Origin of the sequence: Mesorhizobium marinum (assembly GCF_040813675.1) — a bacterium.
Lineage (GTDB): Bacteria > Pseudomonadota > Alphaproteobacteria > Rhizobiales > Rhizobiaceae > Mesorhizobium_K > Mesorhizobium_K marinum.
Map to the genome: position 1 here is coordinate 340,661 of NZ_JBFOCI010000001.1, position 55,169 is coordinate 395,829.

Sequence of the window (55,169 nt, forward strand, 5' to 3'; positions counted from 1 at the left end):
CGCTACGGCCGCGCATTTCTCAGGTGTTCCGGTCGCCCGAACGGTGATTCTCGCACATACGATCGCCGGGTTCATCGCCGGTATCGCTGCGCTTGTGCAGACGGCTTCGATCGCCGTCGGCAGCGTGCGTGTAGGCCTCGATCTGCCGATCCTTGCCGTCGCAGCTACGATCCTCGGCGGCGTCGTCTTCGGCCGTGGCGAAGGGGGCGTCTGGGGTCCATTCTTCGGAGTCCTCTCCTTCGCGCTGCTGTTCGTGGTGATGACGACGTTTGGCATCGGAGAGCCCGGAAAGTTGATCGCGCAGGGCCTCATCATCCTTCTCGCGGCCATCTTCTATGGCGTTCGTTCCGCCAGATCCCATTAACAATGCATTCCGTATCGAGGAGGTACCAATGTCCGCAACAAAGTCGATCCTATGCTTCGGGGACTCTCTGACCTGGGGATGGATCCCAGTGGTGGAGGGAGCGCCGACACACCGCTACCCGTACGCCGAACGATGGACCGGCGCGATGGCGGCAAGCCTTGGCGAAGGCTACCACATAGTTGAGGAAGGCCTGAGCGCCCGCACCACCAGCGCAGACGATCCCAACGACCCGCGCCTGAATGGCAGCGCCTACCTACCGTCGGCGATTGCCAGCCATTTGCCGCTCGACCTCGTCATCATCATGCTTGGCACGAACGACACCAAGCCCTTTTTCAACCGGACGCCGTATGACATCGCCTATGGCATGTCCAAGCTCGTCGGGCAGGTGCTGACCGGCGGCGGCGGCATCGGCACGCCTTATCCAGCTCCCGGATGCCTGGTCGTTGCACCCCCGCCGCTGACGCCGATGCCGCATCCCTACTTCCAGGGTATGTTTGGTGGCGGCCATGCAAAAACTGCCCAACTCGGCCGCCAGTACAGGGACATGGCCGATTTCATGAAGGTGGACTTCCTCGACGCTGGCGAATTCATCACCACCGACGGCTGTGATGGCATTCACTTCACCGCCCAGAACAATCTGGACCTGGGCAAGGCGATCGCCGCCAAGGTCAAGGAAATATTCCAGCGCGACCGGCGAGCAGCGGCATAGCCGACCCGCTGGTCTGCAACCGCCCATCCGGCGGTTCGTTCAGTGTCAATTTTCTTGTTGCTCGCCGAGACCTCCCTTGGCGCGCATGTAGCGGGACCGATACGGCACTATCGGTCCCGCATCGTTTTGTCAGGGCCGTATCCCATCTGTCACGCAGGTAGATACCGCCTTGCATGCAGACGAGCAGATTGGCGTCGAGTGCGGTTGCGTGATTGTCGGCTAGGCCGCACGTGTGGGCGGCATAAGTGTCGAGAGACGCTAACCGGAGGCCGTTAAGCGACTCTCGGAGGGACTATTCATCGTGGTATCCCGGAGGCCATTTTCCGGTCGTCAGGTACCGCAGCTTGGCCTTCTGAGGTGGTCCCGCCTGGTGAGACAGTTTGGCGGCTTGGCTAAGGTGGATCGGGTTGGTTACTACGTCGCCACTCCTGCCGGCGTGACCAAACCACTAACCAAGCAGTTCATTGCATGGGTCCGAAAGCAGGTTTCACATCCTGCCACTCCAACCATTTCGAGATCCGTTCCCAACCTGGCGTAAGACGTCCTGCCGTCTTCGAAGACCGCGGAAGCCGGTGTTGGGCGTTGCCGCGAGAAACAGCCTGCCGTGCCCGGCTTTGGCCACAAGTCGGGAGAGGATGGGGGTTCTGATCAGCGCGTCGGTTGTGCTGTCATGACATGAAGCAAGGGAGAACCCGATGACCATCCGAATGATTTTTCCAGCGACTGCAGTCGCACTGGCCCTGAGCGCCGCGCCCGCTTTGGCGCAGACCGATACCGCCAACCCTGCGCCGGCCTCGCCGTCCGACGACGCCATGATGCCGTCGCAGCCAGGCGCAATGCACTCGGACGCCATGCGGGAGATGATGCGCGGCATGATGATGGAGATGATGCCCGACGGGCCCATGTCCCGAGAGTGCGGCGGCGGGTGGAAGAAAGGGAGACGGCACCATGACGCCGACCGCCGCGGCGGACGGATGGGGCCTGGCGACGGAATGAGGTCGGCCATGATGCATGGCGCGGGCATGCGCATCATGTTTGCCGTCATGGACGCCGACGGCGACGGCGCCCTCTCACTGGCCGAAATCCAGGATTTCCACGGCCGCATCTTCAAGGCGGTCGACAAGAACGGCGACGGCAAGGTCGAGATGGCCGAGATCGAGAGCTTCTTCCACGGCGACAAAGGCGCCTCGGACGACGCCGACGACGAATAGATCAGAGCGCCCGACGCCCTAACTGCGTCAGCCGTCCTTTCCAAAGACCAGGTTCTCGGTCCCGGGGACCGGATTGCGGCGGCCGTAGGATCGTTGATGTTCGGGGTGGTCCCTGACGCGCCTCGCGACGGATCGCGAAATATGCGCTGGCCGTGCACGTCACGGCGAGCGAGGGCCTCACTCGCTGAACGTCAAGAGGCGGCTCGGATCAGCTTGCGCATCAGACGACGCGCCTGGCTTCGAAACAATTGAAATCTTGGCCGGAGCTACAAGCAATCGGCGGGATACGGGGCGGAGTGATCCTTGGTGCTCGCAACCGCGACGCTGGCACAACCAAGTCGACCAGCAGCGCATGAAACTTTTTTCCCAGATCCAAGGAAGGCCCGAACATGAAAATCATCGCTTCGCTCACTGCTACGGCTGCATTCGGAATTCTCTTGTTCGCCGGAGCCACTGCGCCTGCCAGCGCAGCCACCTGCTATTACAAGGCCGTCAATCTCGAGGGTCGTTTGCTCGACCTGCGCGGCGTCGCCACCGCGGCCAAGACCAGTACGGCATGTGATCGCGCGCGGCGGGAATGCAATCGCCGGCTTGACCGCGCCTATCGCCAGGGGAAGATGCCCCGGGGCGTCGTATGCAAGAAGTCCGGCTGACGGGCGATCGACGCGATACGGCTGGCCGCGCGGACCTTTCGCGCAGCTAGCCGTGCGCCTTTGGGGTGCGGATGAAGATCGCGAAGAGTTCGCGCTGCGAGGAGATCCGCATCTTGGCGTAGATGTTCTTCCGGTGGATGCGGACCGTCCCGGCCGAAATGGCGAGCAGGTTCGCGATCGACTCGGACGAATGGCCTTCCAGCACCAGGCCGACCACTTCGAGTTCCCTCGGGGTCAGCGCGGGCATGCCGCGCGACTGCAGCGCGTCCTGGACGGTGCGGCGAAGCACCTCCTGGGCGTCCTCGACCTGGCTGGCGGGGTTCAGGCGGTCGTCGCTGCGCCAGTGGATCTCGTTGATGCGCCGCACCAGCGGCTCGACCGTACGCAGCGTGCGCAGGTCGTGCGAGGAAAAGGCGGTCAGGTTCGGGGCCCGCATCAGCGAAGTCACGATGACCCAGTTGTCCTTGCCCGGCGTGAAGAAGGCGACCTCGTCGACGGGCCCGGTCTGCACATAGTACGACTTGTAGTACTCGCTCTTGTAGAACTGGTCGGGCGCGAGATCGGCGAGCCTGTAGAGGCCCGAGCAGATGCCGTTGGCGGTCGCCTTGTAGAACGGATCCAGCAGGTACGGGCCGATCTCGTATTCGCGCACATGGATGTCGAACTGCCTTGGCGCGAAGGTATGGTGCAGGCAGATCGGAATTGCCGGGCCGCGATAGGCGAAAGTCACCGTGTAGTCGAAATTGGCCAGACGCCCCATGGCCGACGCGAAGGCGTCGGAATAGCCGGCGGCGCCGACCCGAGAGAGCAGGTCGCCCAGGGCGGTAAACCAGTCTGGCTGCGACAGGAGCTTTCTGCCGTAGAGGCTTTCGACGTTCTCGCCCGTCATTCCGCCCGGTCGCATTTTCTTGGGTCGGCTATCACAAAAGAGATATGCATTTTAGATTATTCCCCTTGGGAAATATCCCACCAGAGACGCCTTCTTATAGGCTTGGCCCAGTTTGTGGAATATGCCTCGGATCAGCATAATGATTTCAGAGGCGCCCGATGGCTGCATATGCACGGACACTTGGGGTGCTGCTGAATGTGCAGTCCCCAATCCACAGGAAGCGCGCGAGAGAGCTCTCGCCTGACGTGGAGGACAGATCATTCGCCGGCGCGGCCGGCCAACTCGGACCGCCTGCGGCTCTGCATGAAAGCACAGGCGAGGAACAGGACCGCCGGACGAACCGGCGGCAAGCACGCATTCGAACGCGCCTGAAGCGCGATGGGCACAACACAGGGGAACTGCCATGCTTCGACACCACACAACAGTTCGTTCGCTCGCGGCCACGACGGGGCTGACGGCATTTTTCGCAATGGCCGGCCAGGCCGGCGCCTGGACGCTCGAAGAAGCGGCGGCGCCCTACAAGGGCGTGACGATCCGCACCATCGGCGAAGCCCTGCCGCCGCTCGAGGCGATGAAGAAGCTCGCCCCCGAATTCGAGAAGCGGACGGGCATTACCGTCGAGATCGAGATGTACGAGGCCTCCGAAGCCTCCAGCAAGGTGATGCTCGACCTCAACTCCAAGCGCGGTCGTTACGACTTCATCCTCCAGCAGAACCGCCAGCTCGGCAAATTCGTGACCAACGGCCACGTCGAGCCGATCGAGCAGTTCATGACGTCGGCCGAGTTGCGCGACCCCGCGTTCAAGCCGGAAGAGCAGCTCTACCAGGGCCTCTGGAAGGAAATCTCCTGGTACGGCGGCAAGGCCTACGGCTTCCCGTTCACGGCGTTGACCATGTATCTCTGGTACCGTTCGGACCTGCTTGGCGATTCCACGGAAAAGGAAGGGTTCAAGGCAAAGTACGGTTATGATCTCGGGCCCGCGCAGGACTGGAAGCAGTACCGCGACATCGCCGAATGGTTCACCCGTCCCGACCAGCGGCTCTATGGCACCGCGTTGCAGGGCAAGCGCCACGAGGCGCTGTGGTACGAGTGGCTGAACTTCCTCTATTCCTTCGGCGGCGACATGCTGGAGACGAAGTCCGGCTCGGAATGCGGCCCGGTCATCGTCAACAGCCCGCAGGCGATCGCGGCCACCGAATACTACAAGGGCCTGATGGCCTTTTCGCCGCCGGATACGCTCAATTACTTCTGGGACGACGTCATGGCGCTGATGCAGCAGGGCACGGTGGCAGAGCTGATCATGTGGAACGACGCCACCTATGCCGTGGCGGTCGACGAGAACGCCTCGACCGTGGTCGGCAAGATGGGCTTCGACATCGTTCCCCAAGGCGAGGGCGGAAAGGTCGCGCAGGTGGAAGGCTGGACCTACCTCGTGCCCACTGCTTCGAAGAACAAGGAAGCGGCCTACCTCTTCATCCAGTGGATGATGGAGTACAACCAGCAGCTCAACCAGCACCTTAACGGCGGCGCCTCCGCCCGCCCGGACGTCTATGCCTCGGAAGAAGTGCAGAAGCTGCCCTATGCCAAGGCGTCGATGGCTTCCAACGAGGTGGCCAAGCCCAAGCCGACGATCCCGCTGTCGGGCGAGATGACCGACATCCTCGTGCGCGAGCTGTCGTCGTATCTTGCCGACGAGAAGTCGGCCAAGGAGGCTCTCGACCAGTCGGCGAAGGAAATCTCCGAAGCGCTCGGTTCCTGTGCGCCGATGAAGTATCCGGTCGAGTGATCGAGGCTAACTGATACAGTGCTTCCCGTGGGGGCGACCCCGCGGGGAGCGGGCATGCCATGATGAACACCACAATCCAACCCTCCCGAGGACGGTTCCTGCTGGACCGCGGTGCGTCGATGCCGCTGATCCTGCCTGCGACTGTGCTTGTCCTGATCTTCCTGGTCGGCCCGTTCTACTACATGGCCTACACGGCGATGACCGACCTTAGCTTCGCCAACCCGGACCAGAACGGCGCCTTCATCGGGCTGGACAACTTTCGGCGGCTGGTGCGCTCCGACCCCATCTTCTGGGGGTCCTTCTGGCTGACGATCCGTTTCGTGGTGGCGGCGGTCGCCCTCGAATTCGTGCTCGGCTTCTTCCTCGCCTGGCTGATCTGGCGCTTCATCGAGCGGCAGCGCCTGCTGACCACGCTCCTGCTGGTGCCGATGATGCTCGCGCCGGTCGCGGTTGGGCTGATCTGGCGCCTCCTGCTCCAGGGCGACTTCGGCATGGTCAGCCACTACCTGCGCCAGGTCGGGCTGTTGTCGCAGTCGAGCGCGGTGTTCTCAACGCCGAGCCTGGTGATGCCGACGATCATCGCCATCGACGTCTGGCAGTGGACGCCTTTCGTCACCCTCATCATCCTCGCAGGCCTGATGAGCCTGCCGCGCTCGCCTTTCGAGGCGGCGACCATGGACGGCGCGGGGCCATGGCGGCAGTTCGTCGACATTCTGCTGCCGCTGATGCGGCCGATCATCGCGCTGGTTCTGCTGCTGCGCGGCATCGACGCCTTCAAGGAGTTCGACAAGGTCTTCATCATGACCGGCGGCGGCCCCGGGACGGTCTCCGAACTGCTGTCGATCTACGCCTATCGCGTCAACTTCAAGCATTGGAACCTCGGCTACGGCGCAGCCGTGTCGTTCATGGTCTATCTCGTCGTCCTGATCATGTGCTCGATCTTCTACAAGGCCGTGTACTGGAAGTCCGCGGCGGAAAGGGCATAAGCGATGAACCGGTCGTACAAGATCCTCGCCATCGGTATCCTCGCCTGCGTGCTGGTAATCGCGCTGACGCCGTATCTCTGGATGCTGCTGACCTCCTTCAAGGGTCGCCTCGACATCCTTTCGCCCGAGCCGACGTGGTTCTTCAACCCGACGCTTTCGAACTATCCGGCGGTGTTCATCGACAAGGACTACCTGCCGCTGCTCTACAACTCGCTGGCGATCGCCACCGGATCGACGGTGCTTTCGATCCTGATCGGCGCACCGGCCGCCTATGTCTTCGCGAGGGCGAGCTTCCCGGGCAAGGAGGACCTGTTCTTCTTCTTCCTGACCACGCGCATGGCGCCGCCCATCTCGATCGCCGTGCCGCTGTTCCTGTTCTTCACGACGCTCGGGCTGACCGACACGATCTATGCCGTGGTCATCGCGCACACCAGCTTCAACCTGTCGCTGGTCGTCTGGATGATGCGTGGTTTCTTCGCGGAAATCCCGAAGGAGATCGACGAGGCGGCGATGATGGACGGGCGCTCCAAGCTCGGCGCCTTCGTGCGTGTCATCGTTCCGCTGGCCGCCCCCGGCCTCGCGGCGACGGCGGTGCTCTGCTTCATCCTGTCGTGGAACGAGTTCCTCTACGCATTCATCCTCGTAGCCTTCGAGGGCAGGCCGCTGACGGTTGGCATTCCCGGCCTGATCACGCCGCATGGCACGTTGTGGGGCCAGGTGGCCGCGGTGGCCGTCGTCGCGACGCTGCCGATCCTCGTTTTCACATTCCTTGTCCAGAAGCACCTGGTCCGCGGCCTCACCTTTGGCGCGGTGAAGGGCTGAGACGGCAAACACTACGGAGCATTCAATGGCTGTCTCGTTCAAAGAAGTCACGAAACGGTTTGCTGACGGGACGGTCGCGCTCGACCGGCTGAACCTCCAGTTCGATCTCGGCGAGTTCGTCGTGCTGCTGGGGCCGTCGGGCTCCGGCAAGACGACCGCATGCCGCCTGCTGGCGGGTCTGGAACCGCCGTCGGGCGGGCGCATCGAGATCGACGGCAGGGACGTCACCGACGTGCCGCCGCGCTTCCGCGGGATCGGCATGGTGTTCCAGAACTACGCGCTCTACAGCCACAAGACGGTCTTCGAGAACATTGCCTACCCGCTTCGCATCCGCAAAGTCGCGGGCGCCGAGATCGAGCGCCAGGTGAAGGAGGTCGCCGACCTTCTGCGCATCGGCAGCTACCTGCACCGCAAACCTGGACAGCTGTCGGGAGGCCAGGCGCAACGCGTCGCAGTTGCGCGCGCGCTTGTGTGGCAGCCGGCGATCTGCCTGATGGACGAGCCGCTGTCGAACCTCGACGCGCTGCTGCGGCTCCACATGCGAACCGAACTGAACCGGTTGCACAAGAAGCTCGACAAGACCTTCGTGTTCGTCACCCACGATCAGGAAGAGGCTATGACGCTGGCGACGCGGATCGCCGTGTTGAAGGACGGCAAGCTTGCGCAGTTTGACGAGCCGCGCACTATCTACCGCCAGCCCGCCAACCGCTTTGTAGCTGAGTTCATGGGCCGGCCGGCCATGAACATCCTGGACGGGACCGTCGAGGGCGGCGTTTTCCGGACCGGCTCCGTAGCCTGCCCCGTGGATTGCAAGGACGGGCCCGTGGCCCTCGGGATCAGGCCCGAACAGATCGAGCTTGTCGGCGCTGACGATCAGGACGCGATCCGCATGGTGGTCGACGTCAAGGAACTGATCGAGCCGGACACGCTGCTCATCTTCCAGAATGGCGACGCCTCCGCAGTGACGCTGAGGACGCACGGGGACTGCGACGGGATCGCGGCCGGGCAGCCGGTCGGCCTGCGCTTTCCCAAGCCGGCGCTGCATTATTTCGACTCCGTAACGGGGCAGAGGATCCGGTGACGCCCGCTAGCTTCGTTCCGCTGCTTCTCGCGGCCATCGTCTGGACCGGCTTCTGGAGGATCAACCGGACGCGCAACTGGTTCACGATCGGCGAGGTCATTTTCTGGGACGTCATCGTCCTGATCGTCATCCAGCTCGTCTGGTTGCGCTGGTTCTAGAGCGAGGGGGCAAGACGTGTTCGAGGCGGGAGCAACGACATGAGTTCGGCACCACGCTGGCGTCGCTTCGACGAGTGGGACACACGGCCGCTGCGTCTCGACCAGTTCGCCGTGGAGGACCCGGAGGCGGGCTTCGCGACGTTCCACAGCCCCTGGGATCCCAAGCCTTCGGCGCGCATCGAAAACGGCCGGGTCGTCGAGATCGACGGCAAGGCGGAGGCCGACTTCGACATCCTCGACTCCTTCATCGCGACGCACCACCTGGATCCCGACGTGGTGGACGAGGCGATGGCGCTGGACCCGACCGAGGTCGCGCGCATGCTGGTCGACATCAACGTGCCGCGCGAGACCCTGGAACGCCTCGCGCGCGGCATGACGCCGGCCAAGCTGGTCTCGGTCGTGTCGCAGATGTCGGCGCTGGAGATCACCTTCGCCTACGCCAAGATGCGCCAGCGCAGGACGCCGGGCAACCAGGCCCACGTCACGAACGCCAAGGACGATCCCCTGCAGCTCGCGGCGGACGCGGCGGTCGCCGTCGCGCTCGGCTTCGACGAGATCGAGACGACCATGCGGGTGGCGTCCAACTCATGGTCGAACGCCATCGCCTGCGCGGTCGGCGCGGCGGTCGGCCGCGGCGGCGTCTTGTTCCAGTGCTCGATCGAAGAGGCGGAGGAACTGCGCATCGGCATGGCCGGCTTCACCTCCTATGCTGAGACGGTATCGGTCTATGGCACCGAAGCCGCCTTCGTGGACGGAGACGACACGCCCTGGTCCAAGGCGTTCCTGACGGCGGCCTACGCCTCGCGGGGCATCAAGGCGCGCTGCACCTCCGGCGCGTCGGCCGAGCTGTTGATGGGCTTCCACGAACGCCAGTCCGTGCTCTACCTCGAGGCGCGCTGCCTGTGCCTGCAGCGCGCCATGGGCGTGCAGGGGACCCAGAACGGCGGCATCGACGGAGCGCCGCTGACGGTGTCGATGGCGGGCGGGATGCGCGAACTCCTCGCCGAGAACCTGATCGCGGTTTGGCTCGGCCTCGAATGCGCGTCTGGCAACGATACGCGCGTCAGCGAATCCGAGATCAGGGTTGGCGCCAAGATCACGCCCTATCTCATGGCGGGTTCCGACCTCCTGTGCTCTGGCCAGGGATCGATCCGGAAATACGACAACTCGTTCAATCCGTCGCTGTTCAATGGCGAGGACGTCGAAGACTTCCTGGCGCTGCAGCGCGACCTCGAAGCCGATGGCGGACTGACGCCGATCGAGGAAGGCGAGATCGGCAACCTCAGGATGCGGGCGATCCAGGCGCTGGCGGCGGTCTTCCAGGAACTCGGCCTCGCCGAAGTGCCGGAAGCATGGATGCTGTCGGTCGCCGCCGCCTCGGGCTCGCTCGAAACGGAGACGTTTTCCACCGGGGAAGTGACCCGCATCAGCGAGGCGATCCGCGATCGCGGGCTGACGGCCGTGGACGTGGTGCGGGCGCTGGAGAAGCGAGGCTTCGGCCACGAGGCGGAAAACCTCCTGCTGATGCTGCGGCAGCGCATCTCCGGCGACTATCTGCAGACCTCGGCCGTCCTGCGCGACGGCAAGGTCATCAGCGCGCTCAACGATCCCAACGACTATCAGGGACCGGGCAGCGGGTACCGGATGTCCGACACGCGGTGGGAAGCGGTGCGTGGCCTGCGCGACGTGCAGACGCGCGAGAAGGTGCTGGAGCGGGAGCGTCGCGTCGACCCGACCTCGGAACCATGGCTCGTTGCGGGCGGTGAAGCTGGCAAGGGAACCGATCCGCGCGAGGTGGTGATCGGGCTCAGCCCGGCCTTCGGCAACGAGCTGACGCAGACGACCGCCGGCCACGACCTGATCGACGTGGTGCTGGCGCTGACCGACGGCGTACGGGAAGGGGGAGGGAGCCCGCGCCTCGTGCGGATCCGCCATACCGCCGACACCTCCTTCCTCGGCCTCACCGCCGCGCGGCTGTCGGGGTCCGGTTACGCCATCGGCATCCAGGCCAAGGGAACGGCCGTGATCCACCGCGCCGACCGGCTGCCGCACATGAACATCGAACTGTTCTCGAACGCGCCGATCACCACGCTTGAGCACTACCGCGCGATGGGCCGCAACGCCGCGCTGTATGCGCTGGGACGCGAGCCGGAACCGGTGATCGTGCCGACCGAGGGCCAGGCGCTCGGCGCGCGCTATCACGTGCGCGTTGCCATGCTCTACGCCATCGAGACCGGACTGGTGACGCCGGACGCGCCGCCGCTCGAGCTCACATTCACGATCGGGCAGGGAGGCTCGCGGCCATGACATCCCCGCTCGACCTCTATCCGATCTCGGAGAATGCGCCCGACCAGGCAGTGTCGGCCTCGGGCATGCAGCTCGCCGACCTGACCCTCGACGCCGTCGTGTCCGAGCGCATCGGCGCCGGCGATATCCGGATTTCGGCCGACGTCCTGAAACTGCAGGCGTCGATCGCGCGCGAGGCGGGCCGAGACCGGCTGGCGCTCAACTTCGAACGCGCGGCAGACCTTGTGGCGATCCCCCAGGACCTGATCCTCGAAACCTATGAAATGCTGCGGCCGGGCCGGATATCCGAAGCCCGTGTGCTGGTGGAGCGCGCCGAGATGCTTCGCCGGGACTACGGGGCCCATTCGATCGCAAGCCTGATCGACGAAGCCGTCGCAGTTTACGAGCGGCGCAACCTGTTTCGGCGTCGCTACTAGTTGAGGGAAGAGACACGATGATTCTTGAAGGTCGGACGGCGATCGTCACGGGCGGGGGCTCTGGCATCGGACGGGCAGGGTCCATCGCGATGGCCCGCGAAGGCGCGACCGTGGTCGTGACGGACCGCGACGCGGCCGCTGCCGCAGCCACGGTCGGCCTGATCGCAAATGAAGGCGGCCGCGCGGAGCCCGTCCAGCTCGACGTCACCGACGATCGCGCCATCGTCTCCGTGATCGACGACGTCGCCCGTCGCCTCGGCCGGATCGACATCCTGCACAACCATGCGGGCATTCAGGTCGCCGGCAGCCTGGACGAAGTGCGGGCCTCCGACTTCGACCGTTCCTGGGCGGTGAATGTCCATGCCCAGTTCGTTGCCTGCCAGGCCGTGCTTCCGGTGATGAAGAAGCAGGGGCGGGGCGTTATCCTGAACACCTCGTCGAATTCGGGCGTCTTCCTCGACCGGGCGATGACCGCCTACATCACCAGCAAGGCGGCGTCGATCACCATGACCCGCCAGATCGCCCTCGACGTGGCCCGTTTCGGAATACGCATCAACGCGCTCTGCCCAGGCTGGGTGGATACGCCTTTCAACGATCCCTACACGAAGCAACTCGGCGGCCGCAAATCGCTGGAGAACGCGATTGCCAACATCGTGCCGATGGGGCGCTTCGCGACGCCCGAGGAGATCGCCGACGTCATCCTGTTCATGGTGTCCGACCGCTCGTCCTACATGACGGGACATGCGCTCGTCGCGGACGGCGGCGAGTCGCTGGCAGGCGGAACGAACCAGGGTGACGCTACGGCGGTTGCGGCCGGTTTCTAGCGCGCAGCCGCGCGCGATCCGTTCGTCCGCATCGCCCCGGCGCGCGGAAGCATGAGCGCGCCGCCATAGAGCGCGGCGAAGCCGAAGAACGCCGCGACCCAAAGCGCGGCGGAAACATGAAGCAGTGCCGGCACGTCCGGCAGCAGCACTGCGGCGAAGCGAACCGGCGCCGCAAGGGCGATAGCGGCGAATATGACGCAAGTCCCGGCGTCCGCCCTCAGTTCCCGCCCGGTGTGTCCGAGCGTGGCGCGGGCCATGACGCCGAGCGTCATCGAACCGATCGCGCCGACGCCCAGAACGTGGATGCCCGACGCCGGCGGCAGGGTTTCGGGGTAGAGCACGGCCAGCCCCGCCACGATCAAGCCGACCGGCAAGAACAGATAGGCGGCGTGCAGGACCAGAACCAGCGGGTCGCGAAAGGTGCGATAGCCTGCCCACCGCGCCAGGCGCGCGAGGTTCAGGGTTCCGGCGACGAGAAGCAGGGCCGCCGAGAGCGGGCTGTCCGGAAAGATGGACCAAAGGCCGAGGGCCGCCGCAGACGAAACGATCGCGACGGCGTCAAAGCGCCCGAAGGGCTCGGGCAGCCGCCCGGGATTCGCGCGGACCAGCCAGTTGCGGGTGAAGCTCGGGATGATCCTCCCGCCGATGATCATGATGAGGACCAGCCCGACTGCGATGCCCAGGCGCCTGCCGATGTCAGCGCTTCCCGCTAGGTGCGCCTCCAGATGGAAGACGAGGTTGGCCGCGAGAAGGGCCGAAACGGGGACGACCACCTTGAGGTTGCGCCAGTTGCGCCCGGCAACGATCTCCCTCGCCGCGGTTGCAACCACCACCAGCAGGAACGCGCAATCGACGGCGAGCGCGACGACCCATCCGGTATAGGCTGAGAGCGAAATGACGACGCGTCCCGCCAGCCACAGCGCCGCAAGCAGCGCCAGCGGCAGGCCCTGGACCGGCAGGCGTCCGGTCCAGTTGGGGATCGCCGTCAGGAGGAAGCCGGTAACGATCGCCGGCAGGAAGCCGAAGATCATCTCGTGAGCGTGCCAGTCGACCGGCGCAAAGAGGCTCGCCGTTTCGAGACGGCCGCTCAGGATGGGCAGCCAGGCCAGGACCGCAAGGCCGCCCCAGATCGAGCCGAGCAGGAAGAACGGCCTGAATCCGTAGGACAGGAACGCCGGGTAGTTGCCCGGTCGCGTGCGCGGTATGGCCATCGCCTTGCGCCGTATCGTCGCTTCAGTTCGCAGGAATCTCGGCGAAGATCGCCTCGAAGCGCTTCCTGGCCATGCCGGGATGCTTGACCGCCTTCGCATCTTCCAGGTTGACCGGATTGCCGACCACCACGACGGCGACCATGCCCATCGCGTAATGCGGCATACACTTGACGCCGTAGACGCCTTCGGCGGTCAGGGCGAGGGTGACTTCTTCGTTGACCTTGCCCTTGAACGGCTCGGCGCCCTCGGGGATCATCTTCGCGATCGATTCCACATTGTGCGTCTTGTCGGTCGGCACGAAGCGGATCGTGTCGCCCGGCGCGGCCTGGACGAAGTCCGGCACGAAGACCATGTTGCCCTTCTCGCCCTTGTTCAGCATGTGGATCTCGTGCTCGGCAGCCCAGGCCCCGCCCGCGCCGAGCATCAGCGCCGCCGCGGTCGCCAAAGTCAGAAGTGGTTTCATCTTCGCATCCTTTCCAATATCTAGATGTCAGCCGTTCGCACGCTTGTAGGCCCTGGCGTGTTCGGCAACTTTGCGTTCGCGCAAACAGATGTGTCGCTGCCAGGGCGTTGTTCCCGGTCCGCTGGGTATCGACGGAGAGGGGCAGGAGAGCTTGCATTGAGCCGCTTGGACCATTCGTTGATCGCGGGCCTGCCGGCATTCGAGGGCCTCGCCAGGGCCGATCTCGACGCGATCCTGTCGAAGGCCGTCGCGCTGAGGGTCGCAAAGGACGACGCCATCTTCGATCAGGGCGTCGAGGCCGGTTCCTTCTTCATCCTGCTCGACGGTCGGGTCCGTGTGGTAAGGACCACGCCCGACGGCCGGCAAGCCATTGTCCGCTACATCGTGCCGGGCGAACTTCTCGGCATCGCCCAGGCGCTCGGCCGCGATACCTATCCCGCCAGCGCCGTCGCCGCCGTCGATTGCGTTGTGCTGGCGTGGCCGAGCCGGCTGTGGGCCAAGTTCGCCGTCGACTATCCTTCGTTCGGGAAAAACACCTACAGGACCGTCGGCGCGCGCCTCGAGGATGTGCAGACGCAGATGCTCGACATGGCGACGCGGCAGGTCGAGCAACGCGTCGCGCACGCGCTGCTGCGACTGGTCCGGCAGGCCGGTCGCAGCGACGGCGACGGCATCGCCATCGACTTCCCGATCTCTCGGCAGGACATCGCCGAGATGACCGGCACAACGCTTCACACCGTCAGCCGCATCATGTCGGCGTGGGAGGACAAGGGTCTCGTGAAAAGCGGCCGCCAGCAGGTGACGATCGTCGAGTCTCACAAGCTCCTGTTGCTTGCAGAGGGACGGACGGAGCGCGACTGAGCGTTGCCGGGACCCGTGCTGGCGATGACGGCCAAAAGGTCGGCGCGCAGATTGGCGCCGTCTACCCCGTGCTCCCGGATCGCATCCGCGACCGTGTGAAATCTGGCGATCGGGCACCCGACGCAGAGCAGGCCGTGATCGAGCACGACACGGATCGTCGCCGGCCACAACCGCATGATCTCGTCCATCGTCATGTCGTCGCGATAGCGCCTCATCTGCGTTCTCCGCGGTGGAAGAAGCCGCTGTTGTCGGCCTGCCAGCCTGCCCTGGCGCGATCATGTTGACGCCGGAGCGGTCTCTCGCCCGGCCGGAGGGGCGTCCTGCCGCTCTCCATCAACCAAGGCGGAGCCTCCTCCCGTCGGCCGAGCGGAGGCGAACCTGGGTTTCGGGAAAGGCGGCGAGCAGGGCTTCGATTGCTGGCGGATCGAGGAAGTTGCAGGCCGTCGAAAGTCCGTCGGCGGCGGCTGCGCCTGGAGAAAGGACGCTGACGCAGCCGTAGCGACGCGCCGAGCGGCCGGTGCGGGGATCGAGCAGGTGGGCGGGGGAACCGGGACCGGCGAAGCGGAACCCGTCAGGGCTCGACGTCGCAATAGCCCGGTCGACCAGTTCGACGGTGTCGCCCAGGCCGCCGATGCCCACCCGCCACGGCGATCCGTCGCCGCGCCGGCCCATCGCGCGGACCTCGCCTATATCGGCCAGCGTGTCGGTCACCCCCGCGTCGCGCAGCATGCCTACGATCCGGTCGGTCAGGAAGCCCTGCGCGATGCCGTTGAGCGTCAGCGCCATTCCCTTGAGCGGCAAGGCGACGCGGCTGTTGTCGAATGCCAGACGGCCGAAGCCGACCAGGGCGAGCGCCGCCTCGATCTCGTCCTGAGCCGGGCCGGCTGGATCGGCATTCGCTGAAGCGAAATGGCGGGCATGCAGTGCCCAAAGCGGCTGGACCGTTGGGTCGAATGCGCCAGCACTTGCCGCCCAGACGTCGCGGCACAGCGAAAGCAGTTCGATCAGTTCGCGCGGTGGGGCAGCCAGCGCGCCTGCCGCGTTGAGCTGCGACAGGGACGAGTCTGGAACGTAGAGGCTGAATATGCGCTCCAGCCGGTCGATCTCGCCGGCCATGCGCGCCACCAGCGCACGGGCAAGCTCGCGGTCGCGGTGGTGGAGGATCAGCTCCGCGGCGGCTCCCATCGCCCGGCCGCGCCAGACGACCGCGTCGGGCATGTCGCCGGCGACGGTTCCGAAGGGCAGCAGGGAAAGGCCGGCGGCGGCCGCCGAAATGCCGATGAAGCGGCGGCGGGTCATCTGTGTCATCGTTCAGCCTCCCGCATGGCCGGAATGGGCGTCCGGCATGCTCGCCGGTTCCTCTCCGTCGCTTCCGTCGCCGAGCACGTAGTTGGCTGGGATGTCGGCGAAACGAACGATCTCGCCGCCATGACGCTCCGCGAAGTCCCGCGCAGCACTTTCGCTCGAGAAGGGGACGGTCTCGGCCGCGCCCATGCCGCCGAGCCGGCTGCTGCCGATCACGTAGAACGCGGCGCGGGCATCGATCCAGTTCTCTGCACCGGGCTGTTCCCAGCTCGGGGCCGCGCCCATGTCGGATACGTAGATCGCGGCGACGTTCTTCGGCTCGTCCGGCAGCATGGTGAAAGCCACCGCGTCGCGGGCGGACGAGAACCAGATCGGCTCGTTCATGCGGGTCAGGATCACCTGGCCCTTCGGTCCGTCGTGCTCGAGCACGTTCATCCCGCAGTACCGTCCCATCGCATCGTCGGTCAGCGCAAAGGCTGCCGGCATGGCGACGTCCTCCTCGTTCGAGCAGCCGCCGGCAAGGGCGAGCACCACGGCGAGGGCGAGCACCATTCGTCCGCGCATCACGGTTCCCTCCTCGAGAAGACGAGCATGGTGGCCGCCAGCGGCGCGGCTGCCCAGAGCAGCAGCGCCAGCATGAGCGTCCCCGAGGCCAGCGTTGACTGGTCGGCGATGCCCATGCCTGCCACGGCGCTTGCCGTTCCGCCGAGATTGAATATCCGGTAGGTGTCGGTCGGATTGAGCAGCAGCAGGGCGTTCAGTGCCTCGGGAGTCACCGTCCGTCCCTGGTCCACCACGAGCAGACCCAGCAGCGCCATGTCGTAGATCAGGACGAAGAGCAGCCAGACGCCGATGGCGACGCCTCCTGCGGTCCCGCGCTGGTCGGACATCGCGCTGACGAAATACCCGATCGAGACGAAGACGGCGCCGAGCAGGACCGACGAGCAGATCAGCGCCGCGAAGGCCGGCCAGCCCGCCGTGCCGTCTAGCCGGCCGGAGCCGGCGAGTGCGACCGCCGCGGTGCCGTAGCCCACCAGCGTTGCGAAGGCGAGGATCGTAAGGTGGCCGGCGAACTTGCCTGCGATCACCTGCCAGCGGGCGAGGGGATAGCTGAGCAACAGCAGCATGGTGCCGCGCTCGCTTTCGCCGACGATTGCGTCGTGCGAGATCAATAGGGCGATCAGCGGGACGAGAAACACCGAGAGGCTCGACAGGCTGACGACGACCACGTCGAGCGCGCCCGCGCCGACGCTGCCCGTCGGCGCGCTTCCGAGGAAGGCCAGGGTAAGGGCGAGGGTGGCCATCAGCAGCGTGGTGGCGAGAACCCACCGGTTGCGCATGCCCTCGCGGATTTCCTTCGCGGCGATGATCAGGATCGTTCTCATCGGTCTAGGTCCTGTCGGTCCTGGAAGTGCGCGTAGAGTTCGTCCAGCGTCGGCGGCACCACATCGAGGTCGGCGATCGCCGCGCCCATCGCGGCGCGCACCAGCGCGACCTTCTCTTCGGGCGCGGCGTCGATCTCCAGCATGCGGCCGTTGACGGCGCGCCAGCTTCCCTGGAAGCCATCGCGCCTTTCGCCCTCGGCGAGCCGGATGCGAATGCGGGTCGGCAGCCGCGCCAGCCGGCGCAGTTCGTCAAGCGTCCCGTCGGCAACCTTCTCGCCCCTGCCCATGATGATCACATGGTCGGCGCGTCCTTCGAGTTCGGACAGCGCGTGGGAGGAAAGCAGGATCGTCGCCCCATCGTCGCGCAGTTGCTCGAGAAACCGGTAGAAGTCGCGGCGCAGCGCCGGATCGAGCCCGGTGGTCGGTTCGTCGAGCAGCAGGACCCGGGGCCTGCCCAGAAGCGCCTGCGCCAGTCCCAGGCGCTGGCGCATACCCTTGGAATAGGTGCGCACGCGCCGGCCGGCCGCTTCGGCCAGGCCAACGCGTTCGAGCAGTCCCTCCACTTGCTCGCGCCCCGCGCGTTTCAGGGCGGAATAGAAGTGCAGCGTCTCGCGGCCGGTGAGGGCCGGGTTGAAGGCGACATTCTCCGGCAGGTAGCCGAACGCGGCCCGCACCTCGGCATCGGTTGACGGATCGCCGCCCAGCACACGCACGACGCCTTCGGTCGGCCGGATCAGGCCGAGCATCAGCTTGATGAGGGTGGTCTTGCCCGCGCCGTTGTGGCCGACGAGGGCCACGATTTCGCCTGGAGCGAGCGCGAGCGACACGTTCCTGACGGCCCGGATCGCGCCAAAACTCTTCGAAACGCCGTCGAGCAGGATGGTGGGTTTCATCGGTTCTGTACCCTCGGTTCCGGGGGCGTCATCAGCGGGTGACTGTCGACCACGCCACCCGGCAGGATCGCGGGAAACTGGTTCTGCGCCCAGCGGATTACCTGGACCGCGGGGCTGTTGATCAGGATCTTCGCCTGCGGCGCGGTCCACAGCACACGATCGACGAGGTCGTTCGGCCGGTACGGAGCGTCGGCGATCCCGTCTCCGTCGAGGTCGAAAGCGGGATTGTCGCTCCAGTAGTTGCCCCGGCCGCCGGCCGACCAGTCGAGATGGCGCGTGCCGACGTATTTCACCTGGTTGCGGTTCCCGACGAAGGCATTGCCCGTCATCCGGTTGCCCTCGGAGCCGGCCGTGAAGTGAATGCCGATCGCGCAGTTCTCGAACCGGTTGTCCGAGAAGTCGTTGCGATTGGCGTTGTAGATGAAGACGCATTTTTCGGGGCCGAGGCGCAGGCCGTCCGCGCTTGCCGCGCTTCCCGCGGCGGGGTCGGCGGGGACGCCGTGCGCGTCGCCGCGCCGTCCGGCGTTGATCCACCGGGAAACCGGCTGGAGCCGGCCGCGAACCAGGTTTCCGGTGATCGTCGAGTTCTTCGCGGTGTTGAGCAGCAGTCCGTGGTCGCGGTCGCCGTCCGATACGTTGCCTTTGACCGTTAGCCGGTCGGAATACATGATGGCGTAGCCGACCGAGTTGCCGATCGAGACGTTGTCGCTGATCTCGCTGTCGTTGGTGTACATGTAGTGGACGGCGAAGCGCAGTTCGGTGAAGCGGTTGCCGGAGAACACGTTGTTGCGGCTGGCGTTGGTGAAGATGCCGTCGCGGCCGAGGCTGATCTCGTTGTCGATCACTCTGGCGCCCGGCGCATTCCAGACATGCACGCCGTTGCCGGCTTCGGCGGCGCGTCCCTCGCCGATGCCGACGATCCTGTTGGCGCGCACCAGCGCGTCGGCGGCGCCCTTCAGGTAGACGCCGTAGAGATTGCCGACGAGGACGTTGTTTTCGACGATAGCACCGGTCGCCGTCGCCTCGAGGAGGACGCCGGAATCGAAGGTGCCAATGTTCGTGCCGGACCCGCCGATCTCCAGCCCGCGCACGACCGCGCGCGGGGCGGTTACCGTGACGACGCTTCCGCCGACGCGGCTGTAGAGCTTGGCACCTGGTTCGCCTTCGAGCGTCACCGCCGAATGGATGGCGACCCGTCCTTCATGTTCCCCGGGGCCGAGCCTGACGATGTCGCCCGGCGCGGCCCGGTCCAGGATCTGCTGGAGCGGCTGGCCGGCGCCGGCGGGAACGAGGATCGTGTCCGCCGACGCGACGGTGACGGCGGCCAGAGTGGCCGCCATCACGATCGCCGTCGTCATGCTCGCGGGAGCCATGGCGTCATGCCGCCTGCGGCTCGACGAACATGCGGCCCTTCATCTCCATGTGCATGGCATGGCAGAACCACGAGCAGTAGTACCAGTAGACGCCGGCCATGTCGGCGGTGAACGTCACCGAAGCGGTCGCCTGCGGGCCGATCTCCATGTTGATGCCGTAGTTGATGATCGAGAAGCCGTGCGTCAGGTCCTCGACTTCGTCGAGATTGGTGACATAGACCGTCACCTCGTCGCCCTGCCGCACATTGAAGCTCTCGAGCCCGAAGGCCGGAGCCACGGACGTCATGTAGACGCGCACCTTGTCGCCATCGCGCACCACCTTGTTGTCCGCCGTCAGGTCGACGCCGTCTGCTGCAGCCTGCTTCACCGCGTCGGCGAAGAACGGATCGCTGCGGTCCCAGACATGCAACGGGTCGATCTTGGAGCGGTGCACGATGGTCGCATCATGCGGCTCGGCGAAGGTCGGGTTGTCGTGCACCAGAACCATCTCGTCGCCCGAAATGTCGATGAGCTGGTCGTTCTCCGGCTTGAGCGGGCCGACGTTGAGGTAGCGGTCCTTGGAGAACTTGTTCAGCGAAATCAGCCACTTGCCGTCGGCTTCCTTGGTCTGCCCCATCGAGCTGTGGTTGTGGCCAGGCTGGTAGTGGACGTCGAGCTTCTGGCGGATCGGGTCGACGGCCTCGCCCTTGTAGGCGCGGATCGCATCCTCCAGGTTCCACTTGCAGATCTGACTGTCGATGAACAGCGTCGTGTAGCAGTTGCCGCGGCCGTCGAAGGCGGTGTGCAACGGCCCGAGGCCCAGTTCCGGTTCGGCGACGACCGTGTCGCGGGGTTCGATCTTGTCTTCAAACAGGTCGTCGAACTTGCGGACGTCCATCACGGTGACGGTCGGTGACAGCTTGCCGTTGGCGACGATGTGGATGCCGTCCGGCGCGCTGTTCATGCCGTGCGGCCCGTTGGGAACCGGAATGTAGCGGGTCAGCGGCGAGCCCTTGCGGCCGTCCAGCACCGGCACGCCGCCGATTTCCTGATACTCGCCGCGCGCAACGGCGTCCTCGATGCGCTTCAGGTTGAAGACGACGACCCAGTCCTGGTCGTTCATCATCATCTCGGCCAGGTTGATGCCTTCCTCGGAGTTGTAGCAGGTGGAAAAGGCGTATTTGCCTTGATAGTCGGCGTCGACATTGTCGAGGTTGCCGTCGACCATGATCTGCCACGCCACCTTCATGGTCTCGCCGTCCACGGCTGTGAAGATGGAGTGGTAGTGCTTGGTGTCGTCGAGCACCTTGCCGTCATTGGGGATCGGCACGCGGTCCTCGCCGTTGCAGAAGACGTAGCCGGTCTTCGGATACTTCTGGACGCGAAGCCCGTGGACGGTGTGCTGGTTGGGAAGCTGGACGATCTTGTCGCACTTCATCACGTCGAGGCGGATGCGGCAGACGCGGGTGTTGGCCTTGTCGTTGGCGTAGAGGTAGCGCCCGTCATAGGTGCCGTCGGTCTGCGACGGATGGGGATGGTGCAGGTCGCCGTTGTGATAGGACGCCGCGCCGCGCTTCTGCATCAGTTCGCGGTATTCCGGCAGCATGCCCTCGGTCAGGATCTTGAGGCTTTCGTTGGTCTGGCCCCAGCCGGTGGCGCTGCAGCGGTTGAACACCGGGATGCGCATCATTTCGCGCATCGACGGCAGGCCGACGATGCGGACTTCGCCCGTCTGGCCGCTGGAGAAGAAGACATAGTATTCGTCGAGTTCGCCGGGCTTGACCTCGTAATTGGCCGAAGCGGCTTGCGCGAATGCCGGCGTGGCGCCGCTGCTGGCGAGCGTCAGTCCGCCCGCGCCGGCGGCTCCTGCGGCGGCCGCGACCGCGGCGGTGGAACCGAGCAACTGTCTGCGATTGAGGCTCGCCCTGTTTTCTTCCTGCGACATGGCAACTCTCCTTTGTTTGCCTGTTAATTCGTGGGTTGGCTTGCGGAGCCTGCGCCCGCGATCGGGGCGCCCGCATGGGTGATGACCGGTGCTGCGGGACCCTTGCCCGCGCCGGAGGAGGGAGGGGAAAGCCGCTCGAATTTCTCCCGCTTCAGGCGCACCTGGATCATGTGCGGACAGCGCTGGTCGTCGTGGTAGAGTTCCTGGCAATGCATGCAGTAGATGCACTCGTTGACGTTGATCTGCCCCTCGGGGTGGATCGACTGGACCGGGCACTCCTTGGCGCAGCGATGGCAGGGCGAGCCGCATTCGGGCCAGCGCTTCAGCCATTCGAACATGCGAATGCGGCCGGGTATGGCGAGCGCCGCGCCAAGCGGACACAGGTAGCGGCAATAGAAGCGTTCGATGAACAGGCCGATCGACAGCAGCGTCAATGCGAAGACGACGAAGGGCCATTCGCGTGCGAACTTCAGCACGATCGCCGTCTTGAACGGCTCGACCTCAGCGAACACCTCCGCCAGCGCGACCGAGTAGAGCGACAGGCCGAATAGTCCGAGGAAGATCATGTATTTGATCGGCCAGAGCCGTTCGTGCAGCCAGAACGGAACCGTGATCTGCGGCACCTTCAGCCAGCGCGCGAGATTGTTTGTCAGTTCCTGGAGCGCGCCGAACGGGCACAGCCAGCCGCAGAACGGTCCCCGTCCCCAAAACAGCAGGGCGGCGGCGACGGACGCCCACAGGATGAAGATCAGCGGCGCCGAAAGGAAGAACTCCCACTGGAACCCGGTGACCAGCGCGCTGGTGAAGGTCAGGACGTTCACCACGGAAAGCTGTGCGTTGGCGTACCAGCCGAGCCAGACCAGCGCGTAGAGCAGGAAGGCGCGGCGAACCCAGACGCGCGCCAGGGGGCGTCGCGCCAGCCAGTCCTGGAAGAAGAAGATCGCGGTAAGGACGAGCAACGCGACGACGGTGACGCCGATCTTGACGGCGTTCATGCGCCAGATGCCCATCCAGAGCGGTTCGTTCTCGCCGTCGAACGGCGTCGCCGCTGCCCCCTCGGCTGCGGGCGCCTCGGCCACGACGGTGGGCGCCTGCGGCGCTGCGGCCGGCTCGATCTTCATGTAGGACTGCGGCAGCGCGTAGCCGAGTTCGAAGGGCAGTGCCGCCTTGTCGCGCGCGCCCCACGCGCGCTGTGCCAAGAGTTGCAGGTCCCAGGGCTGCGTCACATCGAAGGCGAAGTCCTCGGGCACCATGAAAAGGGCGATCTCGCGCAGCCGCGGTGCTCCCTCGGCGGCGATGTCGCCGAGGCGGGTGTGGTCCCTGTCGCGGAAGCGGACGCCCTGGCCGTTCTGCAGCAGTTCGATTCGGTCGAAGATGCCGCCGCGCACATAGCCCGACCCCTTGAACGAATAGGCGCCGTCGCCGGCGATCAGCAGCGCCTGCCGGCCGCCGGCAAGCTTCCGTTCGAGCCGCCGGTAGCCCGTCTCGCCCAGCAGGCTGATGCCGATGGAAGGCACGCTGACAGGAGCGACGTAGAGTTCGATGAAGGTATCCTCGGGGTTCTTGCGTTCGACCCGCGAGGCCGCATGCTCCTGGCCGGCGCGGCCAAACGCCTGCGAGACCTCTCCGACGGTCAGGCGCAGCGACCGGATCGAGCCGTCGCCGAGCAGAGTTGCCCAGTCGCGGGTCTCCGTCCGCGTCATGTCCACGGTTCGCGTCTCGGCGGGGCCGGCTTCTGCGCCGGCGCTTTCGTTGCCGCCCAGGCGACCGCTGCGGATGAGGCGGACAGCGGCGCGCACCACGCTGTCGCCCATGACGAGCACGGTCACGGTGGCGCCGGAGACGATGTCGACCTGCGGCGGGCGCTGCGCGCCGGCGGCGACACGACCGAGGTCCTTGTCGATCAGGCCATTGAGCGCGGCAACGACGTCCGCCTCGGGAATGCCGACAAGCACGATCGGCTCCTGATGGTGCACCAGCTTGAGCCCGCGCAGCACGCCTTGGCGATCCAGGCCGATGACGATCTGGATAGGCTTGCCCGAATAGCCGACAGCGCTGGTGAAATCGGAGTTCAGCAGCGCATGCCCGACGATGTCGTCGCCCCTGTAGACCGGCGCGATCGGCGGCTCGCCAACCGGCTCGCCGAAACGATCGGCGCCGGAAAACAGCTCGCCTGGCTGGACCTTCGGCAGGAATTCGCCGAGCCGCGACGCAGCCTGCGATGCGTGGGTCGCCGACAGCAGAACGACGAAAGCGGCCAGAACGACGGGCAGTCTGCGGAGACAATCAAGGAAATGAAGCCTGCCGACCGTGCAGGCGGTGTTCCGCTCGGAAGCGGCGATCCGCGATGTTGTCGGATACGCGCAGGCAGGAATCACGGCGGAGGCCTTCGAATTGGTTCCTCGATGCGATCACCATAAGTGGTATTTCGAATGCCTCTTTGATCTGGAGCAAACAGATTCGATTCCGCCTGTGCGAAGGTCCAGCATCGACTGGGAGGCCCGCATGTCTCTAGGTACAAGCGATCGCGAGGTGACCGTCGCCAGCACCGGGGAACTCGTCGCCGTGGCGGCAGGCATCGGACGGGCGATGGTCAATGGCTATTCCCGGCTCGCCAGCCGCATGCGCGATGAGGGACGCGACGACCTTGCCGCAGTCTTCGAACGCCTCGCGTCGGAAGAGGAGATGCATGTGGCGAACGTCGTGCGCCGTTCGAGTGATGACGTCGTGGCCAACACGTCCTTGCCCGGATGGGACCCGCAAAAGCTATTCGACGACGAGGGCGCCGGCGCGACCGCGCCGGAATTGCTCAGCCCCTATCGGGTGCTGGCGACGGCGGTTCGCAACGCGGAAAGGGTGTTCGGTTTCTGGACGTATCTGGTTGCACGCGCCGACACCGGTGCGATGCGTGCGGCCTGCGAGCAGATGGCCCACCACGAACTGGCGCATGTGGCGGCCCTGCGCCGTGAGCGCCGCCGCGCCTACCACGCTCAAGGCGGCCCCCGGGTCCGGCCAGAGCCAGGATGGACGCTGGCCGCACTCGAGCGTCGCTTGGCAGACCTCCTCAGCAACGGCGCCGCAACGCCAGCAAGCCCGGAAATGCAATCTTGCATCGACGGAGCCCGTCTGCGGGCGGAGGCGCTGGAGAAGGAAGATCCCGTCGATGCGCCGGTTCCGGCCGGCGCGGCCGACAGGCCGCAGCCCTGCGCGGAAGTTCTGCTCGACTGCTATCTGGACATGGCAGAGCGCCTGCCGACGCAAGACGCCCGTGATCGGGTTCAAAGATTCGCTGGCGAGATGATCGGCTGCCTGGCGGCAATCCGTTCGCGCCAGGTCCCGGGCAACTGACCGTTCGGCGCCCCATGATCGCGCCGACGCTCCCTGCCACACGGACTGCTCAAACCCGGCCGTGCACCACCTTGGCCAGCGTCGCAAGCGCGCCCGGCACGTCGCGGTGCTGGAAGACGTTTCGACCGAACATCAGTCCGGATGCGCCCGCGCCGATCGCCGCTTCGGCAAAACGGACGGTATCGTCGAGCGTCGCCAGCGCGGGCCCGCCGGCAACCGCGATGGGCGCCAGCGACTGCCTGGCGACGTCGGCGAAGCGGTCGGCCTCGCACCAGTCGGTCTTGAGCCAGTCGGCTCCGAGTTCGCCCGCCATGCGGCAGTTCAGGGCGACGATGGCGGGGTCGTCGGCGCGCGCGAACCCGCCCTTGGCGGCCATTGCCTCGATGACATGGACGATGCCCCACTTGCGGCACTCGGTCGCCACCGCGCCGGCGGTCTCGAAGGACTTCGTCTCTTCGCCGGGCAGGTTGTTGCAGGTGAACAGGTAGGTGATCACCGCCTCCGCGCCCATCCGCACCGCGTCCTCGACCGTGGCGACAAGCCGGCTGTGGGTGTCGGGGTAGCCCGTCGCGCTGTCGTGCCGCCACATCGTGGTCTGGTCGAGGCGCAGGATCACCGCCGGCCCGCCGGCCAGCCGGTGACCGTGGCGCTGCAGCATGCCGGGAGTGACGATGACGGCATCGACGCCGGCTTCCACGACCATGTCGATCAGCGGCGCCGGATCGGCGATGCCCGAAATGGGGCCGACCTGCATGCCGTGGTCCAGCGGCACGCAGAGCATTCTCCCCGATCGCCTGTTGGACAGTCGCGCCAACCGCCGCGCCTTGCCGATCTCTGACATGCCTGATTTCTCCAGATAGGGTGGGTTTCGCTGCGGCTTCGCTCAGACCAGTTCGAGCTTGATGCCGGCCTGCTTCATCCGCTCGACCACCGACTTGTCGACGGAATTGGAGACGAGAACCACGTCGAACACGCTGACGTCGGCGACGTAGTTCAGGGCCGAAAAATGAAACTTGCTCTCGTCGACCATGAGAATCTTCTTGCGGGCGATCTCGATCATCGCCTGCTTGGTGCGCACGACGTTCTCGTCCTGGGTGAACAGCGAGAGCCCCTGGATCGTGGTGGTCGACATCAGGGCCACGTCGACATGGTAGGAGCGGATCGCCCGCTCGCAGGCCATGCCGAAGAAGCCGTTGTAGCCACGGTGGAATTTTCCGCCGAGGCCGATCAGTTCGACGTCCTGCTTGTCGCGCAACTGCTCCATCACCGGCAGAGCGTTGGTGATGACGGTGATCGGCGTCACCTGCTCGATGAAGTCGCAGACATGGAACGTGGTGGAGCTGTCGTCCCAGACGATCGCGTTGCCGGGTTCGAGATGGGCGACGGCGGCGCGGGCCAGCCGCCGCTTCTCCTCGACATGCTGGCGGGCGCGGTAAAGATAGCTGCTTTCGAAGAGCATCGACTTCTCGACCGAGACGGCGCCGCGGATGCGGCGGACCAGCCCCTGGTCGTGCAGGTCGTTGAGGTCGCGATGGATGGTCATTAGCGACACGCCGAGGGTCGTTGCGAGGTCCTTGATCTGCGCCGAGCCGCTTTCCATGAGGATGCGGATAATCTCCGAGCGGCGCTGCTCGGCTTTCGACATCTGTGGTGCGTCGCTGTCTTCCACGGGACCGGCCATCTGCGAAACGTCTGACTGTCACTTTTAACATCTTCGGTCGGGTGGGCCAGCAGAAAATGTTAAAATATCAAAGTTTCGATATTGCGCAGCAGCATGGACTGCGGGGAAGATTTCAATAAGATTCCGTGTATCATATTGATCAGAATGATAAAAATTGCCATGCTGCAATGCGGCGAGGTGAAGTCGATGGCGGATGTTATCGATACACAGGCTGATCGACCTTGCCAAAGATAACATAATTTCTGGCAAAATATCACTTTTGGATTGATATTTTTAACGCTCTCTCTAAAGTGCTCGAAGGGGAAGGAGACGGGTCGCGGGGCGGCCCGTGCCCCGCGAAACCAGTGGAGGATGTATATGACCAAGGCTATGCGCTCGCGCCTTCTGGCGTCGGCGGCCGTGCTTGCCGCTGCAGTCGCCGCAAGCTCCGGCGCCGCTCGCGCCACCGACCTCACATTCGTCTGGCACGCCGGCACCTGCGCCGACGCGCTCGTTGAAATCGCCAAGGATTACCCGGACAAGTCCGTCAACATCGTGCCGGCGCTGGTGCCCTACGGGCCGCAGTGGCACGACAAGATCGCCTCGGAGTTCGCGATCCAGGGCGACGCCTTCGACTTCGCCATGTGGGACAGCCAGTCGACCGCCGAGTTCGCCTCGCACGCGGTCAAGCTCAACGACATCTTCGACAAGTCGAGCTACCTGAAGGCCGACATCTTCCCGCCGGCATCGCTGTCGCGCTACGGCGAGTATCCGGACGGCTCGGGCGAATACTACGGCCTGCCGGCCAACCAGGACGCCTATGGCCTGACCTACCGCAAGGACCTGTTCGAGGATCCGAAGGAGCAGGAGGCCTTCAAGGCGAAGTACGGCCGCGATCTCGCCGTTCCGCAGACCTACCAGGAAGCCAAGGACGTCGCCGAGTTCTTCACCCGTCCCGACCAGGGTCTCTACGGCTGGGCGCAGATGGGCGGCCGCGACTACGACTTCGCGACCACGGCCTCCAACTCGTTCCTGTGGTCGTTCGGCGGGGAACTCTACAACCCCGAGACCTTCGAGGTGAAGGGCTACCTCGACTCGCCGGCGTCGATCGATGGCGTGCAGGCCTATGTCGACATGTTCAAGTTCGGCCCTCCCGGCTCGCAGAACTGGGGTTTCGACGAGGTCAACACGGCCATCCAGCAGGGCCAGGTCGCCATGGCGATGCAGTGGTTCTACTTCAACGGCTCGAACGCCGACCCGAAGGTCTCGAAGTTCGCCGACAAGGTCGGCTTCGCGGTGCTGCCGGGCGCCGTCGGCCGCGACGGCAAGTTCCGCCGCCAGTTTTCCGTCGGCGGCCAGGGCATGGGCATCAACAAGTACTCCAAGAAGCTGCCCGAGCTGACCAAGTTCATGGAGTGGTACTTCCAGCCCGAGCAGCAGAAGCGCTACGCCGCGGTCTGCCAGACCGGCCTGAAGTCCGTCCTGGAAAGCCCGGACTGGCAGGGCCTGAACTCCTACAACCGGCAGTTCTCGACCGCCCTCCAGTACCTCAACGACTACTGGCACCTGCCGGAGTATCCGGTACTGCTCGACGAGTTGCAGCAGGAGGTCTCTGCCGCCGCCGCGGGCACCAAGTCGGTGCAGCAGGCGCTGTCCGATGCGGCGGAAAAGAACGAGCGCACGCTGCAGCGCGCCGGCTACGACATCAAGCGTGGCGAAAGCACGCCGGAGGTCCCCGACCAGGTGATCTCGCCGGTCGGCCAGGATCAGGTCGTGCCGGTCGAATAGCGGCATCCTCCCTGTCGGGCGCGCGGTTCGCCGCGCGCCCGTTCCTTACTGCCGTCCGGACCTTGCGGACGGAATGGCAACGACTGGGGTCGACATGACGAACTCCCGAACATCGACAATCGACCTCGCCACGCGATGGCTCATCCTCGGGCTTCTGGTCGTCTACACCATCTACAATGTCGGCCCGATCTTCTGGCTGCTGCTGTCTTCCTTCAAGAGCCGCATGGACCTCTTCACCATGCCGCCGAAGCTCTTCTTCACGCCTGACCTCAGCGGCTACGAAAGCGTGTTCGGCGTCGGCTCGGCAAAGGACAGCGCCTCCGCCGTCGGCGTCTTCGATTCGCTGGTCAACAGCGTCATCGTCTCCGTCTCTGGGACCTCGCTGGCAGTCTTCTTCGGCACGCTCGCCGGCTATGTGTGCTCGCGCTTCAACTTCCTGGGCAAGGGCGACTTCATGTTCTTCGTCCTGTCGACGCGCATGCTGCCGCCGGTCGCCGTCCTGGTGTTCTACCACCTGATGTTCGCGCGGCTCGGCCTTGCCGACACCCGCTTCGGCCTGGTGCTGGTCGCGATCTTTGCCAATATCGGCCTCGCCACCTGGATCATGAAGGGGTTCTTCGACGGCGTGCCGAAAGAGGTCGAGCAGATCGCGATCGTCAACGGCTACACGCGGATGTACGCGTTCACCAGGCTGGTCCTGCCGATGGTCAAGGGTGGCATCGCGGCGACCGCGGGCTTCTGCTTCATCTTCGCCTGGAACGAATTCGCCTTTGCCTCGATCCTGACCACCACCCAGGCCAAGACGCTGCCGGTCAAGATTTCCGCGGCTGCCGGCTCGACCGGCATCGAATGGACGCAGATCTGTGCGGCCGGCGTGGTGCTGATCATCCCGGTGCTGGTGTTCTTCTACCTGATCCGCAAGCACCTTCTCATGGGCATGACCTTCGGCGTGCTGGGCAGGAGGTAGACATGACCGGCACGGACACTCCCATGACACCCGACAACAAGGCCCAGGCCCATGCCGTCCGGCAGGCCGAACTGCGCAAGCGCTCGTCCGGCCGCCTGATGATCTTCGGCTTCCTGTCGCCGACGCTCGCGATCCTGCTTTTCATGGTCGCCTATCCGATCTTCTCGCTGGTCTACTACTCGTTCTTCAACTTCTCGGCGCTGCGCCAGACGACGATGAAGCCGGTCGGCCTGGGCAACTACAGCTTCCTGCTGTCCGACCCGGAGCTTTGGGGGCGTTTCGTCTTCACCGGAAAGTTCGTGTTCATCTGCGTGGCGCTGCAGATGCTCATCGGCATCTTCGTCGGCTACCAGCTGCAGAAGAATTTTCGCGGGCGCGACGTCATCTTCACCATCCTGATGATGCCGATGATGCTGTCGCCCGTCGTCGTCGGCTTCCTCTGGCGCTACATGCTGAATTCGGAGTGGGGCATCGTCAATTTCCTGTTGTCCTCCATCGGGCTGCCGAAGGTCGACTGGCTCGGCCAAACCAACGCGGCGCTGTGGGCAGCGGCGGCGGCCGACACCTGGATGTGGACCCCCTTCATCGTCCTGCTGGCGACCGCCGCTTTCCGCGGCATTCCCGAGACGATCTACGAGGCGGCGGAAGTCGACGGCGCAAGTCCTGCCTACCGCTTCTTCCGCATCACCCTGCCGATGTCGGCGCCGGTCCTGTTCATCGCGCTGATCCTGCGGCTCATCGACAGCTTCAAGCAGTACGACCTGTTTGTCGCGCTGACCGGCGGCGGACCCGGTTCCAGCACCGAGACGGTGTCCTACGCGGTGGCCAAGACGGCGTTCAGCTATTTCTACACGGGCGAGGCGTCGGCGCTCGCCGTCATCCTCCTGGTCATCATCATCGGTCTCTCGATGATCCTGGTCAGGCACCTGACGAAGATGGGTGAGAAGTACTGATGGCCGAGATCAAGCTCAAGAACCTGACCATCGAGTTCGGCGCCTTCAAGGCGGTGGACGATGTCAGCCTGACCGTGAAGGACGGCGAGTTCGTCGTCTATCTCGGACCCTCCGGCTGCGGCAAGACGACGACGCTGCGGTGCATTGCCGGCCTCGTCCAGGCGACCTCGGGCGAGGTGATGTTCGACGGCGTCGCGGTCAACGACCTCTCGGCCAGCGCGCGCAACATCGCCATGGTGTTCCAGTTCGTCTCGCTCTACCCGCATCTCAGCATCAAGGAGAACATCGTGTTCCCGCTGAAAGCGCGGGGCGTCGCCAGGCCGGAAATCGCGCGCAAGCTTGAATGGGTCACCGACGTCTTCAAGCTCGGCGACGAACTCGGTCGCTACCCGAGCGCGCTGCCGCCCGGCGCGCGCCAGAAGGTGGCGCTGGCCCGCGCGGTGATCCGCGATCCGGCGGTGCTGCTGCTCGACGAGCCGCTGTCGGCGATCGACGAGCAGTTCCGCGAGGAGATGCGCTGGGAACTCGGCCATCTGCAGCGGCAGCTCGGCGTGACCACGATCTACGTCACGCACGACCAGCGCGAGGCGATGTCGCTCGCCGACCGCATCGTGCTGATGAACAACAGCCGCATCGTCCAGGTCTCGGAGCCCGACCGCATGTTCTTCGATCCCGTCGACGTGTTCGCCGGCCAGTTCATCGGTTCGCCGTCGATGAACCTGATCGATCTCGAGCCGGTGGCGGGCGGTCTGAGGCTCGGCGGCAGCGACGTGACACTGACGGCGGAGCGCGACCGCGTCCCCCAATGGGCGCTCTCGGCCAAACGGCCGCTGAAGCTCGGCGTGCGGCCGATCAACGTGCATCTGACCGAGGAACCCGATGTCGGCGTGACGCTCCCTGTGGACGACGTCTTTTCCGTGGGGCGCGAACGGTTCTTCTCGTTCCGCATCGGCGAAGCCATCCATCAGGGCGTGGACAAGCGCCGGTCGCGCGCCGGATCGGAAGGCCGCGTGCATTTCGATCCCGATGGACTGCTGTTCTTCGACGCCGCGACCGGGCGGCGGGTCAATGCGGAGGACGCGGCATGACCGCCACCCCGATGCTTCAACTCGACGGATTGAAGAAGGCCTATCGCGGAAAGTCGGCGCTGCGCGGGCTCGACCTGACCGTCAACGACAATGAGATCTTCGCTCTTCTCGGCCCGACCGGCGCAGGCAAGAGTTCGACGCTCCTGGCCGGCGCCGGGCTGATCGACCTCGACGCAGGCCGCGTGAGACTGGGTGGCCGCGACGTCACTGACGCCGATCCGGCCAGTCGTGACGTCGCCATCGTGTTCGAGGGGTTCAACCTGCTGCCGGTGCTGGACGTGAAGGACAACATCGCGTTTGCCCTGCGTTCGCCGGAATTTCGCGAGGAGGAGGACGAGATCGGAAGGCGTGTGGGGCGCACGGCGGAACTGCTGCGCATATCGCATCTTCTCGATCGCGACGTCGGTACGCTGTCCGGCGGCGAGCGGCAGCGCGTGGCCATAGCCCGGGCGCTGGTGCGTCGCCCCGTGATGTTTCTGCTCGACGAGCCGCTGTCGGCGCTCGACCTGAAACTGCGCGAGGGTCTCAGGGCCGAACTCCGGCAGATCCACCGGCAGTACCGGTCGACCATGCTCTACGCCACGCACGATTACCATGGCGCGATCGCCATCGCCGATCGCATCGGCATCATCGACGGCGGCGTCATCCAGCAGTCCGGCTCGATCGAGGACATCTACAGCCGGCCCGCCAACATGCTTGTCGGAAAGCTCATCGGCAGCCCGTCCATGGCCTTTTTCGAGGCGAGGCTCGAAGACGGACATGTCGTGGTGAAGGGCGCAGCTCAGCGCCTGCCGGTCAGCGAATTCGGGTCGGTGGCGTCGAGCGGCGGGCAGGTGGTCCTGGGTGTCTGGCCCGAGGACATCGAAGTCGGAGAGCCTGATGTGGCTGGGGCCAGCAAGGGGAAGATCTACGCTGTCGACAATCGCGGCTTCGAACGGGCGATCCAGGTCGAGACGACCGCCGGTTCGTTCCGCAAGGTGGTGCCGCTGTCCATGCCCTTCGCCCAGGGCGATGCATGCTCGTTCCGTATTCCGGCCGGCGCGGGGTTCCTGTTCGACCCGGCCAGCGGCCGGCGGATCTCGCAGGACGGGGAGGGCGCAAACTGATGGCTTCGCTGTTCAGCAAGAAATGGCTTTATCGGGTCGCTTCGGCGCTGATCCTCGGCGGATTTGCGCTGTTGTGCCAGCCGTTCACGCACGCGCTCTTCGTGATCGGGTTCCCGATCCTGCTTGCAGGCGTTGCGCTGTTCATGATCCTCGATCATGTGCCGGACGGAAGGATTGAGGAGGACAACAATGCCTAACCCCAAGAAAGTGCTGAACGACCCGAAGAAGGTCGTTTCCGAGATGATCGACGGCCTGGTGCTGGCCAATGACGGCCGCGTCTACAAGCTCGAGGGGCAGCCTGCGCTGATCCGCAGCGACATTCCCGATGGAAAAGTCGCGCTGCTGATCGGCGGCGGCAGCGGCCACGAACCGCTGTTTCACGGCTTCGTCGGCAAGAACATGGGCGACGGCGCGGCCTGCGGGCAGGTCTTTGCGGCGCCGGCGCCTGATATCATCTACGAAGCCGCCAAGGCGGTTCATCGCGGCAAGGGAATCCTGTTCCTCTACGGCAACTATGCCGGCGACAACATGAACTTCGACATCGCCTCCGAGATGCTCGACGACGACGGCATCGACGTGCGGACGGTTCGCGTCACGGACGACGTCGCAGCCGCGCCGCCGGAGCGTACGCATGACCGGCGCGGGATTGCCGGCGACATCTACATGATCAAGATCGCCGGCGGTGCGGCAGCCGAACTCGACAGCCTCGACGAGGTCGAGAGAGTGGCCCGCAAGGCGGTCGCCAACGTTCGGTCGATCGGCGTTGCGGTTGCGGCCGGGTCGATCCCCGAAACGGGCAAGCTCACCTTCGAACTGGCCGATGACGAGATCGAGATCGGCATGGGCGCGCATGGCGAGGCCGGCGTTTCGCGCCAGAAGATGAAGTCCGCCGACGCGATCGCCGACGAACTCATGGAAAAGATCCTCTCCGACCTACCGTTCAAGGCCGGAGACGAGGTTGCGCTCCTGATCAACAATCTCGGAGCGACGACGATGATGGAGATGCTGATCGTCAACCGCCGCATCCGCCAGATCCTGGATCGCGAAGGGATCAAGGTTCACCGCACCGATGTCGGCACCTGGCTGACCGTCCAGGAGATGGCCGGGTTCTCCGTGACGCTGCTGAGGCTCGACGACGAACTGAAGCGCTATCTCGACATGCCTGCCGAGTCCTTCGGCTACTCCAGGATGTGAACCCGATGGCTGACACGCTCGACCTCCAATCCACGATCGCCATGCTGAAGGCCGTGTCGCAGGCGGTCATCGACCAGACCGACGTCCTGACCGACGCCGACCTCGCGATCGGTGACGGTGACCACGGCATCGGCATGCGGCGCGGCTTCGAAGGGGCGCTGGAGGGCCTGGAGGCCGCGCCGGAATCGATCGAGGCTGCGTTCAAGGCCGTCGGCACCGCGATCATGTCGAAGACGGGCGGTGCGGCCGGCGCCATCTTCGGCACGCTGTTTCGCGCGGGATCCAAGCCGCTCGCCGGACGGCACGCACTCGACGGCGAGGGCTTCGCGGCCTTTCTCGACACCGGCCTCGAAGCGGTGCTCAAGCGCGGCGGCGTGACAGAAGGCCAGAAGACGATGATCGACGCGATTGCGCCGGCCGCGCGCGCCGCCACCGCCAACCGTGGCGCCGGCCTGGCGGCGACGGTCGCCGCTGCTGCCTCGGCGTCCCTCGACGGCGTCGAGGCGACCAAGGCGATGATCGCCACGACCGGCAAGGCGCGGTCGCTCGGCGAGCGCAGCCTCGGCCATCCGGACCCGGGCGCGATCTCGGTCTCGCTCATCCTCAAGGCGATGCAGGATTTCACCGCGAAGGCCTGACGGCTCGCGACCAGACGACGAAAGGGTTCTCGACATGGCAGACCTCGACGATATCAAGGACGGCAAGGACTGGGGCCAGGACCGCCCGGCCGATACCAGCCGCTTCTACCTGAAGGGCGCGGCGCATCATGACTGGGGAATGAAGGCGAGGCTTGCCCGCGTATTCAACCCCGCGAGCGGCCGAACCGTGATGCTCGCCTTCGACCACGGCTACTTCCAGGGACCGACGACCGGCCTGGAGCGCATGGATCTGTCGATCGCCCCGCTCGCCGAGCATGCCGACGTGCTGATGTGCACGCGCGGCGGCCTGCGCGCCACCATCCAGCCGGAAGTCAACAAGCCTGTGGTTCTGCGCTGCAGCGGCGGCAACTCGATTCTGACCGAACTGTCGAACGAACTGGTGGCGGTCGATATCGACGATGCGATCCGGCTCGGCGCCGTCGCCATGGCGGCGCAGGTCTATATCGGCGCCGAATACGAGCACAAGTCGATCGCCAACGTCGTCAAGCTGATCGACACGGGGACGCGTTTCGGCATCCCGACCATGGCGGTGACCGGTGTCGGCAAGGACATGGTGCGCGACGCCCGCTATTTCGGCCTGGCCACACGCATCGCGGCCGAACTCGGCGCGCAGTTCGTGAAGTCATACTATGTCGATGAAGGTTTCGAGCGCATCGTGCTGGGCTGTCCCGTGCCGATCGTCATCGCAGGCGGCAAGAAGCTGCCGGAGCGCGAGGCGTTGCAGATGGCGTGGCTGGCGATAGACCAGGGCGCCGCCGGCGTCGACATGGGGCGCAACGTGTTCCAGTCGTCGAACCCCGTCGCGATGCTCAAGGCGCTTGGGGCCATCGTCCACCACGGGGAGAGGGCGGACCAGGCCTACGCCATGTTCCGCGACCTGGAGCAGGCCAAGGCTGCGTGATGATGACCAGTGGCGAGGAACTTCCGGAACAGAGGCCAGGCGGGTTGCTCGGCAAGGTGGTCATTGTGACGGGCGCCGCCAGCGGCATCGGCCGCGAGGTCGCGCGCGTCTTCTCGCGGGCGGGCGCGGCCGTCGCCATCCTCGACATCAACGAGCCGGCGCTGGCCGAGACCGCGGCCGAGCAGGGTTGCCGCCCCTATTGCTGCGACGTGACCGACGCCGCGTCGGTCACGACGGTCTTCGAGGCCGTGGCCGCCGACATGGGCGGCCTCGACATCCTCGTCTCCAACGCCGGTTCGGCCCAACAGGGCGCCATCGGCGACCTGCCCATGGAAGACCTGAGGCGGAGTTTCGAGCTGAACTTTTTCGGCCACCAGAATGCCTGCCAGGCGGCGGTCCGGATCTTCCGCCGCCAGGGCCGCGGCGGCTCGATCCTGTTCAACATCTCCAACCAGTCGGTCAATCCGGGCAAGGATTTCGGACCCTACGGCATTCCCAAGGCGGCGACGCTGGCGCTGATGAAGCAATACGCGCTCGACCACGGGCGCGAAGGCATCCGCGCCAATGGCATCAACGCCGGGCGCATCCGCACCGGCCTGATGACCGGCCAGATGATCGTCGAACGCGCCAATGCGCGCGGAATGACGCCGCACGAATACATGGCCGGCAACCTGCTCGGCGTGGAGGTGACTGCCAGCGACATCGCCGATGCGTTTCTGCACCTGGCCCAGATGGACAAGGTCAACGCGGCGGTGCTGACCGTCGATGGCGGGGTCATCGCGACGTCGCTGCGCTAGCGGGCCGGGTGCCCTCGTGGCGCATCCCATACGGGGTCGGCGGTGTTTTGCCCGTCGACATTTCACGCACCCGGCGCTGGCCACGGCTTGACGATTGTCGAAAAAGGTTGTCCGCAGGCTCAAGCGCGAGCCAGGGGGAATGGCATGGACCGCTTTTGGGTCGGCACGAGCTGGAAGATGAACAAGACGCTGGCCGAGGGGCTGGCGTTCGCCGACGTGCTCGCCGCCGCGATGCCGGACCTCGATGCGCGCATCCAGCCGTTCGTCATTCCGTCGTTCACGGCGGTCCGCGAGGTCAAGCGCGCGCTTGCCGAAACCCGCGTGAAGGTCGGCGCCCAGAACATGCATTGGGAAGACGCGGGCGCATGGACCGGCGAGATCTCGCCCCTCATGCTGGCGGATTGCGGGCTCGACCTGGTCGAGCTCGGCCACAGCGAGCGCCGCCGGCATTTCGGCGAGACCAACCGGACGGTCGGCTTGAAGACGGCCGCCGCCGTGCGGCACGGACTGACGCCGCTGATCTGCGTAGGCGAGACGCGCGAAGAGCGCGATAGCGGGCAGGCCGACAGCGTGCTGGCAGACCAGGTTCTCGGCGCCCTGGAGTTCCTCGACGGACCTGTCGAGGTTCTGTTCGCCTATGAGCCGGTATGGGCGATCGGCGAGGGCGGAACGCCGGCGAGCGCCGACTATGCGGACGTTCGGCACGCGCTGGTCAAGTCGGTTGCCGCCTCGCGCCTGCCGCTAGCCCCCGCAGTGCTCCACGGCGGCAGCGTGAACCGGCAGAATGCGGCGGAGCTGATCCGCAGCCCCAACATTGACGGGCTGTTCGTCGGCCGCGCCGCCTGGGAGCCCGAACAATTCAGGCAGATTCTGGAGACGGCCGCGGCGGCTATCGGCCAATAGCCCCGCATGCCGCGCAAGCGACAAGGAGACCACGATGAAGATAGTCATTGGAGCGGACAGCGCAGGCAAGCCCCTGCTGGATGTCGTTGCCGCGCATCTAGCGACCAAGCCGGAGCATCAGGTCAGCGATCTCAGCCAGTCAGGCTTCTATGCCGACCTGGCGGCGAAGGCCTGCGCCGAAATCCTCGAGGGCAAGCATGAGCGCGGCATCCTGATCTGCGGCACGGGAATCGGCGTCTGCATTTCCGCCAACAAGGTGGCCGGCATCCGCGCGGCGCTCACGCACGACACCTACTCGGCCGAACGGGCGGCGAAATCCAACAACGCCCAGGTGATCACCATGGGCGCGCGGGTGATCGGTCCCGAGCTGGCAAAGTCGATCGTCGATTCCTGGCTGGCGTCGGAGTTCGATCCCGCCGGCCCGTCCGCCGAAAACGTCAAGGCGATCGACCGGCTCGACGCCGGAAAGTAGGGCCGCCGCAGCGCCCGGGGCCCGGCCTATGCGGGCCCCGCGCTGGCTTCAGGGCGTCGGCAGGGTCGGAGCGTCTCCCTGCGGGTGCTCGCGCACCGTGCGCAGCTCGTACCAGAGCGCATTGAGGATGCCGACGGTCGCGGCAAGGCCAAGTCCAAGTATCCAGGAAAAATACCACATCGCTGATAATCCTCAGTAGGCGTGACCGGCGTCGCGCACGTCCTTTTCACTCACCTTGCCCCACAGCACGTGGTAGACCCACGCCGTGTAGGCCAGGATGAGCGGCAGGAAGATCACGGTCGCAAACAGCATGTTGCGCAGCGTCAGACGGCTCGACGAGGCGTCGAACACCGCAAGCGAATGGCTCGGATTGGTGCTCGAAGGCAGGATGATCGGGAACATCGCGACGCCGACCGTTGCGATGATGCAGACGATCGCAAGCTTGGAGGCGAGGAAGGTCAGGCCCGCCTTGCGCGCCTTGAACCCAATAGCCGCCAGCAGCGGGCAGACCACGCCCAGTAGCGGTACCAGCCAGAGCCAGGGCTCGTCGCGGAAGTTGCCGAGCCACGCGTCGCCCTGTTCCACCACGACCTTGTGCAGCGGGTTGGAAGGGCCGTCCCAGACAATGGGGCTAGTGACGTCGTAGCCGCCCAGGAAGCCGGCGTAGACGAGCAGCCCGCCGATCGCGAAAAGGCAGGCCGAGGCGAGCGCCGCCTTCGGTCCGATCGCGGCCGCGCGATCCGCGACGACGCCGTCGGCCTTGAAGGCCAGCCAGGCCGCACCGTGCATCACCAGCATCGCCACGGAGACAAGCCCGCAGAAGATGGCAGCCGGGTTGAGCAGGCCGAACAGGTTCCCCTCGTAGATCGGCCGCAGGTCGTCGGTGAAGTGGAAGGGCACGCCCTGCAGCGTATTGCCGACCGCCACGCCGAAGATCAGGGCCGGAACAGCGCCGCCGATGAACAGCGCCCAGTCCCAGTTCTCGCGCCAGCGGGCGCTGTCGCGCTTGGACCGGTACTTGAAGGCGACCGGCCTGAGGATCAGGGCGAACAGCACCAGGAACATGGCCAGGTAGAAGCCGGAGAAGCTGACGGCGTAGAGCGCCGGCCATGCCGCGAAGATCGCGCCGCCGCCGAGGATGAACCAGACCTGGTTGCCTTCCCAGACGGGGCCGACGGTGTTGATGGCGACGCGACGCTCGATGTCGGTCTTGGCGACGAACGGCAGTAGCGCGCCGACGCCCATGTCGAAGCCGTCGGTGACCGCGAATGCGATGAGCAGCACGCCGAGTAGCACCCACCAGATGACCCGCAGCGTCGCATAGTCGAAGAGGAAGTCGATCATTGTCGCGTGTCCTTTGTCTGGTCTATTCGGCTGGCGCGAGCCTGTGGCCGCCTGCCGCCGGCACGTGGTCATCGGTGTATGCGGGGCCGTGCGAGATCGCCTGCAGCATCAGCCTGACCTCGATCACGGCCAGCACGCCGTAGACCAGCGTAAAGCCGGTGATGGTGATGATCAGGTCGCTGATGCCGAGCGCCGACGTTGCCAGGAATGTCGGCAGCACGCCTTCGATGATCCACGGCTGGCGGCCGAACTCGGCCACGAACCAGCCGACTTCGGCGGCGATCCAGGGCAGCGGCATGGCGACCAGCGCCAGGCGGAACAACCAGCGCGGCGCTTCGGCCTCGCGCATCGTGTACCAGAGCGACACCAGGAACACGCCGAGCAGGGCGAAGCCGCAGAAGACCATGATGCGGAACGTGAAGAACATCGCCGGCACCATCGGGACGGTGTCCCACGACGCCTGCTTGATCTGTTCCTCGGTGGCCTGGCGCGGATCCTCGACGTAGCGCTTGAGCAGCAGCGCGTAGCCGAGGTCGGCGCTTGTCGCGTCGAACCGCGCGCGCGCTTCGGCGTTGCCGCGATCCGTCTTCAGGGTTTCGAGCGCGTCATAGGCCGGGATGCCGTTGCGGATGCGCTGTTCGGCCCGTTCGACCAGTTCAGCGATGCCCGGAATCTCCTTGTCGATTGAGCGCGTCGCGATCAGGCCCAGCGCCCATGGCACATGGATGGCAAAATGGGTCGTCTTGTCGGCCATGTCGGGGACGCCGATCAGCGTGAAGGACGCGGGCGCAGGCTCGGTCTCCCACATGGCCTCCATGACGGCGAGCTTCATCTTCTGGTTGTCGGTGACTTCGTAGCCGCTCTCGTCGCCGAGGACGATCACGGACGCCGCCGAGGCCACGCCGAAGGCCGAGGCGATGACGAAAGAGCGCTTGGCGAGTTCGACGTGGCGGCCCCGCAGCATGTACCAGGCCGACACGCCGAGAACGAAGGCCGCGCCGCAGACATAGCCGGCCGAGACCGTATGCACGAACTTCGCTTGCGCGACCGGGTTGAGGAGCACGGCCGCGAAGTCGGTGACCTCCATGCGCATCGTGTCCGGGTTGAAGGCGGAGCCGACGGGATTCTGCATCCACGCGTTGGCGATCAGAATCCACAGCGCAGAGAAGTTGGTGCCGAGCGCGGTCAGCCAGGTGACGGCAAGGTGGGCGCGGGCGGAAAGGCGGTCCCAGCCGAAGAAGAACAGTCCGACGAAGGTCGCCTCGAGGAAGAACGCCATCAGGCCCTCGATGGCGAGCGGTGCGCCGAACACGTCGCCGACATAGTGGGAGTAGTACGCCCAGTTCATGCCGAACTGGAACTCCATCGTGATGCCGGTGGCCACGCCGAGGGCGAAATTGATGCCGAAGAGGACGCCCCAGAACTTGGTCATGTCGCGCCAGATGGTGCGCTTCGTCATGACATACACCGTCTCCATCATGGCGATCATGATGGACAGCCCGAGCGTCAGCGGCACGAACAGGAAGTGATACATCGCGGTCAGCGCAAATTGCAGCCGCGACAACTCGACGAGCAACGGATCGATCATGGAGGGTTTCCTTTCAGGCGCTTGTGCGATCTATCCGGAGAGACGCAGGTGCTCCTTGATGCAAATCAAAACACGAGTCGGGGCGCCGTGACAAAAGGTCGGCCATGAACCAAATGTCGCAACCACCCGGCGGCCCCGCCTCGAAGGGACGGTCGGACGCGCTTGATCTGGCGCGACGGGCGGCGAGGCCGGGGCTGCGCGATGTGCTGGCGATGCAGACCGTGCGCACCCTGCTGAAGCTTGGTTTCGCCGGCGCGCTGGCGATACTGGCGGGCAGCATGATCGAACTCGGGACCGTTCCTCCGGTCGCCCTTGCCGCAACCGTCGCAACGCTGCTGCTTTCGTCGGTTGCCGGTTTGCTGGCCGACAGCCGGCAGGCGACGGCGGAAGCCGAAGTCGCCGCAGGCATCCTCGGCGATGTTCGCGGCAATCTCGACGCGCTTTCCGTGCGCGACATCCAGTCGCGCCCGGCCGGCGCGATGATCGCCGGCGTCCAGCGGCATCCCGAAGCGCTCGCCGCGCTCGTCGTCGGCCATCGCGCCGCGGCGACCATGCTGGGCCTCGGTCCGGCCCTGGCCGCCGTCGCGGTTTTTGCCATCTCGTGGCAGGCGGCGCTGGTGCTGCTGGTCGCCAGTCCGATCATGGTCGTCTTCTTCGTGTTCGTCGGCGGCACCATCCATGGGCGGGCAACAGCGCAGGAAATGGCTTTCGGACAGCTTGCCGCGCAGTTTGAGGACCGCGTACGCACGCTGCCGACCATCCTCGCCAGCCACGGCCTCGACCGCGAGCGGGGCAAGCTCGAGGAGCGGATGAGCGCCTACGCCAGCAGCACGATGGGCGTCCTCAAGGTGGCCTTCCTCAACGCCAGCATCATCGACTTCTTCTCATCGCTTTCCATCGCCCTTCTGGCCGTGTTCCTCGGGCTCGGTCACCTCAAGCTGGTACACATTCCGGGATTCTCGGACCTGCTGCTTTGGCAGAGCCTGTTCATCCTGATGCTTGCGCCCGAGTTCTTCGCGCCGTTCAGGCGCTATGCCGAGCAGTACCACGCGAAGGCGGAGGGGGATGCCGCGGCGGTCGCGCTCGACCGGCTGATCGGACCTGGCGCGCCCGGTCCCGAGCCTGTCCTGGCTGGCCTGGAACCGTTGCGGCGCGCCGACTTCCGCCTTCCGAAAAAGGGACTGGTCGCGGTCGTCGGGGCGAGCGGTGCGGGCAAGTCGACGCTGCTGCGACGGCTTGCCGGGATCGAACCATCGGATGTCCCGGTTTCGGAACACGCAAGGGGTGGCGTCGCCTGGATCGGGACTGATGTCCCGGTGTTGTCAGGGACGCTTGCGGACGCGATTTCGTGGAACCGCGCTCCGGCCTGTCCGACCAGGATCCAGCTGGCGGCCGATCGGGTCGGACTGCTCGCCGACGGACTTTTGCCGGGGGGACTGGAAGCCCGTATCGCGTCGGGTGGGGAGAACCTGTCCGGCGGCCAGCGCCTTCGCATCGGCATCGCACGGGCGCTGCTGTCGAAGCGGCCCGTCTTCGCCGACGAGCCGACCGCCAAGCTCGATACCGAGAATGCCGCACGCGTGCGCCAGGCACTGTTGGACTGCGCGCGCGACCAGCTGGTCGTGGTTGCCACCCATGATCGGAACCTGGCCGATCGAGCGGATATGGTGCTCGACCTCGATGAACCACGCATTGCCGCGATGGAGGCCGCATCGTGGGCAGTCATCCCCTGACCGCCCCGTCGATAGGTGGTCGAACCGCGTCGCGGACGGAACTTACCTGGGCGCTGGCGCTGATCCTCGCCCTGACAGCGCTGGTTGCGGGCGTCCTGCTGACCGGCGTTTCGGTATGGTTCCTCGGTGCGGTGGCGCTGGCCGGAGCAGGACCGGCCGCCCTGACCTTCAACTTCCACATGCCTGCTGCGTTCATCCGCATGTTCGCGCTGGCGCGCACGGCTGCCAAGTACGGCGAGCGCATCGTCGGCCACAAGGCTGCCCTGCTCGACCAGGTGGCGCGCCGGGCGGCGTTGTTTTCTGCGGTCGCGATGGCACCGGCGGTGCGCAGCGCCGGCTGGCAGCTCGGCGACCAGGACCGCCTGTCCGATTTCATGGACGATGTCGAGGACGTCGACTATGCCCGGCTGAGGGTTGGGCTGCCCCTCAAGACGCTGTCGGCCGGCTTCGGCCTCCTCGCCCTCGTCACGCTCGTGCTCGCGCCTCTCGCGCTGGCGCCGGTCGCGGCGATCGGCGCGGTGAACGTGATCGTTGCGTGGCGGCTCTTCCCGCGCGCGGCCGCGGACTGGGGGCTTGTGCGGTCGATGCGGCGGGCGGCGGCCAGGCGCCTTGGCGTCACGTTCGCCGCGATCGTGCCGCTGCGGGCCGAGCAGGCATGGACAAGCATGCTCGACGAGGCATTTGCGCGACTGGCGGCCGCCGATGATGCGCGCCTGCGCGCGCGACGCGAGCAGGCTTTGCTCGACTGCACGGCCGGCCTGTTCGGACCGGTGGCCGCGCTCGGGGTGTTCGCAACAGCGTGGTACTCTGGCAGCCGAGGCGAAGCGCTGCTGCCGGCCGCGTTTCTCGCCTTTGCATGGCTCGCCTTGGGTGAATCGGCGCTGGGACTGTCTCGCATCCTTGTGGCCCGTGTTCGGGAAAACGCGGCCAGGACCGGCATCGAAGGCTGGACGGTCGGTGTCGAACGCGCCTCCGAGACGGTGCGCGACTTGATGAAAAGCGTGGGTGAACTGGAGCTTTCCCGGATTCCGCTCTGCGCGCCTGACGGGCGGTTTATCGGCGGCGCCGTCGATCTCGTGGTGCGTGCGGGTCGGCCCGTCCTGCTGGCAGGCCCGAGCGGGTCGGGCAAGACGTCGCTGTTGAAGCAGGTGGCCGGCTGGCTGGAGGCTGACGGGCAAGGCCGGATCCTCGCCGACGGCGCGGCGCTGGACCCGGCAGCGCGGCGACGGATTGCCCATGTCGGCCTGCACGACGCGGCGATTCTCGCCGACACGGTTCGCGAAAACCTGTTCGCGCCGCATGCGTCCGACGCGCAATGCCAGCTGGCCCTCGAGGCCGTCGAACTCGATAGCCGCGTCGCCGAGGCGGGCGGGCTCGACGCCTGGATCACACAGGACGTGCTTTCGCTGGGCGAGGCGCAGCGCCTCAACCTTGCGCGCGCCCTGCTCAGCCGGTTGCCGGTGATCCTGCTCGATGAGCCGACGGAACACCTCGATCCGGAACAGGCACAGCGAATCCTGAGGCGGCTGATCCAGATGCTGGGCGACCGGGTGCTGATGTTCTCGAGCCACGAACGCGCCGCGCCGAAGGTCGGTCGCGATCTGGACGTCGTCCGGCTCGGCGCCGCGTCCTGACCATGTCCAGGACGCGCAGGCCTGCCCAATGTGGCTTGCCTGCGTCTATTCGAACGCCTCGCGACCGGACATCTCCTCGACCACGATGCGGAAGAAGACATGTTCGGCATGCGTCGACACCGGCGGCAGCACCGGCTTGAGTGCGCCCGGCTCCCACCATTGGGAATGTTGGCTCAGCAGCGACCACGCGTGGTCGCGCTCGACCTTGTGTCCGATCCTGTCGGGAAGCTCCTCGTAGCGCCCGTCCACGACGACGCTCTTCCACCCCCGGCCGGTTCCCCGTTCCTCAACAAGGACGCAGACCAGCGGGTTGGCGCGCATCCAGTCGATCTTCTTGCCGGGCAGCGAAAACGCATAGAGGTGGTGGTTGGCGTAGGCGAAGTAGATGGGCACGACATAGGGACGTCCGTCGCGTGCGCATGCCAGGCGGCCGAGGCGCTTCTCCTTGAGGATCGCGGCGCATTCCTGCGCGTTCAGAGTTCGGATGTCCATGACGGTTGGCCTCGGTTTGCGTTCGACTTCCGGCGACGGCTCGACGATCCGGACGGCAGTCCGCGAAGCATTCTCGCAAGAGACGCTGCGCCCTGCCGGGCTAGCCGGCCATCTCCTGCAGCGCCTGCCAGTTCACGACCTCCACGCTGCGAAGATTGGGAAGCCTTATCACACCCTGCCGCTTCAGCCTTGAAAAGACCCGCGATACGGTCTCGATGGTCAGGCCGAGATAGTCGCTGATGTCGGTGCGCGACATGGGCAGGTCGATGAGCTTCAGCCCGCCTTGGCGATCGGCAAGGTCGCCGAGGAAGGCGGCGATCCGTTCGACGGCGTTCTGCCGACCCAGGACGAGCAGATGTTCCTGCGCCCTGACGAGGCTCTTCAGCGCCATCGGCAGGATCCGGCCGGACTGGTCACTATCGTTTGAGGCGGCTATCGGGCGCACGCCGGTGGCGCAGATCGCTTCCGCGAAGAAGTGGTGTACCGTGTCGGCCTCGAATCCGAACATCTCTCCCGCCAGATGAAAGGCGGTGATCTGGCGCCTGCCGTCGGCAAGCAGCCGGTAGACGCGCACCGCCCCGAACTCGACCTGGTAGATGCCGCGGCAGCGCTCGCCCTGACCATAGATTTCGGCCCCCGCGGGGTAGAGCGCCGGTAGCGGAGCGCTTCGAAGCGCGGCGCGCGAACCGTATGGGCCAATCGCGACTGCCGATGTTTCGATGAAGGCCATGTCCGACTCCAAGTCTGCCCGATGGCGCAGCATTCCCGAAACAGGGGGCGAGGCGAAATTGGTTCTTGTCCGTAAGGGAAAATACCTAGTCGCGGGTCAGGCAGCCCCGGATGTCGCCTGCCGTACGGCATCGATCAGCGGCGCGCCGAGGAACGGCTTGGTGACGACCGAAACCCGGCGCAGTTCGGGCACCTCGCGGAATGGGCCGGCGAGGATGAGAACCGGCCTGCCGAAGCGCAGGAACTGCAGCGAAGCAGGGCTCCAGTCCGTTACGGCGGCGTCATCGACGATGGCGCACGCGGCCGCAGCTGCGCTGGGCGAGGCGAAGGCCGGCTCGGTTCCGGCATGAGAATCGACGGCGAACCCGTCGGCTTCGAGCGCAAACTCAAGCGACCGCCGGAACGCCGTGTCTGGAACGACCAAGAGGATCAGATCGGCGGCCAAGAAAGCAACTCCTGTCGGCCCGTCCAAGCTGGACCACGTGCCGATCCAAGGAGCATGTTTCCGCAGGGCGCGCGTTGCGCCAGATCAAACGCCTCAAGCTTCGGAGCGCTTGACGGCGAATGTCATGCGCACGAGTTCCGGCAGGCTCTTCGCCTGCATCTTCGCCATGACGTTGGCGCGGTGGACCTCGACCGTGCGCGGACTGATGTCGAGCTCATAGGCGATGCTCTTGTTGGGCTTGCCGTCCACGACCGCCGACAACACCTGTCGCTCCCGCTCGGACAGCAGTTCCAGCCGCGACTGGACGACCGCGGCGTTGTCCGTATCGCTTTCCGGGCCGCCGATCCGCTCGGCTGCCCGCTTGATGGCGTCGAACAGCACCTCGTCCTCGAAGGGCTTTTCGATGAAGTCGACGGCGCCGGCCTTCATGGCGGCGACCGCCATCGGCACGTCCGCATGGCCGGTGACCACGATGGCCGGCATCATGGCATTGCTGGCACCGAGTTGTCGCAGGAGGTCCACGCCGTTCATGTCGGGCATCCTGAGATCGGTGACGAGGCAGCAACAGCGCAGCCCGGGCGCAACGGCCAGGAAGCTCGTCGCCGATTCATGCACCCGCGCGGTGAACCCCGCCATGGTAAGCAGGAAGGCGAGGGACTTTCGGACGGTTTCCTCGTCGTCGACGATGTGGACGGTGTACTCCCCGATCTTCATGACACCTTCCGTTCAACCCGCCGGAGCGGAACCTGTTTCCATTGCGGGCAGCGTGAACCGGAACGTCGCGCCGCCGTCCGCATTGCGAAGGACCGAGATCTCGCCGCCATGCGCTTCCACTATGCGCCGGGAGATCGACAATCCAATACCCATCCCGCTCGACTTGGTCGTCAGGAACGGCGTGAACAGGCGCGGGGCGATGTCCTCGGGGATGCCCGTGCCCGTGTCTGACACCTCGATGGTCACCATCCCGCCGCTCGGCGCGGAGGTCCGTACGACCAACTCGCGCCGACTGCTTTCACGCATGGCCTCGATCGCGTTTCGCATGAGATTGATCAGAACCTGCTGGATCTGGATCTGGTCCACCACGACGGTCGCCGCGCCCGGCGCAAAATCGAAGATCGACCGCATGCCCTGCTCGCGCGAGCCGACAAGGGCCAGCGCGCCGGCCTCCTCAATCAACCGCCTGACGTCGACCGGCGACTTCTCGGTCTCGCCCCGGGTGACGAACTCGCGCAGGTGGTGGATGATGCCACCGGCCCGAATCGACTGCCTGGCCATCTCCTCGAGCGGTTCCTTCATGCGATTGGCGACCGCATCGTCCACGTTCCGCAACAGCCGGACGCAACCCTGCGCATAATTCGCGATCGCCGCGAGCGGCTGGTTGAGTTCGTGCGCAAGGGTCGACGCCATTTCGCCGAGTTCGCTCAGCCGCGCCAGGCGCGCGAGTTCGCCCTGGATCTCCTGCAGCGTCGCTTCGGACTGTTCGCGCTCCGTCAGGTCGCGGATGAAGCCCGTGAAGAACGTCTTCCCGCCCGACGTCGTCTCGCCCACGGCGAGCTTCATCGGGAAGGTCGATCCGTCCTTCCGGCGTCCCACCACCACGCGCCCGACGCCGATGATGCGCTTCTCGCCGGTGTCGAGATAGCGATGAATGTAGCCATCGTGCTCGCGCTGATATGGCTCGGGCATCAGGATGTGCACGTTTCTGCCGGCCACTTCAGCCTCTTCGTAGCCGAATTGTCGGACGGCGGCGGCGTTGAACGAGACGATCTTTCCGTGCTGGTCGATCACCACCGTTGCGTCGAGGACCGTGTCGAGGATCGATCGCAGATGGGCCTCGCTGGAGGCCAGAGCTGCTTCCAAGGTGTCCCGTGATCGCAGCGTGGCGCGGACAAGCGCGCCGAACAAGGCTGTCGCCAGCGCGATCACCGCGAACATCGCCGCGTGGACCCAGCCGATGTCCACTGTACCTGCGACATAGAGCGCGGCGGAGACCGACAGCATAGCGGCCGCAAGTCCTGGGCCGATCCCTCCGCCGATCGAAACGCCAAGAATGACCGGCAGGAAGAGAAGCAAGGCGCCGTTCGACAGGGCGTCGCGCAAGGCGAGCCCGACGGCCGCGGCGACCACCACCAGGGCGAGCGCGGTCGCGTGGCCCGCCCAGCCTTCGAAACGGCGCGAGCGCGCAACTTGCAGCAAGCGGCCCCGATTTCCCTTCGATGCCGGCATCGACGGTCACCAACCCTCAGTTCGCCCCGGCATGTCCGGACGGCAGGCCGTGCACCGCCGCCTCGACCGGGTGCACCCCGCGAAGATCCACGTATCAACACGCAATGCAGGGGCCAATCAATAGCCGAACGGGGCTGCCGATACGACTGCTGTTTGTCGCGCGATGATTGTGTCGCACCTTGCACGGCCCTGCCGGTTTGAGACATATCAATGCGCGCTGCCGAGGGATCTGCGAAGGCGAGGGTTGACCAGCAAGTCCGTCGTTGCTGCGCATGTCGTAGCGGCGCCCGCCGCCGACCCTTCAGGAGAATACCGTCATGACTCTTCAGCTTTTCGTTCCGCTGGTCACCTATCCCGAGTCGAACGCAGATGCGATCGCCGCAAGTGCCGTTTCGCTGGCCGCTTCGCTGGGAGGCGACCTGCATGCGCTTGCCGTCAACGTCGACATTCCCAACGTTTCGAACGCCATGTCGAGGTTGTTGCTCGACCTGCCCGAAATGGTGCGGCAGGCAGAAGGGACCAGCCGGGGGCGAGGAAAGCACCTGCTCGCCGCGATCTCTGAAAAGGCCGCCGCCGCCGGCGTCAAGGCGACGACGGAGGAACTCGCCACGGCGCCGACGATGCTCGGCGAAAGGGCAGCGGAGCATGCGCGCTACTACGACCTCAGCCTGATCGGCTGGGAAGCCGGCAATACCACTTCGCGCGAAACGGCCGAGGCCGTCATCTTCGGATCGGGGCGCCCTGCTGTCCTGCTGCCTGAACTGGCCGACCTGGCTGCGCTTGACCACGTCGCCATCGCCTGGGACGGCAGCCGCGTTGCCGCGCGCGCGGTCGCCGACGCCCGGATATTCCTTCGAGACGGCACGCGCGTCTCGGTGCTGACGGTTCATGACGAGAAGCCGCTCGAACAGAAGGACGTAGGCGACCGCCTCGCCGCCGCGCTGCGGGGGCGGGGCCTGGACGCCAGCGCGGTTGCGATCAATGCCCAGGACTGCCCGATCGCCGAGACGCTGCAGGAGGCCGCGATCGAGCGGGGCTGCAAGCTGCTCGTGATGGGCGGCTATGGCCATTCGCGCATGCGCGATTTCGTGCTGGGCGGCGCAACGCAGGGCGTTCTCGACAGTCTGCTGTTGCCCGTGCTCCTGTCGCACTGAACTGCGGCTCGCCGCAAGGCGCCTCGCGCCGCCATCATCTCTGAGTTCGAGATCGGCGCCGCCCGGAGGGGTGGCTCCGGCTCCCTTGACTTTCCATCGCGGCCCCCCCACCTTGCCCGCATGTCGAACGAACGCGTCACACGTCTTATCGAACGGGTGTGCCCCATCGCGGGACACTGACCCCCGGCCTGGTCGCGTCGCGCCCCGGTCGCGGGGCATAGGCTGACTTGTCCGCACCGCGGGCACGGCGGCAATTGAAGCGACATCAATCCCGAACTGCATCGATGCCGCACGCGCCGAAGGGCCGGCAAGGCAGAATTACGAGGAGGCCGAATTGGCTCCCGAAACCAAGAAGCACCGCAAGCCACCAATCACCTTGACCCGCTCCGACCACGAGAGCCTTTCGCGGCTGGCCGAGTCCCATGCCGAACGCAATCCGGCCGTGGCCGACCAACTCCTGTCCGAGTTGGATCGGGCTCGCGTCGTCGACGACCGGCGCATTGGCGCGGAATATGTCCGGATGGGCTCCCGGCTGCGGTTCACCACCGATGCTGGAGAGGACCGGAACGTCACGCTGGTCTTCCCCGCCGAAGCTGACATCGCGGAAGGCAAGATCTCGATCCTGACGCCGATCGGCGCCGCCCTGATCGGCCTGTCGGCCGGCCAGTCCATCGACTGGACCGCCCGCGACGGCCGGACCCACCGGCTCACCGTGGAAGGCGTAGAACCCGCGCCCGCGGCCGAGCATGCGGAACTGCGCTCGGCATGAGGATGACGATCACGCCCTGCCGCCTTTCGCTTTTCGGAGGTTGCCTCATCGCAGGATCCTAGCCCCTGCGCCGCGGCGTGCGGCCAGGGGATTCTCCATTCCGTTTCAAACAAACCGCTCCCCCGCGGAGCGATGGAGAACTGCTATGACGGCCAATCCGACTGAAATCTGCATCCTGACCACCAAGGACTTCACCATTCTCGAGGTGATGCGCGACCGCTGCGACGCAGGCAGCCCGCTCGCGCCGATCCTCAAGAAGAAGCTCGAAACCGCACTGGTCGTCTTTCGCGACGACGTGCCCGAAAACGTCGCGACGCTGAGCAGCCGCGTCACGTTCACGGTCGACGGCAGCGAAGCAGACACCCGCATCCTGTCGCACGATGCCATGTCCTCGTCTGTCGGCACGTTCCAGCCGATCTCCACCGCGCGCGGACTGGCCCTCCTAGGCATGGCGGAAGGCGAGGATTTCCATCTGGTCGACCGGAACGGCCGCGAAGAGCGGATCGTCCTTGAGAAGGTGCAGTATCAGCCCGAGTCGGCACGGCGCGCGCGGGAATCAGTGGTCGCGCAGGCCGATGCGGCGCATCGCAAGCCGGCCCTGCGCCTGATCCGCGGAGCCTTCTACGACCAGCCGCCGATTGCGCCGGCCGGGACGAGCGGAGGCGATGATCCCGGACCGTCCGCGGCGTGAACCGCGCCGGCCCGGAGCCTTCATAGTCCGCTTTCAGGGCCGGATATCGGTGGTCCCCGTACAGCAGCTGGCGACATAGCGTCGCCTTGAGACGACACCCCGCATCGCCTAGGTAGACCGCATGTGCATGGAGACGTTTATAAGGATTTCGAGGCTTGCCGGCGAAGGACGCGTTTCTTCCCGGGGCAGGCCCTGCGTCGCCGATCCCCAGTAGTTCCTGCACCGGGTCACTTCCAGAAAAGATCGGCTGATTCAGCGGCGCTGCGGCGCCGACCCGTTGGAGCACGAATTGAGAACTTCCAGACCGAGGAGCCTCTGTCTTTCCTGCAGGCGCTTTCTGCCAAGATCTGCCTCGAGGTGCCCATGGTGCATCGTCTCCGTCGTCGTGCCCTCGACGCCGGAAGGCGATGCCGACGCTGCCGGTCGGCCGGTTGTCGGCCGCGCTTCTTCGCGGGTTGGAATATGAGCATCGCGGCCGACCGGGCCCAGTTCGACGACTGGCATGCCGGGATGTTCACCGAGAACCAGTTGGCTTGCGCGCTCGCCTGCGACGTCGAGGTCGTTCGCACTCTGGCCGCCCTCCTGGCCTCGACATCGGACCGCGATGGCGGGCCGCGGCTTGTCGCGCTTCCCGCGCGCGCCCGCGTCGCCATGGCGGTCGCCCATGCGCTGCATCGTGAGGCCGGGCTGTCGCTGGAAAGTGCCGCAGACGTCGCGGCAAAGTCCGCGAAGGTCTGCGACTCCATCCTGGCGACACTGGACTTCTTTCCACCCTCCGACGGTCGGCCTGCGGTGACCGAGGCGGAACGGGTGGCGCGCGGCGAACGCGATCCGTTCGTGCTGTTCGCGCCGCACGCCGTCGAAGGACTCCCGGTGCCCGCCATCGATGAATATCTCGACGTGATCGATGGCCGACGGATCGTCTGGAGAAGGCCTCAAAAAAGCCACTACCAGCTCGCCTGCGACCTGAACCGCCTTTCCGATGCATCGGCGCGCGAAGAGATTCCGGCGCTGCAGGAGGAGTTTCTCAGCCTGCTGGGCGGCCTGCGCGAGCCGGCGGAACAGGTCGCCGAATGGATCGGCACGCTCGCCGATGACGGCTTCAGGCGGCGTCCGGACCGGTTCACGGACGCCACCCCGTTCCTGCGGCAGGGAATTGAGTTCCGGGCCGACACCTCGTATGTCGCAGACGCCTACCGCACGCGGACCTCGGTAAATGTATCGCTGGCCGCCAGATCGATGAAACGTCGGGCACTCGGCCTTGCCGTCTCCAGCCCGCTCGAGCGCCCCGCCGCTCAACCACAACTCCCCGAAAGACGGAAGTCACGCCCTTGATCCAGACCCCGTACTACCTGATCGACAAGTCCAGGCTGCTGCGCAACCTGGAACGCATCGCCTATCTGCGCGAACGATCCGGAGCCAAGGCTCTGCTCGCCCTCAAGTGCTTCGCGACGTGGTCGGTGTTTGACCTGATGCGCGACTACATGGACGGCACGACGTCCTCGTCCCTGAACGAGGTCAGGCTCGGCCGCACGCGTTTTGGCGGCGAAACGCACGCCTACAGCGTGGCCTGGGCCGACCACGAGATCGATGAAGCCGTGCAGTACGCGGACAAGATCATCTTCAACTCGGTGGGACAGCTCGAGCGCTTCGACGCGTCGTCGTCCGGCATCGCCCGCGGGCTCCGTCTCAATCCCGGCGTCTCCTCGTCGTCCTTCGACCTTGCCGACCCTGCGCGGCCCTTCAGCCGCCTCGGCGAATGGGATCCGGCGCGGGTCATGCCGGTCATCGACCGGATCAGCGGCTTCATGATCCACAACAACTGCGAGAACGCCGATTTCGGACTGTTCGACAGCATGCTCGGCCGTATCGAGGAGCAGTTCGGCGACCTGCTCAGGCGCGTCGACTGGGTGAGCCTCGGCGGCGGCATCCATTTCACGGGCGACGGCTATCCGCTCGACGACCTCTGCGACCGCCTGAAGCGCTTCTCGCAACAGTTCGGCGTGCAGGTCTATCTGGAACCCGGAGAAGCCTCGATCACCCGGTCGACGACGCTCGAGGTCACGGTGCTCGACACCCTCTTCAACGGCAAGCACCTCGCGGTTGTCGACGCGTCCATCGAGGCCCACATGCTGGACCTGCTGATCTATCGCGAGAGCGCGAAGATCCTGCCCAACGAAGGCGATCACGAGATCATGGTCTGCGGAAAGTCCTGTCTGGCGGGCGACGTCTTCGGCACGTTTCGCTTCCGCGAGCCCCTGAAGGTCGGTGACCGGATCTCGGTGGACGACGCCGCCGGCTACACGATGGTCAAGAAGAACTGGTTCAACGGCGTGGCCATGCCGGCCATCGCGATCCGCGAACTCGACGGATCGATCAGGGTCGTTCGCGAGTTCGGCTACGCCGACTACGAGCAGAGCCTTTCATAAACCCCACACAGCAAGCACGGAGCATCCCCACGGAATGAAAAAGAACATCCTCATCATCGGCGCCGGTGGAGTGGCGCAGGTCGTCGCGCACAAATGCGCACAGAACAACGATGTGCTTGGCGACATCCATATCGCCTCGCGCACCCTTGCAAAGTGCGAAGCTATCGTTGCTTCCGTCCACGAAAAGAAGGCCCTGAAGGCCGACGGCAGGATCGAGGCGCATGCGCTCGACGCGATGGATGTGGAGGCGACGACGGCGCTGATCGAAAGGACGGGCGCGCGGATCGTCATCAATGTCGGCTCGGCCTTCCTGAACATGTCGGTCCTTTCGGCATGCCTGGCCACCGGCGCGGCCTATATCGACACCGCGATCCACGAAGACCCGAGGAAGATCTGCGAGACCCCGCCGTGGTACGCCAACTACGAATGGAAGCGCCGCGGCGAATGCGAGCAGGCCGGCGTCACGGCGATCCTCGGGGCCGGTTTCGATCCCGGCATGGTCAACGCCTACGCCAAGCTCGCCCATGACGAGTATTTCGACAGCATCGAATCCGTCGACATCATCGACATCAATGCCGGCAGCCACGGTCGCTATTTCGCGACCAATTTCGATCCCGAGATCAATTTTCGGGAGTTCACCGGGCAGGTCTGGTCGTGGCAGGACGGGAAGTGGGCTTCGAACCGGATGTTCGAGGTAGGCAGGGAATGGGACCTGCCCGTGGTCGGCAAGCAAAAGGCCTACCTGACCGGCCATGACGAAGTGCATTCGCTGTCGCAGATCCTGAAGGTGCCGAACGTGCGCTTCTGGATGGGATTCGGCGACCACTACATCAACGTATTCACGGTCCTGAAGAACCTGGGCCTGTTGTCCGAGCAGCCGGTGAAGACGGCCGAGGGGCTTGAGGTGGTGCCGCTCAAGGTGGTCAAGGCGGTGCTGCCCGACCCGGGCTCGCTGGCGCCCGACTATACCGGGAAGACGTGCATCGGCGACCTCGTCCGCGGCGTCAAGGACGGCAAGGAGCGCGAGGTGTTCATCTACAACGTGGCCGACCACAAGGAGGCGTTCCAGGAGGTCGGCAGCCAGGGCATTTCCTATACGGCCGGCGTGCCGGCGGTCGCCGCCGCGATGCTGGTCGCGTCCGGCGAGTGGGACCTGGGCAAGATGGCCAATGTCGAGGAACTGCCGCCGCGCCCGTTTCTCGCGCTGCTGAACCGCATCGGCCTGCCGACCCGCATCAGGGAAGGCGAGATCGACCGGGAGCTTTCCTTCTCGTGAACCGGGGCGCCCCCGCCGCATCGTCGGGCGGGGGCGCTTCCGTGTCTTGCTCAGCTCGTGAAGAAGCTCTGCGTGCCGTGCGCCTCGATGGCTTCCGCCAGGCGGCCGAGCGCGTGCACGTAAGCGGCTGTGCGCATGGTGACGCCCTTCTCGCCGGCGACGTTCCAGATTGCGCGACCCTCGCGCTCCATGATCGCCTGCAGCCGGTCATGGATTTCCTGCTCGCTCCAGTAGAAGCCCTGGCGGTTCTGCACCCACTCGAAATAGGAGACGGTGACGCCGCCGGCATTGGCCAGGATGTCGGGCAGGACGACCGTGCCCTTGGCGGCTAGGATCTGGTCGGCGGTCGGAGTGACCGGCCCGTTGGCCAGTTCGAGCACAAGCTTCGCGGTCACCGTGTCGGCGTTCTTGCCATGGATCATGTTCTCGAGCGCCGAGGGCACCAGAAGGTCGCACTCGACGCCGATGAGCGCGTCGCCCGCAAGCGCCTCGTGGCCGCCCTGGCCGACGGTCGATACCACCGAGCGGCCCTGCGCCTTGGCTTCCGTCAGCAGGTCGACATGCAGTCCGGCCGCGGAGTACACGGCGCCTTCGGTGTCGGAAACCGCGACGATCTTGTGCCCGTCGGCCGCGAGAAGGCGCGCGATATGCTGGCCGGCGTTGCCGAAGCCCTGCACTGCGACGCGCAGCGTCTGGTCGAGGCCGAGGTCCTTCGCCAGGTGCCTGACCAGATAGTATCCGCCGCGGGCGGTGGCGTCGCCGCGCCCCAGTGAGCCGCCGAGCGCGATCGGCTTGCCGGTGATCACCGCGGGTTCCGCCTGGCCGACGATCTGGGCGTACTCGTCGGCCATCCAGCCCATGATCATGGAGTTCGTGTAGACGTCCGGCGCGGGGATGTCGCGATCCGGGCCGATGATGCGGGCGAAGGCCTGGATGTAGGCGCGCGAAAGGCGCTCCAGTTCAGCCTTGGACAGCTGACGGGGGTCGACCTCGACCGCGCCCTTGCCGCCGCCATAGGGCAGGTTCATCACCGCGCACTTGAACGTCATCCAGAAGGCGAGCGTCTCGACCTCGTCGATGTTGGCCTCCGGGTGGAAGCGAATGCCGCCCTTCGTCGGGCCGCGCGTGTCGTCGTAGCGGCAGCGCCATGCCAGGAAGGATTTCCGCGATCCGTCGTCCATGCGGATCATCAGGCGTACCTT

General features: G+C 65.7%; 56 protein-coding genes (2 of these 56 running past the window's edge). 34 read left to right on the top strand and 22 right to left on the bottom strand.

Annotation, left to right across the window (positions count from 1 at the left end; genetic code table 11):
• The 4 genes from ABUE31_RS01695 to ABUE31_RS01710 form a co-directional block, all read left to right on the top strand.
• Positions 1-364 carry the 3' portion of an ABC transporter permease gene (locus tag ABUE31_RS01695; protein WP_367721736.1) on the top strand. It extends 593 nt beyond the left edge of the window, so the window shows 364 of its 957 coding nt (coding positions 594-957); its start codon lies off the left edge, out of view; its stop codon occupies positions 362-364.
• A gap of 28 nt (positions 365-392) precedes the next feature.
• On the top strand, positions 393-1,073 hold the full coding sequence (locus ABUE31_RS01700) for an SGNH/GDSL hydrolase family protein (protein WP_367721737.1): 681 nt from the start codon (positions 393-395) through the stop codon (positions 1,071-1,073).
• A 695-nt stretch (positions 1,074-1,768) separates the two neighbouring features.
• Entirely contained in the window at positions 1,769-2,284 is a 516-nt protein-coding gene (locus ABUE31_RS01705) for an EF-hand domain-containing protein (protein ID WP_367721738.1), read from the top strand.
• A gap of 389 nt (positions 2,285-2,673) precedes the next feature.
• Positions 2,674-2,937, top strand: coding sequence for a hypothetical protein (locus ABUE31_RS01710; protein ID WP_367721739.1), 264 nt, complete (start codon positions 2,674-2,676; stop codon positions 2,935-2,937).
• A gap of 46 nt (positions 2,938-2,983) precedes the next feature.
• Here ABUE31_RS01710 and ABUE31_RS01715 read toward each other — a convergent pair whose 3' ends face one another.
• Positions 2,984-3,826, bottom strand: coding sequence for a helix-turn-helix transcriptional regulator (locus ABUE31_RS01715; protein WP_367721740.1), 843 nt, complete (start codon positions 3,824-3,826; stop codon positions 2,984-2,986).
• Positions 3,827-4,229: 403 nt separating this feature from the next.
• Here ABUE31_RS01715 and ABUE31_RS01720 point away from each other — a divergent pair, with 403 nt between their 5' ends.
• Genes ABUE31_RS01720 through ABUE31_RS01755 form a run of 8 tightly spaced genes read left to right on the top strand, consistent with a single transcriptional unit; the run spans position 4,230 to position 12,206 of the window.
• Positions 4,230-5,612 carry an extracellular solute-binding protein gene (locus ABUE31_RS01720; RefSeq protein ID WP_367721741.1) on the top strand — a complete coding sequence of 461 codons (1,383 nt, stop codon included), beginning with the start codon at positions 4,230-4,232 and terminating at the stop codon, positions 5,610-5,612.
• Between the two features lie 59 nt (positions 5,613-5,671).
• The gene (locus ABUE31_RS01725; protein ID WP_367721742.1) at positions 5,672-6,598 is read left to right on the top strand and encodes a carbohydrate ABC transporter permease; all 927 of its coding nucleotides are present in this window, start codon (positions 5,672-5,674) and stop codon (positions 6,596-6,598) included.
• Positions 6,599-6,601: 3 nt separating this feature from the next.
• The gene (locus ABUE31_RS01730) at positions 6,602-7,420 is read left to right on the top strand and encodes a carbohydrate ABC transporter permease (protein ID WP_367721743.1); all 819 of its coding nucleotides are present in this window, start codon (positions 6,602-6,604) and stop codon (positions 7,418-7,420) included.
• A gap of 25 nt (positions 7,421-7,445) precedes the next feature.
• Positions 7,446-8,501, top strand: coding sequence for an ABC transporter ATP-binding protein (locus ABUE31_RS01735; RefSeq protein ID WP_367721744.1), 1,056 nt, complete (start codon positions 7,446-7,448; stop codon positions 8,499-8,501).
• Positions 8,498-8,659, top strand: coding sequence for a hypothetical protein (locus ABUE31_RS01740; protein ID WP_367721745.1), 162 nt, complete (start codon positions 8,498-8,500; stop codon positions 8,657-8,659). Before ABUE31_RS01735 ends, ABUE31_RS01740 begins: the two co-directional genes overlap by 4 nt.
• Before the next feature lie 39 nt (positions 8,660-8,698).
• A complete protein-coding gene (locus ABUE31_RS01745) occupies positions 8,699-10,966 on the top strand; it encodes a propanediol/glycerol family dehydratase large subunit (RefSeq protein WP_367721746.1) in 2,268 nt (755 codons plus the stop codon).
• Entirely contained in the window at positions 10,963-11,382 is a 420-nt protein-coding gene (locus tag ABUE31_RS01750; protein WP_367721747.1) for a diol dehydratase small subunit, read from the top strand. Before ABUE31_RS01745 ends, ABUE31_RS01750 begins: the two co-directional genes overlap by 4 nt.
• A 17-nt stretch (positions 11,383-11,399) precedes the next feature.
• Entirely contained in the window at positions 11,400-12,206 is an 807-nt protein-coding gene (locus tag ABUE31_RS01755) for an SDR family NAD(P)-dependent oxidoreductase (protein WP_367721748.1), read from the top strand.
• On the opposite strand, the gene ABUE31_RS01760 is transcribed toward ABUE31_RS01755, so the two are convergent.
• Together ABUE31_RS01760 and ABUE31_RS01765 are read right to left on the bottom strand one after the other, a co-directional pair.
• Positions 12,203-13,417 (bottom strand): NnrS family protein, encoded by a 1,215-nt coding sequence (locus tag ABUE31_RS01760; protein WP_367721749.1) that lies wholly within the window; start codon positions 13,415-13,417, stop codon positions 12,203-12,205. The genes ABUE31_RS01755 and ABUE31_RS01760 overlap by 4 nt on opposite strands.
• A gap of 22 nt (positions 13,418-13,439) precedes the next feature.
• Entirely contained in the window at positions 13,440-13,880 is a 441-nt protein-coding gene (locus ABUE31_RS01765; protein ID WP_367721750.1) for a pseudoazurin, read from the bottom strand.
• A 156-nt stretch (positions 13,881-14,036) separates the two neighbouring features.
• On the opposite strand from ABUE31_RS01765, the gene ABUE31_RS01770 reads away from it, so the two are divergent.
• Positions 14,037-14,741 (top strand): Crp/Fnr family transcriptional regulator, encoded by a 705-nt coding sequence (locus ABUE31_RS01770; protein ID WP_367721751.1) that lies wholly within the window; start codon positions 14,037-14,039, stop codon positions 14,739-14,741.
• Here the strand turns inward: ABUE31_RS01770 and ABUE31_RS01775 are convergent.
• The 8 genes from ABUE31_RS01775 to ABUE31_RS01810 all read right to left on the bottom strand — a co-directional run bounded on the left by ABUE31_RS01775 (position 14,696) and on the right by ABUE31_RS01810 (position 23,894).
• Positions 14,696-14,956, bottom strand: coding sequence for a DUF1858 domain-containing protein (locus ABUE31_RS01775; RefSeq protein ID WP_367721753.1), 261 nt, complete (start codon positions 14,954-14,956; stop codon positions 14,696-14,698). The genes ABUE31_RS01770 and ABUE31_RS01775 overlap by 46 nt on opposite strands.
• A 118-nt stretch (positions 14,957-15,074) precedes the next feature.
• Positions 15,075-16,049, bottom strand: a complete 975-nt coding sequence (locus ABUE31_RS01780; protein ID WP_367721754.1) for an FAD:protein FMN transferase — start codon at positions 16,047-16,049, stop codon at positions 15,075-15,077.
• Positions 16,050-16,052: 3 nt separating this feature from the next.
• Positions 16,053-16,610, bottom strand: coding sequence for a nitrous oxide reductase accessory protein NosL (locus ABUE31_RS01785; protein ID WP_367721755.1), 558 nt, complete (start codon positions 16,608-16,610; stop codon positions 16,053-16,055).
• Positions 16,610-17,431, bottom strand: coding sequence for an ABC transporter permease (locus ABUE31_RS01790; protein ID WP_367721757.1), 822 nt, complete (start codon positions 17,429-17,431; stop codon positions 16,610-16,612). The genes ABUE31_RS01785 and ABUE31_RS01790 overlap by 1 nt, the downstream gene beginning before the upstream one ends.
• Entirely contained in the window at positions 17,428-18,324 is an 897-nt protein-coding gene (locus ABUE31_RS01795) for an ABC transporter ATP-binding protein (protein ID WP_367721758.1), read from the bottom strand. The genes ABUE31_RS01790 and ABUE31_RS01795 overlap by 4 nt, the downstream gene beginning before the upstream one ends.
• On the bottom strand, positions 18,321-19,697 hold the full coding sequence (locus ABUE31_RS01800) for a nitrous oxide reductase family maturation protein NosD (RefSeq protein WP_367721759.1): 1,377 nt from the start codon (positions 19,695-19,697) through the stop codon (positions 18,321-18,323). The genes ABUE31_RS01795 and ABUE31_RS01800 overlap by 4 nt, the downstream gene beginning before the upstream one ends.
• Positions 19,698-19,701: 4 nt before the next feature.
• Complete coding sequence (gene nosZ / locus ABUE31_RS01805) at positions 19,702-21,621, bottom strand: TAT-dependent nitrous-oxide reductase (RefSeq protein ID WP_367721760.1); 1,920 nt, start codon at positions 21,619-21,621, stop codon at positions 19,702-19,704.
• A gap of 23 nt (positions 21,622-21,644) precedes the next feature.
• Positions 21,645-23,894: a 4Fe-4S binding protein gene (locus tag ABUE31_RS01810; RefSeq protein ID WP_367722501.1), complete on the bottom strand. Its 2,250-nt coding sequence runs from the start codon at positions 23,892-23,894 to the stop codon at positions 21,645-21,647.
• A 37-nt stretch (positions 23,895-23,931) separates the two neighbouring features.
• Here ABUE31_RS01810 and ABUE31_RS01815 point away from each other — a divergent pair, with 37 nt between their 5' ends.
• Positions 23,932-24,969: a ferritin family protein gene (locus ABUE31_RS01815; protein WP_367721761.1), complete on the top strand. Its 1,038-nt coding sequence runs from the start codon at positions 23,932-23,934 to the stop codon at positions 24,967-24,969.
• Positions 24,970-25,018: 49 nt separating this feature from the next.
• Here ABUE31_RS01815 and ABUE31_RS01820 read toward each other — a convergent pair whose 3' ends face one another.
• Together ABUE31_RS01820 and ABUE31_RS01825 are read right to left on the bottom strand one after the other, a co-directional pair.
• Entirely contained in the window at positions 25,019-25,810 is a 792-nt protein-coding gene (locus ABUE31_RS01820; protein WP_367721763.1) for a class I fructose-bisphosphate aldolase, read from the bottom strand.
• 42 nt (positions 25,811-25,852) lie between these two features.
• Positions 25,853-26,650, bottom strand: a complete 798-nt coding sequence (locus ABUE31_RS01825) for a DeoR/GlpR family DNA-binding transcription regulator (protein WP_367721765.1) — start codon at positions 26,648-26,650, stop codon at positions 25,853-25,855.
• A gap of 357 nt (positions 26,651-27,007) precedes the next feature.
• On the opposite strand from ABUE31_RS01825, the gene ABUE31_RS01830 reads away from it, so the two are divergent.
• From ABUE31_RS01830 to derI, 12 genes are all read left to right on the top strand, one after another.
• A complete protein-coding gene (locus ABUE31_RS01830; RefSeq protein ID WP_367721767.1) occupies positions 27,008-28,417 on the top strand; it encodes an ABC transporter substrate-binding protein in 1,410 nt (469 codons plus the stop codon).
• Between the two features lie 94 nt (positions 28,418-28,511).
• Complete coding sequence (locus ABUE31_RS01835) at positions 28,512-29,384, top strand: carbohydrate ABC transporter permease (protein ID WP_367721768.1); 873 nt, start codon at positions 28,512-28,514, stop codon at positions 29,382-29,384.
• Positions 29,385-29,386: 2 nt separating this feature from the next.
• Positions 29,387-30,337: a carbohydrate ABC transporter permease gene (locus ABUE31_RS01840; RefSeq protein ID WP_367721770.1), complete on the top strand. Its 951-nt coding sequence runs from the start codon at positions 29,387-29,389 to the stop codon at positions 30,335-30,337.
• Positions 30,337-31,425 carry an ABC transporter ATP-binding protein gene (locus ABUE31_RS01845; RefSeq protein WP_367721771.1) on the top strand — a complete coding sequence of 363 codons (1,089 nt, stop codon included), beginning with the start codon at positions 30,337-30,339 and terminating at the stop codon, positions 31,423-31,425. Before ABUE31_RS01840 ends, ABUE31_RS01845 begins: the two co-directional genes overlap by 1 nt.
• Positions 31,422-32,531 carry an ABC transporter ATP-binding protein gene (locus ABUE31_RS01850; RefSeq protein WP_367721772.1) on the top strand — a complete coding sequence of 370 codons (1,110 nt, stop codon included), beginning with the start codon at positions 31,422-31,424 and terminating at the stop codon, positions 32,529-32,531. Before ABUE31_RS01845 ends, ABUE31_RS01850 begins: the two co-directional genes overlap by 4 nt.
• Entirely contained in the window at positions 32,531-32,728 is a 198-nt protein-coding gene (locus ABUE31_RS01855) for a hypothetical protein (protein ID WP_367721774.1), read from the top strand. Before ABUE31_RS01850 ends, ABUE31_RS01855 begins: the two co-directional genes overlap by 1 nt.
• A complete protein-coding gene (locus ABUE31_RS01860; RefSeq protein WP_367721776.1) occupies positions 32,721-33,725 on the top strand; it encodes a dihydroxyacetone kinase subunit DhaK in 1,005 nt (334 codons plus the stop codon). The genes ABUE31_RS01855 and ABUE31_RS01860 overlap by 8 nt, the downstream gene beginning before the upstream one ends.
• A 5-nt stretch (positions 33,726-33,730) precedes the next feature.
• Complete coding sequence (gene dhaL / locus ABUE31_RS01865; RefSeq protein ID WP_367721777.1) at positions 33,731-34,363, top strand: dihydroxyacetone kinase subunit DhaL; 633 nt, start codon at positions 33,731-33,733, stop codon at positions 34,361-34,363.
• 34 nt (positions 34,364-34,397) lie between these two features.
• Positions 34,398-35,285: a 3-hydroxy-5-phosphonooxypentane-2,4-dione thiolase gene (lsrF, locus tag ABUE31_RS01870; RefSeq protein WP_367721778.1), complete on the top strand. Its 888-nt coding sequence runs from the start codon at positions 34,398-34,400 to the stop codon at positions 35,283-35,285.
• 2 nt (positions 35,286-35,287) lie between these two features.
• The gene (locus ABUE31_RS01875) at positions 35,288-36,082 is read left to right on the top strand and encodes an SDR family oxidoreductase (protein ID WP_367721779.1); all 795 of its coding nucleotides are present in this window, start codon (positions 35,288-35,290) and stop codon (positions 36,080-36,082) included.
• 144 nt (positions 36,083-36,226) lie between these two features.
• Complete coding sequence (locus ABUE31_RS01880) at positions 36,227-36,985, top strand: triose-phosphate isomerase (RefSeq protein ID WP_367721781.1); 759 nt, start codon at positions 36,227-36,229, stop codon at positions 36,983-36,985.
• 34 nt (positions 36,986-37,019) lie between these two features.
• On the top strand, positions 37,020-37,457 hold the full coding sequence (derI, locus tag ABUE31_RS01885; protein ID WP_367721782.1) for a D-erythrulose-4-phosphate isomerase: 438 nt from the start codon (positions 37,020-37,022) through the stop codon (positions 37,455-37,457).
• A gap of 48 nt (positions 37,458-37,505) precedes the next feature.
• Here derI and cydX read toward each other — a convergent pair whose 3' ends face one another.
• Genes cydX through ABUE31_RS01900 form a run of 3 tightly spaced genes read right to left on the bottom strand, consistent with a single transcriptional unit; the run spans position 37,506 to position 40,389 of the window.
• Positions 37,506-37,637 (bottom strand): cytochrome bd-I oxidase subunit CydX, encoded by a 132-nt coding sequence (cydX, locus tag ABUE31_RS01890; RefSeq protein ID WP_367721784.1) that lies wholly within the window; start codon positions 37,635-37,637, stop codon positions 37,506-37,508.
• Between the two features lie 12 nt (positions 37,638-37,649).
• Positions 37,650-38,801, bottom strand: coding sequence for a cytochrome d ubiquinol oxidase subunit II (gene cydB, locus ABUE31_RS01895; RefSeq protein WP_367721786.1), 1,152 nt, complete (start codon positions 38,799-38,801; stop codon positions 37,650-37,652).
• Between the two features lie 22 nt (positions 38,802-38,823).
• A complete protein-coding gene (locus ABUE31_RS01900) occupies positions 38,824-40,389 on the bottom strand; it encodes a cytochrome ubiquinol oxidase subunit I (RefSeq protein ID WP_367721787.1) in 1,566 nt (521 codons plus the stop codon).
• A 104-nt stretch (positions 40,390-40,493) separates the two neighbouring features.
• On the opposite strand from ABUE31_RS01900, the gene ABUE31_RS01905 reads away from it, so the two are divergent.
• Together ABUE31_RS01905 and ABUE31_RS01910 are read left to right on the top strand one after the other, a co-directional pair.
• Positions 40,494-42,122: an ATP-binding cassette domain-containing protein gene (locus ABUE31_RS01905; RefSeq protein ID WP_367721788.1), complete on the top strand. Its 1,629-nt coding sequence runs from the start codon at positions 40,494-40,496 to the stop codon at positions 42,120-42,122.
• Between the two features lie 131 nt (positions 42,123-42,253).
• Positions 42,254-43,756 (top strand): ATP-binding cassette domain-containing protein, encoded by a 1,503-nt coding sequence (locus ABUE31_RS01910; RefSeq protein ID WP_367721790.1) that lies wholly within the window; start codon positions 42,254-42,256, stop codon positions 43,754-43,756.
• 45 nt (positions 43,757-43,801) lie between these two features.
• On the opposite strand, the gene ABUE31_RS01915 is transcribed toward ABUE31_RS01910, so the two are convergent.
• From ABUE31_RS01915 to ABUE31_RS01935, 5 genes are all read right to left on the bottom strand, one after another.
• Positions 43,802-44,248, bottom strand: coding sequence for a pyridoxamine 5'-phosphate oxidase family protein (locus tag ABUE31_RS01915; protein ID WP_367721791.1), 447 nt, complete (start codon positions 44,246-44,248; stop codon positions 43,802-43,804).
• A 100-nt stretch (positions 44,249-44,348) separates the two neighbouring features.
• On the bottom strand, positions 44,349-44,978 hold the full coding sequence (locus ABUE31_RS01920; RefSeq protein WP_367721793.1) for a helix-turn-helix domain-containing protein: 630 nt from the start codon (positions 44,976-44,978) through the stop codon (positions 44,349-44,351).
• A gap of 96 nt (positions 44,979-45,074) precedes the next feature.
• Positions 45,075-45,422, bottom strand: coding sequence for a hypothetical protein (locus tag ABUE31_RS01925; protein ID WP_367721794.1), 348 nt, complete (start codon positions 45,420-45,422; stop codon positions 45,075-45,077).
• Positions 45,423-45,515: 93 nt separating this feature from the next.
• Positions 45,516-46,130 (bottom strand): response regulator FixJ, encoded by a 615-nt coding sequence (gene fixJ / locus ABUE31_RS01930; RefSeq protein ID WP_367722502.1) that lies wholly within the window; start codon positions 46,128-46,130, stop codon positions 45,516-45,518.
• A gap of 18 nt (positions 46,131-46,148) precedes the next feature.
• Positions 46,149-47,648 (bottom strand): PAS domain S-box protein, encoded by a 1,500-nt coding sequence (locus tag ABUE31_RS01935; RefSeq protein WP_367721796.1) that lies wholly within the window; start codon positions 47,646-47,648, stop codon positions 46,149-46,151.
• Between the two features lie 317 nt (positions 47,649-47,965).
• On the opposite strand from ABUE31_RS01935, the gene ABUE31_RS01940 reads away from it, so the two are divergent.
• The 6 genes from ABUE31_RS01940 to ABUE31_RS01965 all read left to right on the top strand — a co-directional run bounded on the left by ABUE31_RS01940 (position 47,966) and on the right by ABUE31_RS01965 (position 53,967).
• Positions 47,966-48,802 (top strand): universal stress protein, encoded by an 837-nt coding sequence (locus ABUE31_RS01940; RefSeq protein WP_367721797.1) that lies wholly within the window; start codon positions 47,966-47,968, stop codon positions 48,800-48,802.
• Between the two features lie 334 nt (positions 48,803-49,136).
• Positions 49,137-49,571 (top strand): nucleoside diphosphate kinase regulator, encoded by a 435-nt coding sequence (rnk, locus tag ABUE31_RS01945; RefSeq protein ID WP_367721798.1) that lies wholly within the window; start codon positions 49,137-49,139, stop codon positions 49,569-49,571.
• A gap of 145 nt (positions 49,572-49,716) precedes the next feature.
• Positions 49,717-50,262: a GreA/GreB family elongation factor gene (locus ABUE31_RS01950; protein WP_367721799.1), complete on the top strand. Its 546-nt coding sequence runs from the start codon at positions 49,717-49,719 to the stop codon at positions 50,260-50,262.
• 462 nt (positions 50,263-50,724) lie between these two features.
• Entirely contained in the window at positions 50,725-51,597 is an 873-nt protein-coding gene (locus tag ABUE31_RS01955) for a hypothetical protein (RefSeq protein WP_367721800.1), read from the top strand.
• Positions 51,594-52,691, top strand: coding sequence for a carboxynorspermidine decarboxylase (locus ABUE31_RS01960; RefSeq protein WP_367721802.1), 1,098 nt, complete (start codon positions 51,594-51,596; stop codon positions 52,689-52,691). Before ABUE31_RS01955 ends, ABUE31_RS01960 begins: the two co-directional genes overlap by 4 nt.
• A 34-nt stretch (positions 52,692-52,725) precedes the next feature.
• Positions 52,726-53,967: a saccharopine dehydrogenase family protein gene (locus tag ABUE31_RS01965; RefSeq protein ID WP_367721803.1), complete on the top strand. Its 1,242-nt coding sequence runs from the start codon at positions 52,726-52,728 to the stop codon at positions 53,965-53,967.
• Positions 53,968-54,017: 50 nt separating this feature from the next.
• Here ABUE31_RS01965 and ABUE31_RS01970 read toward each other — a convergent pair whose 3' ends face one another.
• Positions 54,018-55,169, bottom strand: the 3' portion of a protein-coding gene (locus tag ABUE31_RS01970; protein WP_367721804.1) for a Glu/Leu/Phe/Val family dehydrogenase. 114 nt of this gene lie beyond the right edge of the window; 1,152 of the gene's 1,266 nt are visible here — the last part of the coding sequence; its start codon lies off the right edge, out of view; it ends in the stop codon at positions 54,018-54,020.

Bases quoted from the DNA above. Each gene is read 5' to 3' on its own strand.
- derI (WP_367721782.1), top strand. From the start codon at position 37,020: ATGAAGATAGTCATTGGAGCGGACAGCGCAGGCAAGCCCCTGCTGGAT.
- dhaL (WP_367721777.1), top strand. From the start codon at position 33,731: ATGGCTGACACGCTCGACCTCCAATCCACGATCGCCATGCTGAAGGCC.
- ABUE31_RS01950 (WP_367721799.1), top strand. From the start codon at position 49,717: ATGACGGCCAATCCGACTGAAATCTGCATCCTGACCACCAAGGACTTC.
- ABUE31_RS01790 (WP_367721757.1), bottom strand. From the start codon at position 17,431: ATGAGAACGATCCTGATCATCGCCGCGAAGGAAATCCGCGAGGGCATG.
- ABUE31_RS01775 (WP_367721753.1), bottom strand. From the start codon at position 14,956: ATGAGGCGCTATCGCGACGACATGACGATGGACGAGATCATGCGGTTG.
- ABUE31_RS01710 (WP_367721739.1), top strand. From the start codon at position 2,674: ATGAAAATCATCGCTTCGCTCACTGCTACGGCTGCATTCGGAATTCTC.
- ABUE31_RS01940 (WP_367721797.1), top strand. From the start codon at position 47,966: ATGACTCTTCAGCTTTTCGTTCCGCTGGTCACCTATCCCGAGTCGAAC.
- ABUE31_RS01920 (WP_367721793.1), bottom strand. From the start codon at position 44,978: ATGGCCTTCATCGAAACATCGGCAGTCGCGATTGGCCCATACGGTTCG.
- ABUE31_RS01955 (WP_367721800.1), top strand. From the start codon at position 50,725: ATGAGCATCGCGGCCGACCGGGCCCAGTTCGACGACTGGCATGCCGGG.
- ABUE31_RS01840 (WP_367721770.1), top strand. From the start codon at position 29,387: ATGACCGGCACGGACACTCCCATGACACCCGACAACAAGGCCCAGGCC.
- ABUE31_RS01750 (WP_367721747.1), top strand. From the start codon at position 10,963: ATGACATCCCCGCTCGACCTCTATCCGATCTCGGAGAATGCGCCCGAC.
- ABUE31_RS01730 (WP_367721743.1), top strand. From the start codon at position 6,602: ATGAACCGGTCGTACAAGATCCTCGCCATCGGTATCCTCGCCTGCGTG.
- ABUE31_RS01915 (WP_367721791.1), bottom strand. From the start codon at position 44,248: ATGGACATCCGAACTCTGAACGCGCAGGAATGCGCCGCGATCCTCAAG.
- ABUE31_RS01800 (WP_367721759.1), bottom strand. From the start codon at position 19,697: ATGGCTCCCGCGAGCATGACGACGGCGATCGTGATGGCGGCCACTCTG.
- ABUE31_RS01755 (WP_367721748.1), top strand. From the start codon at position 11,400: ATGATTCTTGAAGGTCGGACGGCGATCGTCACGGGCGGGGGCTCTGGC.
- cydB (WP_367721786.1), bottom strand. From the start codon at position 38,801: ATGATCGACTTCCTCTTCGACTATGCGACGCTGCGGGTCATCTGGTGG.
- ABUE31_RS01825 (WP_367721765.1), bottom strand. From the start codon at position 26,650: ATGGCCGGTCCCGTGGAAGACAGCGACGCACCACAGATGTCGAAAGCC.
- ABUE31_RS01965 (WP_367721803.1), top strand. From the start codon at position 52,726: ATGAAAAAGAACATCCTCATCATCGGCGCCGGTGGAGTGGCGCAGGTC.
- lsrF (WP_367721778.1), top strand. From the start codon at position 34,398: ATGGCAGACCTCGACGATATCAAGGACGGCAAGGACTGGGGCCAGGAC.
- ABUE31_RS01860 (WP_367721776.1), top strand. From the start codon at position 32,721: ATGCCTAACCCCAAGAAAGTGCTGAACGACCCGAAGAAGGTCGTTTCC.
- ABUE31_RS01795 (WP_367721758.1), bottom strand. From the start codon at position 18,324: ATGAAACCCACCATCCTGCTCGACGGCGTTTCGAAGAGTTTTGGCGCG.
- ABUE31_RS01735 (WP_367721744.1), top strand. From the start codon at position 7,446: ATGGCTGTCTCGTTCAAAGAAGTCACGAAACGGTTTGCTGACGGGACG.
- ABUE31_RS01715 (WP_367721740.1), bottom strand. From the start codon at position 3,826: ATGACGGGCGAGAACGTCGAAAGCCTCTACGGCAGAAAGCTCCTGTCG.
- ABUE31_RS01905 (WP_367721788.1), top strand. From the start codon at position 40,494: ATGAACCAAATGTCGCAACCACCCGGCGGCCCCGCCTCGAAGGGACGG.
- ABUE31_RS01820 (WP_367721763.1), bottom strand. From the start codon at position 25,810: ATGTCAGAGATCGGCAAGGCGCGGCGGTTGGCGCGACTGTCCAACAGG.
- ABUE31_RS01855 (WP_367721774.1), top strand. From the start codon at position 32,531: ATGGCTTCGCTGTTCAGCAAGAAATGGCTTTATCGGGTCGCTTCGGCG.
- ABUE31_RS01880 (WP_367721781.1), top strand. From the start codon at position 36,227: ATGGACCGCTTTTGGGTCGGCACGAGCTGGAAGATGAACAAGACGCTG.
- ABUE31_RS01705 (WP_367721738.1), top strand. From the start codon at position 1,769: ATGACCATCCGAATGATTTTTCCAGCGACTGCAGTCGCACTGGCCCTG.
- ABUE31_RS01765 (WP_367721750.1), bottom strand. From the start codon at position 13,880: ATGAAACCACTTCTGACTTTGGCGACCGCGGCGGCGCTGATGCTCGGC.
- ABUE31_RS01850 (WP_367721772.1), top strand. From the start codon at position 31,422: ATGACCGCCACCCCGATGCTTCAACTCGACGGATTGAAGAAGGCCTAT.
- ABUE31_RS01785 (WP_367721755.1), bottom strand. From the start codon at position 16,610: ATGCGCGGACGAATGGTGCTCGCCCTCGCCGTGGTGCTCGCCCTTGCC.
- ABUE31_RS01700 (WP_367721737.1), top strand. From the start codon at position 393: ATGTCCGCAACAAAGTCGATCCTATGCTTCGGGGACTCTCTGACCTGG.
- ABUE31_RS01780 (WP_367721754.1), bottom strand. From the start codon at position 16,049: ATGACACAGATGACCCGCCGCCGCTTCATCGGCATTTCGGCGGCCGCC.
- ABUE31_RS01875 (WP_367721779.1), top strand. From the start codon at position 35,288: ATGACCAGTGGCGAGGAACTTCCGGAACAGAGGCCAGGCGGGTTGCTC.
- ABUE31_RS01720 (WP_367721741.1), top strand. From the start codon at position 4,230: ATGCTTCGACACCACACAACAGTTCGTTCGCTCGCGGCCACGACGGGG.
- ABUE31_RS01745 (WP_367721746.1), top strand. From the start codon at position 8,699: ATGAGTTCGGCACCACGCTGGCGTCGCTTCGACGAGTGGGACACACGG.
- cydX (WP_367721784.1), bottom strand. From the start codon at position 37,637: ATGTGGTATTTTTCCTGGATACTTGGACTTGGCCTTGCCGCGACCGTC.
- ABUE31_RS01830 (WP_367721767.1), top strand. From the start codon at position 27,008: ATGACCAAGGCTATGCGCTCGCGCCTTCTGGCGTCGGCGGCCGTGCTT.
- ABUE31_RS01835 (WP_367721768.1), top strand. From the start codon at position 28,512: ATGACGAACTCCCGAACATCGACAATCGACCTCGCCACGCGATGGCTC.
- ABUE31_RS01725 (WP_367721742.1), top strand. From the start codon at position 5,672: ATGATGAACACCACAATCCAACCCTCCCGAGGACGGTTCCTGCTGGAC.
- ABUE31_RS01760 (WP_367721749.1), bottom strand. From the start codon at position 13,417: ATGGCCATACCGCGCACGCGACCGGGCAACTACCCGGCGTTCCTGTCC.
- nosZ (WP_367721760.1), bottom strand. From the start codon at position 21,621: ATGTCGCAGGAAGAAAACAGGGCGAGCCTCAATCGCAGACAGTTGCTC.
- ABUE31_RS01935 (WP_367721796.1), bottom strand. From the start codon at position 47,648: ATGCCGGCATCGAAGGGAAATCGGGGCCGCTTGCTGCAAGTTGCGCGC.
- ABUE31_RS01900 (WP_367721787.1), bottom strand. From the start codon at position 40,389: ATGATCGATCCGTTGCTCGTCGAGTTGTCGCGGCTGCAATTTGCGCTG.
- ABUE31_RS01845 (WP_367721771.1), top strand. From the start codon at position 30,337: ATGGCCGAGATCAAGCTCAAGAACCTGACCATCGAGTTCGGCGCCTTC.